Source organism: Roseobacter sp. EG26 (genome assembly GCF_049830555.1).
In the GTDB taxonomy this organism is placed as follows: domain Bacteria; phylum Pseudomonadota; class Alphaproteobacteria; order Rhodobacterales; family Rhodobacteraceae; genus Roseobacter.
The window spans coordinates 508,351-565,698 of sequence record NZ_JBNBLH010000001.1; the positions used below are offsets into that span (position 1 = coordinate 508,351).

The following is a 57,348-nucleotide window of genomic DNA, read 5'->3' on the forward strand; positions in this document are numbered from 1 at the left end:
AGTTTCTGCGCATCCGGTTCCAGCACGAATACAGGTGCCGCAACATCATCAAAGCACTCAATTGATGGATCTGTCACAAGCGCCTCAAAATAAATAAACCGCGCGCAACATAGGCGCGCGGCTCTTAAAACGGTCTTAAGGGTGCCGCTTTTTCAGGTTTTTGGGATCAGTTGCCACAATTTCCGACAAGGGTTTCATATTGACCCGTGATCCACCCCAAAGCCTGTTCGGGTTCGGAATTCTGGATGCGGTCGGCGACTTGCGAAAACACCACCGCAGAACGGCTCTCATCCACAACAGAATAGGTTTGGCCAGTGACGACGGTATCGTAGACAAAAAAGGCTATTGCCACCAACAACAGACCGCGCGCCACGCCAAAGACAAAGCCGAAGCCCTGATCAATGCCCCCAAGGGCGGAGCGTTGCACGATCGAGGCAAACAACGGGGTGAAAAGAGACACGATGATTAGTGCCACCGCGAATACCAAGGCGAAGGCTCCGATGATCGACAATTCGCAGCTGTCAGCAAGAAACTCTCCGACGACGGGGATTTCGCGCACCAAGGGTTCTACCTGCGGCGCAAACAGAAACCCCAGCACGGCTGCGGCAATCCATCCGATGATCGCCATGATTTCACGCACAAGACCGCGCCCATAGGCTAACAGTGCCGAGACAACAATTATCAGCGCAACAACACCGTCGATTATTGTGAAGCCTTCCATAGTTCTCAACGCCTTTCGTGCCCGTGCCTATCCGGCCCCAAATATTTCACCCACAAAGCCGGTCAAATCTCCCATCGTGTTCAGGGAGATGCCGTCTACGCCAACCGCTTTGCCGCCGCTTGGGGCAATTGCGCCGGTGAAACCAAGTTTTTGCGCTTCTTTCAACCTGTTTTCGGTCTGGGAGGCGGGGCGTAAGGCACCCGACAGGCTGATTTCGCCAAAAACAACCGTGTCTGCAGGCAAGGCAGCATCTTCTCGCGCACTCAACAGCGCCGCCGCGACAGCTAGATCAGCGGCGGGTTCAGACACTTTCATGCCACCCGCAACGTTGAGATAGACGTCGAGACCCGCAAAGGGAATGCCGCAGCGCGCCTCCAACACCGCGAGGATCATGGCAAGGCGTCCACCGTCCCAGCCGACAACTGTGCGTCGCGCTTGAGCATGGGGCGAGGGGGCCACAAGGGCCTGAAACTCGACCAATACCGGCCGCGTGCCCTCGACACCGGCAAATACGACCGATCCGGGTGAGGGCTCGCCCCGTTCAGAGAGAAACAGCGCCGAGGGGTTTGCCACCTCGGACAGCCCCTTGCCGGTCATCTCGAAAACGCCAATTTCATCCGCAGGACCGAAGCGGTTTTTCACGGCGCGCAGGATGCGGAACTGATGACCGCGTTCGCCCTCGAAATAGAGCACCGTGTCGACCATATGTTCGACGACACGCGGGCCTGCGATCTGCCCTTCTTTAGTTACATGGCCCACCAGAACTACCGAAATCCCTTTGCGTTTGGCAAAACTGGTCAGCTCATGCGCTGCGGCGCGTACCTGGCTGACCGAACCGGGCGCGCTTTCCACATTGTCGGCCCACATGGTTTGGATGGAATCGATAATGGCCAACTGCGGTCTTTCGGTTTCCAGCGTTGTCAGGATGTCGCGCAGGTTGGTCTCCGCAGCCAGTTTGACGGGCGCATCCTGCAACCCCAGACGCTGCGCGCGCATGCGGACCTGCGCGGAGGCTTCTTCGCCGGAGACATAGATTGTTTTCAGGCCTGAGCGGGCAAATTGCGCGGCGGCCTGCAACAAGAGGGTCGATTTACCGATACCCGGGTCCCCGCCCACCAGAATGGCCGATGCCGGAACCAATCCGCCCCCCAAAACCCTGTCGAGCTCGGCGATGCCGGATTGGGTGCGGGGTGGTGGGGCCTCCTGCGTTGCCAGATCGGTCAGAACAATGGCTGATCCCCGCTTTGCACCCAAAGATTTGGCGGGTCCTTTTGAGATTCCGGCATCTTCCGAAATCGTGTTCCATTCCCCGCAGGCTTCACAGCGCCCGGCCCATTTGCTTGTGACATTGCCGCAGGCAGAACAGGAAAAGGAGGGGGATTTGGCCATGGCACTTCATGCCCCAGAGGGCATGCAAGGTCAAAGGATAATCCGCGCTATTCTGCAGCCAGTGACGACAACCTGATCACGCCGTTTTGCCTGTGGTTTTTGGAGGCCTGCGGGCTTGGGCCGATGTCGATTTCCGGTAAAAGCTCTGCGAGGTCTTCAAGCAGGCGGTTCAACTGGGACTGAGCAACAGCCTCATCCATTTCCACGCGGTTTGCCCATTGTCGGATGTCTGCGTGCAAGGCTTTGGCATGCTCCAGCCGATCCTGAAAAGTCTCGATCTCGGCCTGACGCTGGCGCAGGAAATCACGGGCCCGGTCGATACGTTCATCGCAATAGGTTTCAGCAAGATCCTGGCTGATACGGCTCATTTGAGCGGCGATCTCAAGGATGTCAGGTTCGAGGCCGCCCAGATCAGGATGGTTACGCAGATGCAGCATGCGTTCCTTGACCGCATCAAATTCGGAAGATGCCTGGAAAACGCCCTTGCGATCCGCTGCATGTACGGCCGCATAGGCGCGCTGAATGTCCTCCATGCGCAGGGAAAACCCGTGATGAGCGCTTTCAAGCTGCATGATGCGCCGGTTGGTCGGCACGAAAAAACACAAGCTCAACAACAGGGTCATCACACCCAACTGGACGTAAAAACCAGCATCTTCGACCAAGGTGCCATCGATCAGTATCGGCAGTTCAAGCCACGGGACGACGCCAAAGGCCGCAAGCGCTGAAAAGGTTATAACAACAATAGAGGCAAGAGCGATCAACGTAACGGAAAAGCTCTGCAGAATTGTCCGCGTGTTCAATAGAATGGGACGTATTTGTTCCAAAACGGTACACTCCCTGAGATCATTAACATCGGCGGAAATCCGCCCACCATAAAGACAATGTACCACAAAAGTTCTGAAAATTCGACCAAATCGGAGATCTTGGTGAACGTTTCAACCCATCCGGGTGAATTGTCCACGGATCACTTAAAGTACCCCACAATCAGCCGAATTGTTGCCAATTACTTCAGCGGACAGCTTCGATTGGGCCGTCCGCCTTGCCCTGAATGAACTGGTCGAGATAGGGGTTACCGCTGTTATCCATCTGACTGACCGGGCCCGTCCACTGGATAATGCCGTCGTGCAGCATGGCAATGTTGTCGGCGATGGCGCGTACCGACGTCATGTCATGGGTGATGGTCATGGCCGTTGCCCCCATTTCCACCACGATTTCGCGAATAAGCTCGTTGATTACGCCGGACATGATCGGATCAAGCCCGGTCGTGGGCTCGTCAAAAAAGATGATCTCGGGCTCTGCCGCGATGGCCCGCGCCAGACCCACACGTTTTGCCATGCCGCCAGAGAGCTCTGCCGGGAAGCGGTCCGCCACATCCGGTTTCAGGCCCACACGGCGCAATTTTTCAACGGCAATCTCGCGCGCTTCATCGCGCGGGCGTTTAAGCGAGCCGCGCAGCAGACGAAACGCCACATTCTGCCAGACGGGCAGGCTGTCGAAAAGCGCACCGCCCTGAAACAACATCCCGAAACGGGCCAAAAATGCATCGCGATCACCTGCTGCTGCATCCTTGCCGTCAACCGTGATGGTTCCACTGTCCTGTTTGACCAGCCCCAGAATGCATTTGAGTGCAATGGATTTGCCCGTGCCGGAGCCACCGATGATCACCATCGAGGAGCCTTTTTCGATTTCCAGATCAAGTCCGCGCAGCACGTGGTTGGACCCAAAGGATTTTTGAATGTTGTCCATCTTGATCATAACGAGAAGAACACCCCGGTCAGCACGAAGTTTGCGGCCAGGATCAGAACTGCCGCCCCTTCAACTGCGCTTTTGGTGGCGCGTCCGACCCCCATGGCCCCCCGGCCTGAGTTCATTCCGTGAAAACAGCCCATGGTGGCGGCAGCGAAGCCAAAAACCGCTCCCTTTGTGAGCGACGAGATAACATCCAATGGCTCAAGGAAATTGACCGTGTTGCGAATATAGCCTGCCGGGTTGAACCCCAGGGTGCCTGTCGCCACCGCATAACCACCAAATACTCCGATTATATCGCCGACGCCCACCAGCAAAGGCACAACCAGCACTGCGGCCAATACGCGCGGCACGGTAAGATATTTCATCGGGTGGGTGGAGAGGGTGACCAGCGCGTCGATCTGTTCGGTGACTTTCATCGTGGCGATTTCAGCGGCAATGGAAGAGGTCACACGTGCCGCAATCATCAGCCCCACCAGAACCGGACCAAGTTCGCGCACCATGCCCACGGCAACAATCTGCGGCACCACCGCTTCGGCATTGAAACGCGAGCCGCCTGCATAAATCTGCAAGGCCAGCGCGCCACCGGTAAACACGGCAGTCAGCCCCACCACCGGCAGCGACAGCCATCCGATGTTCAGCAGCGCGGACAGGAACTCGCGGCCATAGAAGGGCGGGCGCAGCATGTGGCTGATCGCGTCGATGCCAAAAATCGCGATGCGGCCGATGGTGGCCAGCACGGAAAGCACCGTGCGTCCTATGAGAGCGAGCGGATTGGTCAAATGTAGACGCGGTTGTAACGCGCTCCCAGTGAGGTCAGAATTTCATAGCCTATTGTATCGGCAAATCCGGCGACAGTGTCCACCGATTGATGCGGGCCGATCAATTCCAGATGTTCGGGTTCCTGCGCCAGACCGGTGACATCAACGCCAATCATGTCCATGGAAATGCGCCCCACCACCGGAACAGCGGAGCTGCCGGTGTGCAACTGTGCATTTGGTCCCATCGCGCGGATGATGCCGTCAGCGTAGCCTGCCGAAATGGTCGCAATCCGCGATGGCCCGCGTGCCACCCAAGTGTTTGAGTACCCCACCGTTTCACCTACTGCGACATCGCGGATCTGGATCACGGGAATGTCCAGCGTCACCACGGGGCGCGCATCGACGAAAGGCATTCCCCCATAAAGGCCAATGCCCGGGCGTACCGTGTCAAAATGATAATCGGAGCCCAGAAGAATACCGCCGGTCGCCGCGAGCGAGCGCGGCACGTCAAGGCCCGCCGTCATCTGGGTGAAAACCTGCAACTGCCGTGCGTTCATCGCGTGATCGGGCGCGTCGGCACAGGCAAGGTGCGACATGATCAGGGTGGGTTTTTGCGCCAGGGCCAGATCGCGCAGCGCGGCCCATTCCGCCTCTTCCATGCCCAACCGGTTCATGCCGGTATCAAGCTGAATGCCAAAGGGACGGCCAGGCAGGGCTTCCACATGCCGCAGCATCTGGTCAATTGAATTCAACATGGGCGTCAGATTGGCATCACGGATCAGTTTTGTGTCCCCTGCCATATGGCCGGAAAATACATTGATCCGCGGCCCTTTGCCCAGAATCTGGCGCAACGCCACCCCTTCTTCGGCCACGGCAACAAAGAATTCCCGCGCACCGGCCCGCGCCAGCGTCTTGGAAACCTGCGCCAGACCCAGGCCGTAGGCATCGGCCTTTACTACCGCACCGGCCTTGCCGCTGGCCATGGCACTCAGATCGCGCCAGTTCGACGCAACCGCTGAAAGGTCGATTTTTAAGGTTCCCGTGGCCATGGCCGGGTTTTGACAGGGATGTGCGGGGGGTCAAGCGGAAAATGAACCTCAGATGGGTTCGGTCCCGGGGCGGGGGCGGGGTGCGGTTTAGGGGTTAGGGAATGTCGAAATAAGCGCGGTTCTGCTCCCACATCTTTTCGCCGATCAAACAGTCATAGGGTTCGGCAGGGGTGAACTGCGCCTGAATGAGCCGCGGCTCAAGACCAGCAATTTCCAGAACCAGTTTGCGTTTGACCGCTGCGGCGAACTGGTCCCAGGCCAGCACTGGGATGACAAAGGCGCCGGGTCCTCCAATGACGCAGTTACGGTAGTAGCTATCAAGATCGGGAATGCCCCAAAGCTCGCTGAGCGCATCCTGGGTCATCAGGGGTAAGCCATTGATCACAAAGCCTTGCCCAAGGGCGGCATCTCGCGCGCGCTCGACCGGGCGACCCTGGTTGTTGGGGCCATCCCCGGAGATATCAATGACGCGGCGCAACCCCGAGAACCCGTTGCCCTCAAAATCGCCTGCAGCATAGATCAGTGCGCCGGAAATCGAGGTGCGCCGCAACCCCTCATCAAATCGCGCCGTGATCTGATGCGCGATCGCCTGTGCCTCTTGAGGCGTTTGCAGCAAGGTCCAGGGCACGATCACACGCTGAGAATATTCACCGGCCCACTCCACATAGGTGATTGCAATGCGCCTCAACAGCCCACTTTCAATAGCCTGCATAACTTGACCACTTGTCAGCGCCTCCGCATAGCCGCGTCGCTGAATCTCCAGCTCAGCAGGTGACATGGAACGGGAGACATCGACGGCCAGAAACAATTCAACGTCGACCTCAAGGTCGTCCGCGAACGATGCCACGGGGACGAAAAAGCAAAGACAGGCGAGGATGAACCGCATGGCACCACAGCGCCAGAAACGGGAGCTGCTGTCCAATCACAATTCCGATCAGAACTCCCGGTCACCACCCTGCTGCCAGGGCTGCACGAGATTGCCGAACCGGGTGAAACGCCCCTCAAAGCTCAGCTCAACGGTGCCAATGGGGCCGTGACGCTGCTTGCCGATCACAACCTCGGCGCGCCCATGCAGGCGTTCCATCTCTTCTTGCCACTTCGCCATGGCCTCCAGATCATGATCGCCGGGTTTTTCGCGTTCCTTGTAGTACTCTTCGCGGAACACGAACATCACCACATCGGCGTCCTGCTCGATTGAGCCAGATTCGCGCAGGTCACTGAGTTGCGGGCGCTTATCTTCACGGTTCTCGACCTGACGGGAGAGCTGTGACAGGGCAATCACCGGGATGTCCAACTCCTTGGCAATGGCCTTAAGGCCCATGGTGATCTCGGAAATCTCGTTTACACGATTTTCTGATTTTCCGGTGCCACGCACCAGTTGCAGGTAGTCCACGATCAGCACATCAAGCCCGTAGGTGCGCTTGAGGCGCCGCGCACGGGCGGCAAGCTGCGAGATTGGCAGCGCCGGGGTGTCGTCAATATAAAGCGGGCAGGCTTCGAGTGCTTTGGCCGCATCCACAAAGCGGCGGAATTCGCCTTCGGTCATATCGCCGCGACGGATCTGTTCTGATGGCACTTCTGCTGCTTCTGACAGAATCCGCGCGGCGAGCTGCTCGGCACTCATTTCAAGCGAATAAAAGCCCACAACGCCGCCGTCGATGGCGCCTTCGGTACCATCGGGCAGTTGGCCGCGTTTGTAGGCTTTGGCGACGTTAAAGGCGATGTTGGTGGCCAGCGAGGTTTTGCCCATGGAAGGCCGACCGGCGAGGATCAAAAGGTCAGAGCGGTGCAATCCGCCCAGCTTCTTGTCCATGTCGATCAATCCGGTGGAGACACCGGCAAGCCCACCTTCGCGCTGATAGGCCGCATTCGCGACATTAACAGCGTCTGTTACCGCCTTGAGAAAGCTTTGAAAACCGCTCTCGACTTGCCCTTGTTCGGCCAATTTGTAGAGCGCCTGTTCCGCCTCCACGATCTGTTCGCGCGGCTCGGAGGCGACATCAACCGTGGCCGCTTTGTCGGAGATTTCGCGGCCCAGCTGGATCAGGTCGCGGCGGACCGCAAGGTCATAGATCATCTGGGCATAATCGCGCACCGCAAAGGCGGAAATGGCCGCCCCGGCAAGTCGGGCGAGATAGGCCGGACCCCCCAGTTCTTTCAGCCCTTCATCGTCTTCCATGAAGGCTTTGAGGGTGACCGGCGAGGCCAGGTTGTTTTTGGCAATCCGCGCCGCTGCAATCTCGAAAATGCGCGCATGTACAGGGTCGTAGAAATGTTTCGGACCGATGATCGAGGCCACCCGGTCATAGATGTCATTGTTGGTCAGAATCGCACCCAGAAGCTGCTGCTCAGCCTCGATGGAATGCGGCATCGACTCGGGCGACTGCACATCGACGCCGGTCGGATTGAATGCTGCGACTTCGTTCATGCCTGTCCCACCTTGTCCCGGTCCCGGTCTTACCCGTGCGCCTATGGGAAGCGCAATCGGGATAAGACGGTATAACCTGTGGATATGTTATTATCTCAAAAACATACCGGATTTGGTGTCTGATTGCACGTGAAATACACGATGCGGTGGTGCGTCAGCTGTTTTTTCGGGCGTCCTGCCAAGCGCGTGGATTGTTCAGGAAGGTTTCGACGTCGCTCAACGTGGCCGTGTCAAACACGCCTTGCGCCTTGGCTTCAGCGAGCACATCCCACCAGGTGCACAGCGAATGCAGCTGAACACCATGATCTCCAAGTGTTTTCTCCGTCTCCGGGAAAATTCCGTAGTAAAAAATCACCGCGGTGTGGCCACAACTGGCCCCGGTTTCGCGAATCGCATCCACGAAGGAGAGTTTGGAGCCGCCATCCGTGGTCAGGTCTTCCACCAGCAACACGCGCTGGCCCTCATGCATGTCACCTTCGATACGCGCATTGCGGCCGTAGCCTTTGGGTTTCTTGCGCACGTAGGTCATGGGCAGGCCCATGCGTTCAGCAACCAGCGCGGCGAAGGGAATGCCCGCGGTTTCACCGCCTGCGATATTGTCAAAAGCTTCAAACCCGGCGTTGCGCATGATGGTGGCTGTCAGGAAATCCATCAGCGTCGAGCGGATGCGCGGGTGGCTGATCAGTTTGCGGCAATCAATGTACGTGGGGCTGGGCAGGCCGGAAGCGAGAATGAAGGGATCCGCGGCGTTGAAATGCACCGCCTTGATTTCCAGCAGCATCCGCGCTGTCAGGCGTGCGATTTCGGAAGGATCAGGGTAGCTGCTTGGGATCATTGGGGTTTCCTGACTTGTGGATGGTGGAACATGAGCGTCGCGTGCGGTGTCCGGGCCTTCACAGCACTTTCCAATGCAGATCGAAGCCCGGATCAAAGACCGTCACGGGCCCGTCTTCTGTGGCGATATGATCGGGATAAGACGCGCCGGATTTTTCCAGCGTTATGGTCGCATCATTCGGGAGGAGCCCGTAAAAGGCCGGACCGTTCAGAGACGTGAAGCGTTCAAGCCGGTCGAGCGCACCGTCTTCTTCGAAAACCTGCGCGAGGATCGACAGGGTGTTGGGCGCGGTGAAACATCCCGCGCAGCCGCAGGGCAGGAGCTTATTGGCATCCGTGTGCGGCGCGGAATCGGTGCCTAGGAAAAAGCGGTTGTCCCCGGAAGTTGCCGCTGCGCGCAGGGCGAGCCGATGCTCTTCGCGCTTGGCCACGGGCAGGCAATAATAGTGCGGCTTGATGCCCCCGGCCAGAATGTGGTTGCGATTGATCACCAGGTGATGCGTCGTGATCGTCGCACCCAGTGTGTCATCCTGTGCGCTGGCATAATCGACCGCATTGCGGGTCGTGATATGCTCCATGACCACGCGCAGGCCGGGCGTCGCGCGGCGGATCGGGTCGAGCACACGGTCAATGAAGACGGCTTCCCGGTCAAAGATGTCGATCTCTGCATCCGTAACCTCGCCATGCACGCAGAGCGGCAGGCCGATCTCCGCCATCTTTTCCAGAACGGCGCGGACATTGTCAAAATTGGCGACACCGCTGGCGGAATTCGTCGTGGCCCCGGCGGGATAAAGCTTCACCGCGTAAATGAGGCCGGAAGCATGTGCCGCCGCCACATCCGCAGGATCGGTGTCTTCGGTCAGGTAGAGCGTCATCAAAGGCTCAAAATCCGCCCCCTGGGGCAGCGCATTCAGAATACGTTCGCGATAGGCCTGTGCCTGATCACTGGTGACCACTGGCGGCACCAGATTGGGCATGATGATCGCCCGGGCAAAATGCGCGGTGGTTTCAGGCAGAACGGCTTTGAGCATCGCGCCGTCGCGCAGATGCAGGTGCCAATCGTCGGGGCGGCGAAGCGTGATGGTCTGGCTCATGCGCCTGCGCTAGCACAGGATTTGCTGTTGTTCCAGCGTCAGTCTGTGACCCGACCCCTGATCTGTTTTAACCGGCTTTCAAATCGGGGCGCGCGCATGCGTTGGGTGACATTGTGGCAAAGAGCTGCGATCAGTGCCGAGCGCTCGTCCTGTTCCAAACGCGCGAGCAGTTTGCGCAAATAGGGCAGATGAACGCGACGTGCCCGCGCCAGTTTCGCAAAGAAGAGCGGGGTGAGGTTGCCGTCCGCCGCCGCTTTCATCAGCGGAAACAGAACCTCAAGCTGCAACAGGTCGGTCTGAAGTGCTGCACCCATATGCGGCAGGCGCAGTTTTGTGACGCCGGGTCGCGTGTATAGGGCTGCGTGCATGGCGTCTTCGGCCTCTGCGGGGTCGTACAGAATGAAGGTTTCCGACGCGGCGTCCAGCATGTCAGGTGCATAGCCATAGCGCTGCGTGAAATCGGTGCGCCGCATCTCCACGAAACGTTTGTCCCATTCGGCTACGCGCGGATCCAGCGTGGCCTGCGGTTGGATCGCAAGCACCTTGGCCCCGGGGGCCGCAACCGAAAAAGCGGCGGCGGCGTATCCGCAGGGTCCCGCACCATAAAACAGAACCGTATCGAAGGCGTCGAAAAAGCCGTCATCTACCAATTGGTCAAAATGGGCATAAACGGCCGGATCGCGAAACCAGGTATCGCCGTCACTGATAATGCTCAAATGCGACCAGCCGTGCGCCTTGACCATGTGCCACCCCAGAGGGTGCCCATGGGGCGAGAGGGTTTCGATGCCTTGATGGGTCTCAAAAGAGACTAGAAGTGTCGCGCTGTTTTCAACGAATGTTGCAGTATGGCGGCGTCCCAATGGTGTGAGGTAGCCGTGTTCGCCGACCAGCTCGGTGACCTCGGAGATCCACTCCTGTTTGCTCATATCTTTGAGCGACGATTCAAAATCAAACGCCGTGTCCGGCATGGTGGCGGCCCTCAAATCTGCCTATTTGTGATAGGCGGCGGTGCTTCCAGTGTAAACTAAGCGCGATTTGAGGCAAAATTGCGGAAACAGAGTGCCGAATTTTCGCTAATTGTCTCCGTTTTGGATATCTTTGAGGGCATAATTGAGCAGAAAGCGCGCCGAGTGCCCAGTCAAAGCCTTTGATGGCGCTGTCATCAGGAGACGCCCGAAAAGCGCCCGGGAGGGCTCGGACCGCATGAGGGCGTCGAACCGTTCCTTGCGCCATGAGACAGCAGCAGCGTGCAGTTCAGACAACGTCGAATCCTGTTTGAGGCCAGCGAGCAGGGGGGCGCTTTGATCGCTCAGTGCGTCGATGCTGCTGTCCTGATCAGAATTGAAGTTGCGCTCCACCCAATAATCCAGCCCCATCGGGTCATCGGAATGATTGACGCGCCCGCGGTCAGATTTCAGAACATAGCTTTCCATCGACCCAAGAGGGTAGTGGTTCAATTGGACCAGGCGATGATTGGGTTGGCCAAAATTCGAGAACACCCTTTTGGTCTTGAATGCATCGTCCAGCTCGCGCCCATTGCCATCGAACCAGCGGGCCCTGGCTAATTTGGCGCGGTCGGGTGCTCTGGGCCGGTGAACCCCGAGTTTGGCGTAGGTGTCATCATTGCGGAAAAGGGTTTTGAACATGGCCGCCCGCCAGGGCCAGTTAATGATCTCAGGCGCGCATCGGGTGAAGGTCTGCGTGACAGGTTGGTCGTCGTAACGGACCACACCACCATTACCAAACAGCCGCCAGGTCAGCGTGATGGCGCTGGCCTCGCTGAGCGTATCGATGAGGTCGGGCAATTTATGGTTTCCCACATGCACATTGACGAACTCATCAATGTCGATCGGCAAGATCCAGTCTGCTTCGCGCAGTTTCGAGTGATCGTCGACCATCCGCAGGGCTGTGAATTGAACGCCCTTTTTGCCATAAGGCCCCGCGTTGCGCAGATGCGTCAGCCAGCCAAGGGCCTCTAAACGGTCGAGCATAAAGTCTGTGCCATCTGTGCAATCATTGGAACAGACAATGAAATCGGTGATACCCGCCGCGCGATGATGCGCCAGCCACTCCAGCAAGAACGCTCCTTCGTTGCGTACAGTTAGGACTGCGAGGATTTTCAAGTCTTTACCATGGGCTCGTTGTGTTGCGGATGTCTGGCATCTGGCTGAAAGGCAAGCGATTCGGGGATTGTCCCGAGCAACGGACGGCCTCCTTTGAGTGCCCGCGTAAAGCAGCATTTTGAAGACAGGGTCCGATCGGGTGGACAGTCGGGTGTCTCCAATCGCCTATCGTGCAGCTGTTTGTTGGATGCGTAGACTGCCAGCTGACATGGCCAATCGTTTTGAGCGACGTGGGTCAGGACAACAAACACCTCAGAACGTCCCGGTAATGCCGTCGTCGGTCTCTGCCATGTGCCCTTGCCGCCTGTTTTTTGCGCTCGACGCCGGGTTCATCGCCCGGGTTTCCATTCTTGTGGGGCAAACATGACAGGTCCACCGAATCGCGTCAATCCAACGGATGGCCTGCGCCAGAAGGCGATCAGTGCTTGACGCCTGTGGTTAGGAGTGCAGGTTACTGCGCAACACAGGAGACCACATGACACACCCCAGTTCGATCGACGCCGTTCAGAAAATGCTGTCAGAACAGGGATATGTCTGTGACCGTTCTCTGGGAACAGTTGTGTTTCTGGCCTTGCAACTCGGGCGCCCGCTGTTTCTGGAGGGGGAAGCCGGCGTGGGCAAAACCGAGATTGCCAAGGCCTTGGCCACCGGGCTGAACCGCCGGTTGATCCGGTTGCAGTGCTATGAGGGTCTGGATGCGGCAAGCGCCGTCTACGAATGGAATTTCCCGGCTCAGATGGTGGCCATCCGCACGGCTGAAGCGGCTGGTGGCAGCGATAGAACCGCGCTTCAGGCGGAGCTTTTCAGCGATGAATTTCTGATCGAACGGCCCCTGCTGGAGGCCATGCGACCGGATGAAAATGGCGCACCTGTCTTGTTAATCGACGAGCTTGACCGCACGGATGAACCCTTTGAGGCGTTTTTGCTGGAGGCTCTGAGCGATTTTCAGGTCACCATTCCGGAACTGGGCACCATCAAGGCGCCCCAGCCGCCCATCGTGATCGTCACCTCCAACCGGACTCGCGAAGTGCATGACGCGCTCAAGCGGCGCTGTCTATATCATTGGGTCGATTACCCCGATTTCGAGCGGGAAATGAGCATCCTGCACGCCCGCGCGCCGGAGGCCGCAGAGGCGCTCAGCCGCGAGGTTGTGGCTTTTGTCCAGCATCTGCGCACGGAGGACTTGTTCAAAAAGCCCGGTGTGGCCGAAACCATCGATTGGGCGAAATGCCTGCTGGCGCTGGATGTCATCAACCTCAGCCCGGAGGTGATCGCCGATACTTTGGGCGCGATCCTCAAGTATCAGGATGACATCCAGAAGCTTCAGGGCTCGGAGGCCAAACGCATCCTCGATCAGGTCAAATCCTCGCTGGAGCCTGCATGAACGTTGGCGGACAACCCGTGCTGGGGCGTAGTACGATGACCTCCGGCAGGACATTGTTCGGAATCTCTATGGGTGTGATTCTGTCGATGCGTTTGGAAATCGACACCTCCGCATTTGAGTTTGCTGGTGTGAGGGGCACGCCGGAGCAGTTGGCGACGGGGATGCTTTGGGTGCTTGGTTCACTGTGGCTGTCGCTTGCCATCAATTGGATGGGAGATCTGATAAACTTGGGAAAATACAATAGCGCGATGACGCAAAAGCGCGGCGAAACCAACATCGGCGGCATGAACAGGACACGCGGACGTTTGCAGGCGCTTATTGAGGTTGTTGAGAATGAGCGCGAGGCAAGGGCACTAGCGGGGCCAAACGAAGATAAGCTTTCAGATCGCGATTTACTATTTATTAGCAGAGAACTAACGGAATTGAAAAATAGCCAATGGTGGCACAGTCGCATGGTTTGGTTTTATCTTGTGGTCTGGTCTTTCTTGATCCCAAGCTGCTTGGCTGCATATGCAGGGTGCCTGCTGACGTATGCCTGAATACGCGCCGCTCGATCTGCCGGATGATCCTAAGCTGACGGGCAATATCACCCATTTCGCGCGGGCGCTGCGGCGGGCCGGATTGCCCATCGGGCCCGGGCGGGTGCTTGACGCGGTGCGTGCCGTACAGGCGGCGGGGTTCACGGACAAGCGGGATTTTTACTGGACGTTGCATGCGTGCTTTGTGAACCGGCCGGAGCACCGTTTGGTCTTTGCGCAGGTCTTTAGGCTTTACTGGCGGGACCCGCGGTATCTGGAACATATGATGTCGATGATGATCCCTGCCGTGCGCGGTGTGCAGGAGGATCGCAAGGCGAAATCCGCTGAAAAACGCGCCGCCGAAGCGCTGTTGGATGGGGCAGAGGCCCCCGAGTTCGACGAAAACGACGTGGAAAATGACGACACTACGGAGGTCGAGATTGACGCCAGCCTGACCATGTCGTCGCAGGAACGGCTGCGCAGCCTTGATTTCGAACAGATGAGCACGTCGGAGATGGCCGAGGCCAAGCGCATGCTGGCGCGGCTGAACCTGCCGGTGCCGCCCATCCGCTCGCGGCGGGCCATGTCCAGCCTGACCGGCACGCGGGTGGATGCGGCCAGAACGTTGCGCGCGGCCATGCGGCAGGGCGGCGAGATGCACAAGATTGCGCTAAAAGCGCCGCGCCCGCGCTGGCCAAACCTTGTCGTGCTCTGCGATATTTCCGGGTCGATGAGCCAGTATAGCCGCGTGGTGTTGCATTTCCTGCACGCGGTCGCGAATGCCAAGGGCGCGGGATGGGCAAAGGTTCATGCTTTCACCTTTGGCACGCGGTTGACAAATATCACCCGCCATCTGCGTCACCGGGATGTGGATGCGGCATTGGCCGCAGCGGGTGCCGAAGCGCAGGACTGGGAAGGCGGGACGCGCATTGGCCAATGTCTCGAAAGCTTCAACCGCGACTGGTCGCGCCGGGTGATGGGGCAGGGGGCGGTGGTGCTTTTGATCACAGACGGGCTCGACCGGGACGACCCCGAAGCGTTGGCAAAACAGATGGAGCGGCTGAATTTGTCGTCGCGCCGTTTGATCTGGCTGAACCCATTGCTGCGGTGGGAAGGGTTTGCGCCCAAGGCGCAAGGGATTGCGGCGATGTTGCCGCATGTGGACAGCTTTCGCGCAGGCCATTCGATTGCCTCACTGGAAGATCTGGCCACGTCCCTCTCCCGCCCGGACGATCGGGGCGAGAAGGAACGTTTGATGCGGATGCTGGGCGCGTAACCGCTCAGGCAACCGCTGCCGCAAAAGACCCGCGATAAAGATCGCTGAGTGCCGCCAGCGGTGCAGAGGTGTTGCCAAAGGAAATTTCATCACCGCCAAATTGCCCGACAGGGTTCAGCATGACACCTGCCGCAGTAGCCGCTGCTGCCAGCGCCTCGGCCTGCTCGACAGAACAGGCGATCAGATAACGGCCCTGATCCTCCCCGAAGAGCGCGCCCGCATCATCGGTTTCTAGATGAATCCCCACGCCAGATTTTTCAGCCATCTCAAAGGCTGCAAGCGCTAGCCCACCGTCTGACAGGTCAGAGCAGGCTTCGATCAGGTTGTGGCTGTCTCGGATGAACGCACCATGGGCGGCTTCCTTGTCCAGATCGACCGGCGGGGCGTCACCTTCTGCGCGGCCAAAGGCTTCGGCCAGCAGGGCGGATTGACCAAGATGCCCGGTGGTGTCCCCCAACAGCAGCGCCACATGGCCTGCACGCACGTCACAGCCGATAATGTCATCCGTATGCGCGATCAGCCCCACGGCCCCAATGGTCGGCGTCGGCAGGATCGCCGCCCCGTCGGTTTCATTGTAGAGCGAGACATTGCCCGAGACGATCGGCATGTCGAGCGCTTCCACTGCCGCGCCAATGCCCTGAATAGCCCCCACGAACTGCCCCATGATCTGCGGCTTTTCGGGATTGCCAAAATTCATGTTATCCGTGGTTGCCAGCGGGATTGCCCCCACGGCGGTCAGATTGCGATAAGCCTCGGCCACCGCCTGTTTGCCGCCTTCGACCGGGTTGGCCTTGACATAGCGCGGGGTCACATCGGAGGTGAAGGCCAGCGCCTTGTCCGTGCCATGCACGCGTACGATGCCAGCCCCAAGACCGGGAATGCGCACGGTGTCGGCCATGACCATCGTGTCATATTGGGTATAGACCCAGGCTTTGGACGCATAGTTCGGGCTGGTGATCAGCGCCTTGAGCCCGTCGATGGCATCAATGTCGAGCGCCTCGTCAAAGGGGGCGGGGGCGGGTGTCGGCTCCCACGGGCGGTCATATTCCGGTGCGGTGCCAGCCAGTGTCTTGAGCGGCAGGTCGGCTTTGACTTCCCCATGATGGACGATAAGGAAACGGTCTTCGGCAATGGTTTCCCCGACAATGGCGAAATCCAGATCCCATTTGTCGAACACAGCCTTGGCTTGCGATTCCAACTCGGGCCGCAGGACCATCAGCATGCGTTCCTGGCTTTCCGAAAGCATCATTTCATAGGCGGTCATCGCCTCTTCACGGACGGGGACGTTTTCCAGATCAAGGCGTACGCCGAGGTTGCCCTTGTCGCCCATTTCCACAGCGGAGCAGGTCAGCCCGGCGGCTCCCATATCCTGAATGGAAATCACCGCGCCGGTTTTCATCAACTCCAGCGTGGCTTCCATCAGGCGCTTTTCCGTGAAGGGGTCCCCGACCTGCACGGTGGGGCGTTTTTCCTCGATGGTGTCGTCGAATTCGGCGGAAGCCATGGTGGCCCCGCCCACACCGTCGCGCCCGGTCTTGGCCCCCAGATAGACAACCGGCATGCCAACACCGGAGGCTGCGGAATAGAAAATCTTATCCGCATCCGCCAGACCGGCCGCAAAAGCATTCACAAGGCAATTGCCGTTATAGGCCGGATCAAACCGCACCTCGCCGCCCACGGTCGGCACGCCGAAGCAGTTGCCATAGCCGCCGATGCCCTCGACAACACCGTTGACCAATTGCCGGGTCTTGGGGTGTGATGGCGCGCCAAAGCTGAGCGAATTCATCGCTGCAATCGGGCGCGCGCCCATGGTAAAGACATCCCGCAAAATGCCGCCCACACCGGTGGCCGCGCCCTGATAGGGCTCAATATAGCTGGGGTGATTGTGGCTCTCCATTTTGAAGACAACTGCCTGACCATCCCCGATATCCACAACACCGGCGTTCTCGCCTGGGCCACAAATAACCTGCGGGCCGGTTGTTGGCAGGGTGCGCAGCCATTTCTTGGAGGATTTATAGGAGCAATGCTCGTTCCACATGGCCGAAAAAATGCCAAGCTCGGTAAAGCTGGGCTCGCGCCCGACAATCTCCAGAATGCGCGCGTATTCATCCGGGCTCAGCCCGTGGCTGGCAATCAGCTCCGGTGTGATGGCAGGTTCAGTCATCGCGCTTGGGCCCCCCGTCGCGTCATTGGCAATCGCAAATATTGCGACGTCTTTAGAGGAAGGGACATCGGGGGAAAAGGGCAAAGCCTGTTGTTGAGGGCGGTTTCAAATACTATTCAACCCTGATAACGGTCAGCCGCTTCTATGAGGTCGAAAAAAAAGGCCGAGCACGAAGCTCGGCCAAGTCCAACAGGGAGGTATGAAGGCTGGTGCAGAGCACCCGCGCCTTCAATTGATCAGATAAGTGGCGTGCTGCTCACGATCAAGGCTGAATCACAACGCGAGGTAGCATGTCCGATATGCATTGAGCGCATAGCTCAAGCCCCACCTCAGAACTTTTGCTTTTCTCTCAGTTGTTTGCGGTATGTGATGATCTCTTCCTGCACGAAGTCCTTGAAGGCAGATACCCGCTGGGAGTGACGCAATTCTTCCGGATATGCCAGAAAAACAGGCACATCAGCGGATTCCAGATCAGGCAAAACCTGAACAAGATCCGGGAAATCCTCCGTCACGTAATCCGGCAGCACACCGATTCCCAGATTGTTGAGAACACCTTGCAAAACGCCATAGTAATTATTCACCGTCAGTAACGAGCGTATGTCATATGTCATCAGGTGCTGCACGAGGTTACGCCCCGAACCAACCTGGTTGCTATCCGTGTTCTGGCAGATCAGGCGATGATCCTCGATATCTTCGATCACCGCAGGGGTGTCATTCGCCTTGAGGTAATCCGGCGTGGCATAAAGGCACATGCGGATCGTCATCAGCTTCTTGCGGATCAGGTCTGCCTGACTGGGTTCTTTCATGCGGATGGCCACATCGGCTTCACGCATGGGCAAATCAAGTACCCGCTCCTCAAGCATCAAATCGATCTTAAGGTCGGGATATTGCTCATAGAGTTTCGGCAGGCGCGGCGCGAGCCAAAGGGTGCCAAAGCCGGTTGTGGTCGTCACCCGCAGCTCTCCAAAGACCTCCTCTTCGCTGTCGCGGATGCGCGCAGACGCGGTATCCAGTCGCTTTGACATCGCGGAAGTGGCGTCAAACAGAAGCTCACCCTGTTCAGTCAGGATCAGGCCGCGGGCATGTCGGTGGAAGAGGGTGGCGTTCAGTGATTCCTCAAGGCCCCTGATCTGTCTGCTGACGGCGGATTGCGACAAATTCAGCTTGTCACCCGCATGAGTCAGAGACCCGGCGTCAGCGACCGCGTGAAAAATTCTCAGCTTATCCCAATCCATACCGTAACCCGTGCAAAGCGTTGATGCCGTGTTAGCGGTATCTTCCTCTGAAATACAGTGGACGTCGCGGCAAAACGCGGCGAAAGGCAAATTTACCCCTATACAGGTCAGCTTTTATGACCTATTATCGTCTCAAATCTGTGCAACACTGACCGAGCGCTGGGGAGGCGATCGATGAGCACTCAGAAAATTTCGCTGAATGACCGCTACGACCTGAGCAAAAGCACCGTGCTGCTAAATGGCACGCAGGCGCTTGTCCGTTTGATGATGACGCAAAAGGCGCGCGACACCGAAGCGGGGCTAAATACTGCTGGTCTGGTCACCGGCTATCGGGGGTCGCCACTTGGTGCCGTCGACATGCAGATGCAACGGGCCCTTAAGCCGCTGATCGAGCATGATATTACCTTTCAGACCGGACTTAACGAAGACCTTGCGGCCACGGCGTTGTGGGGCAGCCAGCAGGCGGAATTGCGCGGAGAAGGCAAGTTCGACGGGGTCTTTGGCCTTTGGTATGGCAAAGGGCCCGGTGTTGACCGGTCCGGTGATGTCATGCGCCATGCCAATATGGCGGGCAGCGCAAAAAATGGCGGCGTTCTGATGGCCATGGGCGATGACCATACAGGCGAAAGCTCGACGGTCCTGCATCAGTCCGAATGGGCGATGGTGGATGCCTATATGCCGGTTGTCAGCCCGGCGGGTGTTCAGGAAATACTGGATTATGGCCTTTACGGGTTCGCGCTGAGCCGGTTTTCCGGCCTTTGGGTCGGGCTGAAAACAATGAAAGACACGGTCGAGGCCACGTCGGTCGTGAATGCCGACCCATCGCGCCTGAACTTTGTTGTCCCGGATTTCCAGATGCCCGAAGGCGGGCTGAACATTCGTCTGATCGATACGCCGCACGATCAGGAAGCACGGATGATCGATCATAAACGTTTTGCTGCCGAAGCCTTCAGCCGCGCCAACAAAATGGACAAACGGGTCTGGGGCAAGGCCGGGGCAAAGATCGGGTTCGTGGCGGCGGGAAAAAACTGGCTTGATCTGGAGCATGCTCTTAGCCTGCTCAACATCGACGCGGCAGAGGCCGAGCGCCTGGGGCTGACGACATATAAGATCGGGCAGACGTTCCCGCTCGATATGGAAGGCTTTCACGACTGGGCCGAAGGGCTCGATCTTATTGTTGTGGTAGAGGAAAAGCGCAAACTTATCGAGGTTCAGATCAAGGAGGCAATCTTTGATGATCGTCGGGGTCGACGGGTCTATGGCTGGCACAAGGGCGGGGGCGCGGGGTCCATGCATGGGGAAGAGCTTTTCCCAACACGCGGCGCGCTCGACCCGATCATGATTGCGGAAAAACTCGGTAAGATCTTGATCGAAGAAGGGCGTGATAACGAAAGGTTACGCGCCGGTCTTAATGTGCTTGAAGAGGCCCGCCGAAATGACAACGCCGAGGATATCGCCGCGCGTCTGCCGTATTTCTGCTCCGGCTGCCCGCATAATTCTTCGACCAAACTGCCCGAGGGCGCGCGCGCCTATGCGGGCATCGGATGCCACTACATGGTGCAATGGATGGACCGCGAAACCACCGGTTTCACTCATATGGGCGGCGAAGGCGCAAACTGGATCGGCGAGGCGCCCTTTTCGACCCGCGGTCATGTCTTCCAGAACCTCGGCGATGGCACCTACAATCACTCCGGTGTCCAGGCCATTCGCGCAGCGCTGAACGCCAAGACCAACATCACCTACAAAATTCTCTATAACGATGCGGTTGCGATGACGGGTGGGCAGCACAATGAAGGTGATCTGGATGCGCTGCGGATTGTAAAGGAACTGCAAGCGATGGGCGTCAGCCATGTCGCTGTTGTCTATGACGAAAAAGAGGACGTCGATCTCAACGCCTTCAAAGGGGTCGAACTGCATGAGCGGGCGCACTTGCAAACCGTGCAGGAGAGGTTTGCAAAGATCGAAGGCGTTTCGGCAATCGTTTATATTCAAACCTGTGCGGCTGAAAAGCGACGGCGCCGCAAACGCGGGCTGTTTCCTGATCCTGACAAACGCGTGTTCATCAATTCGGACGTCTGCGAGGGGTGCGGTGATTGCGGCGTCCAGTCAAACTGCGTCTCGATTGTGCCCAAAGAGACCGAATTGGGGCGCAAGCGCGCAATTGACCAGTCATCCTGCAACAAGGATTTCAGTTGTCTGAAGGGGTTTTGCCCATCCTTTGTAACCCTTGAGGGCGCGACGGTGCGCAAGAATCCGACCACTCAGCTCGAAATCCCTGAGCTGCCGATGCCGGTTCTTCCGGAAATCAATGGGACCTGGAATGTGGTCATCACGGGCGTTGGGGGTACCGGCGTCGTGACAATCGGTGCTGTGATGGCGCAGGCTGCGCATATTGATGGCAAAGGTGCGGGCATGATGGAAATGGCTGGCCTTGCCCAGAAAGGGGGCGCTGTTCACATTCATTGCCGCTTGGCAGAGAAACCCGACGATATCAGTGCGATACGTGTGGCGACGGGAGAGGCGGATGCATTGATTGGGGGCGATCTCGTCGTCTCTGCGGGCGCCAAAACGCTGGGTCTGACACGCGGTGGGCGTACCGGGGCCGTGGTTAACAGCCACGAGATCATCACCGGAGATTTCACGCGTGACACGGAATTCCAGCTGCCGAGTGAACGGTTGTCTCTGGCGATCGAGGCGCGCCTGAAGGATCGCGTTGATATGTTCGACGCGTCGGAACTGGCCAAGGCGACGTTGGGCGATTCCATTTTTTCCAACATGATGATCTTTGGGGCGGCTTGGCAGCGTGGGCTCGTGCCGTTGTCGCTTGCTGCGATCACCGAAGCGATCCAGCTTAATGGTGCTGCGGTAGAGCGGAATCTTCGCGCTTTCGAGATTGGGCGCTGGGCGGTTCTGAACGCCGAAGAAGCGGCGGGTTTGTTGCAGGCCAAAGTTATCAGCCTGCCAAAAACGCTGGAAGAACAGATCACCTACCGTGCAGAAGCGCTTTCAGCCTATCAGAGTAGCCGCCTGGCCAAACGCTATCGGCGCTTCCTGGAGAAGATCTCGGACGGGGATGTCCGGCGCGCAGCGGCAAAAGGCTATCATAAGCTTTTGGCCTATAAGGATGAGTATGAGGTTGCCCGGTTGCTTCTGTCCAGCCGCGAAAAGGCGGCAGAAGAGTTCGATGGTGATTTCAGGATGACCTTCAATCTTGCCCCGCCGATGCTGTCCAAAACCGGCCCGGACGGGCGGCCCGCGAAACGTACATTCGGCCCGTGGCTGGAGCGCCCGCTGCGGCTTCTGACCAAGCTGAAATTCTTGCGCGGCACGCCGCTTGACCCTTTTGGGTATACTGCGGAACGTCGCATGGAACGTCAGTTGATCCGGCAGTTTGAGCGCGACATGGCCGACGTTCTGCCAAGATTGGAAGAGGCGACCAAGCCTGCGATCATTGCGCTTGCGGAACTGCCTTTGCAAATCAAGGGATTTGGTCCGGTCAAACAGAAAAGTGAGGCAAAAGCGGCCAAACGCCGTGAAGAACTGCTCGCGGCAATCCGTGCAGGCGGGGCCGGGTTCTCGAAAGCCGCGGAATAGGGCGTCACATTCCTGTCATATGTTCTGGGCATCCAGAGGTCGCGTGGCTAAGGTCGCGTGGGGACCAAGAGGGAACTCTATGGGAATGATGCGCCCGAACATTGCACGCGATATCAGCTATTCCTATTCGGCTGAAACAAGGGGCGGTCGCGCCCTTATCCGTTTGATGGAAAACAGCACCGGACGTCTGCGTCTGATACGCCGGGCCCGGGGTTATGAGCACGAAGTTGCGTCCGGTCGCGATTTCTTCGAGGTCATGCTGGACCGTTATGGACTAAGCTTGGAGATTGCATCCGGTCGCCTGGCGGATATTCCGCGACAGGGGCCGCTCATTTTGATTGCAAACCACCCTTACGGCATTCTCGATGGTTTGGTGATGGGGCATATCCTGTCCGGAATACGGGGCGATTTCCGCATTGTGGCCAATTCGGTGTTTCGCAAAGCAGAAGACCTTGACCGCATCATTCTGCCAATAAGTTTTGATGCCACAAAAGAAGCGATGGCCCTGAACATTGCGACGCGCAAAAAGGCGCTGACCTATCTGAACGATGCAGGTGCCATCGGTATCTTTCCCGGCGGGACTGTGAGCACAGGTGCCAGACCCTTTTCGCGCCCGATGGACCCGGGCTGGCGCAGTTTCACCGCGCGCATGGTAGCGAAATCTGATGCGACGGTGCTGCCGCTCTATTTTGACGGGCACACAAGCCGCTTGTTCCAGATTGCGAGCCACATGCATGCAACCCTGCGCATGGGGTTGTTGATCAAGGAGTTCGTCAAGCGCGTCGATACCCCGGTACGATTGTGCGTGGGCCAACCGATAAAGCGTGACCTTCTGGACCCGCTTGCAAAAGATAGCAAAGCGATGATGGATTTCCTGCGAAAAGCAACGTATGAGCTGTCCCCAGACCCGGAGAAATCCTTTGATCTGGGATATGAATTCGAAGACAGGCATCGCGGTTGACCGGGTGCCAATGAGGCACCGGGTAAAATGGCGGTAGGGATTTTTGATAGCGGATTGGGCGGATTGACCGTGCTGGATGCTGTCGAAAAGCGTCTGCCGGATGTGCCGTTTGTCTATCTGGCGGACAGCGCGCATGCGCCCTATGGCGTGCGCACCGCCGACGATATTTTTGATCTGACCTGTGCCGCTGCGACCCGGCTTTTTGATGCCGGGTGCGATCTGGTGATTCTGGCTTGCAACACCGCCTCGGCGGCCGCTCTAAGGCGGATGCAGGAGGCCTGGATTCCGCAAGAAAAGCGCGTGCTTGGGGTATTCGTGCCGCTCATCGAAGCGATGACGGAACGGCAATGGGGCGACAATTCTCCGCCGCGCGAGGTTGCGGTGAAACATGTAGCGCTCTTTGCCACGCCTGCGACAGTTGCCAGCCGTGCTTTCCAGCGTGAACTGGCGTTTCGGGCCATTGGCGTCGATGTCGAGGCGCAGGCCTGCGGCGGTGTCGTGGACGCCATCGAAGAAGGCGACATGATACTGGCCGAAGCCCTGGTACGCAGCCATGTCGACGCCTTGAAACGGAAAATGCCGGATCCCGATGCGGCGATCCTGGGGTGTACGCACTATCCGCTGATGCAGTCCCATTTCCAGGATGCACTGGGTCCGGATGTACGGGTTTTCAGTCAGGCATCGCTGGTGGCGGACAGTCTGGCGGATTATCTGACACGCCATCCCGACATGCTGGGCACTGGCAAAAGTGAATTCCTGACCACCGGCGATGCCCGCCGGGTCAGTGACCGGGCCACACAGTTTTTGCGACGACGGATCACATTTCAATCTGCCTGAGCTTTCAAAACTCCTTCGACACGGATGATATCCATGACATATTCCATCGCGATCCTCGGTGCCTCTGGCTATACCGGGGCAGAACTGATCCGGCTGATCGCCGATCACCCTGAAATGAAAATCACGGCCCTTGGCGCCAATTCCAAAGCGGGATTGACCATGGCGCAGGTCTTTCCCCATCTGCGTCATCTGGATTTGCCAGCGCTTGTGAAAATCGAAGAGATCGATTTTACCGATATCGACCTGTGCTTTTGCGCGCTGCCGCATAAGACCAGCCAGCAGGTCATCTCGGCACTGCCCGCAAGTTTGAAAATCGTCGACCTCAGCGCGGATTTCCGGCTGCGTGATCCGGCTGACTACGAAAAGTGGTATGGCAACGCGCACAGCGCAGTCGCCCAGCAGCACGAAGCCGTTTACGGATTGACCGAATTCTATCGCGAAGAGATCAGATCAGCCCGGCTCGTGGCGGGAACCGGGTGCAATGCAGCTACCGGGCATTTCATTCTCAGGCCGCTGATTTCCGCGCAGGTGATTGACCTCGATGAGATCATTCTGGATATGAAATGCGCCGTCTCCGGGGCCGGGCGCAGTTTGAAGGAGAATTTGCTGCACGCCGAATTGTCGGAAGGCTATCATGCCTATGCGGTGGGGGGTACGCACCGCCACTTGGGTGAATTTGATCAGGAATTCAGCGCGCTTGCCGGTCGTCCCGTTCAGGTGCAGTTCACACCGCATCTTGTTCCTGCGAACCGCGGCATTCTCGCGACCACCTATGTGAAGGGCGACGCGGAAGCGATCCACAAGACGCTTCGTGACGCTTATGACGACGAGCCGTTCGTGGTCGTTCTGCCTTTTGGGGAGACGCCCAGTACCCGGCATGTGAGGGGTTCAAACTACTGCCACATCGGCGTGTCAGCGGATCGCATTCCGGGCCGGGCAATCGTGGTTGGTGCCTTGGACAACCTCACGAAAGGGTCAAGCGGTCAGGCGTTGCAAAACGCCAACCTGATGTTAGGTATTGGGGAAACACAGGGCCTGAAAATGGCACCACTTTTTCCTTGAGGACCGATGAAAAGCCTGAAGAAACAACGCCGAATTCAAGTCATCGCCGTCGCGGCGGTGGCTTTGGCGCTCTCAACCGGTCTGATCGGCTACGCGATGCGCGACGGCATCAATTTCTTCCGCGCGCCCAGTCAGGTTTTGGCGGAGCCCCCCGCGCCATCGGAAGTTTTTCGCATCGGCGGGCTGGTCGAAGAAGGCTCATTGGTTCGTGGTCAGGGCAAGACCATACAGTTCAGTGTAACGGATGGCGGCGCAACTGTACCGGTCAGCTTCACCGGTGTACTGCCTGATCTTTTTGAGGAAAATCAGGGGATGGTTGGCACCGGTCGTTACATTAATGGCGTGTTCGAAGCCTCTGAAATACTTGCAAAACACGACGAAACCTACATGCCCAAGGAAGTTGTTGACGCATTGAAAGAACAAGGCGTCTACCAAGACCCCGAAGGCTAGTTGCGTACGCAGCTCTTAGACGTAATTAACCAATCTTTGCACATTTTACCCTCCGCAATGGCGAATAAAGGGGGCGTAGATGCAAACGGTCAGAGAGATCGCAACGCAAATCGTGGCGCGTGAAGGCGGCTATGTAAATGATCCGGATGATCCGGGAGGGGCCACAAACTTTGGTGTGACCATTCATACCATGCGGACATTGGGGCTTGATCTGGATCGCGACGGGGCGGTCACAATTGCCGATGTGCGCGCCCTGACGAAAGAGCAGGCCGTCGAAATCTTCGAAAAACACTATTTCGAAAAGCCACTGATTGCGCTTTTGCCGCCTGTTTTGCACGCCAGTGTTTTCGACATGTACGTCAACGCAGGCGCTAACGCCGTCAAAATCCTGCAACGCCTGCTGAGAGATATGGGCCATGACATCGAAGTGGACGGTGCGCTTGGCCCGCAAAGCATCGCTGCTGCTCAGGCGGCGTTCCTGAACGCGCCAAATCATCTTGCCGATGCCTACGGCATTGCGCGCCGCAACTACTATTTCCGCATCGCGGATCGACGCGCCGCTAGCCGGAAATACGCGCGCACTCGCGCGGGTCACAAGGGTGGCTGGATCAAACGCGCGGAAGTTTTCATTTCGGAAAAGTACCATCTCACCGAGCAACAGTTTAAGCAAAGGGTCGCGGCATGGGTTTGATCACAGGCATACTGAACGTCATTTTTGGCAATGGCCGCAACGCGATAAGCGACACGGTCGAAGTTTTCAGGGAAAACACCGAAGAGGGTGCTGCGCGGTCACAGGAGCTTCGGCTGGAAGCGATGAAACAATTCGCCCGCGAATTCGAAGCCTCCAATCAAAATATCTTTGACCGGATCATGGACGGTATCAATCGGGTTCCCCGGCCCGCCCTGGCCTTGGGAACGCTGGCGTTGTTCGTCTCTGCAATGGTGGACCCGATCTGGTTTTCCAAGCGCATGCAGGGCATTGCGTTGGTACCGGAGCCGTTGTGGTGGTTGCTGGGGGTGATCGTTTCTTTCTACTTCGGTGCGAGACATCAGATCAAAAGCCAGCAATTCCAACGATCTATTGCGCAGACAATGGCCCACGCGCCGAAGGTGATCGAGAATATCTCTGCGCTCAACGGCCTCAGATCAACATCGCCCGGTGTTGCGGACAGCGGGTCGGACGCCCGCTTGTCAGCCCTGTCGATCATGCCGGACGGAAATGCCGCCCTTGAGGAATGGCATAGTCACAAGCGACCTGCGACAAAGTGATCGACTGACCGGGGCGATTGTCGTTGGATGCGCTGATTGCGCGTCCTATACTGCGCCTCATGATCACAGAGTTTGGACATTTCGCCCTGATCCTGGCCTTTATCGTGGCCATCGTTCAGATGATCGTACCTTTGGTGGGCGCGCAGAAACGCTGGCCCGCGTGGATGGCAATCGCCGAACCGGCGGCATCCGCACAGTTCCTGCTGACGGCTTTTGCGTTTGGGGCATTGATGTATGCCTTCATCACGTCCGACTTCAGCCTCAGGTTGGTGACGCTGAACAGCCATTCGGCCAAGCCGATGCTGTACAAGATCAGCGGAACATGGGGCAATCACGAAGGGTCCATGCTGCTTTGGGTACTCATCGTGACGCTTTTCGGTGCGATGGCGGCCTGGTTCGGCGGGAACCTGCCGCCCACTTTGCGCGCCCGTGTTCTGGCAGTTCAGTCAGCCATCGCGGTCGCCTTTTTTGCTTTCATCCTCTTTACCTCAAATCCGTTTTTACGCCTTGCGGTGCCACCCTTTGATGGTCAAGACCTCAATCCCCTGCTTCAGGACCCGGGATTGGCGTTTCACCCACCGTTTCTCTATCTTGGCTACGTCGGGCTCAGCATGACGTTCAGCTTCGCCGTTGGTGCCTTGATCGAAGGCCGTGTGGATGCAGCATGGGGCCGGTGGGTGCGTCCATGGACGCTGGCGGCCTGGGTTTTTCTGACCATCGGCATCGCCCTTGGGTCCTGGTGGGCCTATTACGAGCTGGGCTGGGGTGGTTTCTGGTTCTGGGACCCGGTTGAGAATGCCTCTTTCATGCCGTGGTTGCTGGCAGCTGCACTCTTGCATTCCGCGATTGTTGTGGAGAAGCGCGAGGCCCTGAAAAGCTGGACGATCCTGCTGGCCATCCTTGCTTTTGGGTTCTCGCTCATCGGCACGTTTATCGTGCGCTCGGGGCTTCTGACCTCTGTGCATGCGTTTGCAAACGATCCCGAACGCGGTGTCTTCATCCTGATGATCATGGCGTTTTTCATGGGCGGTGCGCTTGTGCTTTTTGCCTTCCGCGCCGGTGCCATGGAAGCCAAGGGCGTCTTCAGCGTGGTCAGCCGGGAAAGTGCGCTGGTGGCCAACAACCTTCTGCTTGCGGTGTCCTGTTTTGTCGTTTTCGTCGGCACTATGTGGCCACTGGTGGCGGAAATGTTTTTCGATCGCAAGCTCAGCGTCGGCCCGCCCTTCTTCAACATGGCGTTTTCACCCTTCATGCTCGTACTGGGCTTGATCCTGCCCATAGGGTCCGCGATGCCCTGGAAACGGGCGGGGATCATGCGGTCCCTGCGTCCGCTCAGATATGTGTTTGTGCTGGCCTTTGCCATTGCCGGCCTGGCCTATGCGATGCAGAGCGGGCGCAGCCTTCTGGGGCCTATTGGTATGTTTCTGGCCGCGTGGATTGTCGCTGGCACCATTGTTGATCTGGCCCAACGCACAGGGCGCGGTTCGGGTCGTTGGGCGCGGCTGATGCGCCTGCCGCGGGCAGATTGGGGCAAGATGGTCGCGCACTCCGGGCTTGGTATTACCATGATGGGTGTGTCGGGCCTGATGGCGTGGCAACATGAAGACATTCGCGTTGCCCAATTCGGAGAACCCTTTGACGTGGGTAGCTATACGTTGACCCTGAACGATGTGGTCAACAGCGAAGGCCCGAATTACCTCTCGACGACCGGGTTCATCACGCTAGCGCAAAACGGTCGGGTTTTGGCCGAATTGGAACCAGAAAAACGCATTTATCCCGTGGCTCAGATGCCAACAACGGAGGCGGCCATCGACTACGATCTGGCACGCGATGTCTATGTCGTGATCGGTGATCAGCAGGCGGGCGGCGGTTGGGCCGTGCGCACCTACATCAAGCCGCTGACCAACTGGATCTGGATTGGCAGTGCCTTGATGGCGCTGGGTGGCTTTCTGAGCCTTTCCGACAGGCGGTTCCGTGTGGCCGCAGGTGCGCGCAAGACAATGGCGGTTCCGGCGGAATGAAACGGATTGCGTTCATTCTGATGCTCCTTGCCAGCCCGCTCTGGGCGCTTGATCCCAAGGAGATGCTCGAAGACCCGGCATTGGAAGCCCGTGCGCGGGCAATTGATCACGAGCTAAGGTGCGTCGTGTGCCAGTCGGAATCGGTGGCCTCTTCCAACGCCAATTGGGCTGAGGATGCGCGCCGGACCGTGCGCGAATTGATCACAGACGGATCGACAGACGCCGAGATAATGGATTTCTTCGTGGCCCGGTATGGTGAATTCGTTCTGATGTCGCCGCGGGTCAGCGGGTCAAACTGGCTGTTGTGGGCGGCAGGGCCGCTTATGCTCTTGCTGGCGGCAGGCGTTGGTGTCGGGTATTTGCGCGGTCGTGCAGGAACACCCGCGCCTCAGGAAGCCGCGCTTTCCGAAGCCGAGGAGGCGCGTTTGCGCGAAATCCTCAAGGAGTGACGTCTCGTTGCTCTTTTCTGAACCGGTCAGTTTGATATGACAGGGCAAGCCCCGCAAAAAGGATTGCCCGATGGACTATCAGACACTGACCTATTCGCTCTTGGATGGCGTTGCCACGATCACCCTGAACCGTGCGGAAAAGATGAATGCGCTCAGCACGCAGATGCGGGCTGAAATTGCCTATGCGGTCACCGAAGCAGGCAAGACGGCGCGTGTCGTGGTGCTGACCGGTGCCGGTCGGGCATTCTGTTCCGGTCAGGATCTGGGGGATCGGGTGAGTGCAGCCAATCTTGATCTGGAACGGACATTGCGGGACGAGTATGCGCCCATGCTCAGGGCCATCACCGATTGCCCGGTGCCAACCATCGCCGCCGTGAACGGGGCTGCGGCGGGCGCAGGCGCAAATCTGGCTTTGGCGGCTGATGTGGTGATCGCGGCCGAATCTGCATACTTCATGCAGGCGTTTGCGCGCATCGGCCTGATCCCCGACGCAGGGGGGACCTACGTGTTGCCCCGGACCATGGGAACCGCCAAAGCCATGGGGGCTGCCCTTTTCGCCGACAAGATCACGGCGCAACAGGCCGATGACTGGGGGATGATCTGGGAGGCCGTGCCGGATGCTGAATTCGATGCGCATTGGAAAGCCAGGGCCGCCCATCTGGCCCAAGGGCCAACCGCAGCATATGCCGCGATCAAGACGGTCATTCGGGGAAGCTGGGACAATTCGATGGAAGATCAACTGACCCTTGAGGCACGCCAGCAGGGCAATTGCGGAAAATCCCGGGATTTCCAGGAAGGCGTTCTGGCCTTTACGGAAAAACGTGCCGCCCGGTTCGAGGGACGCTAGGCACCGGCACCTGAGCGCCAGCGCTTTTTACCAATCATTCTTTCGACAAGCAGAATATCGTCAACAGTCAGCCGTGGCCCTTCTGCACGGGCAACCACAGCCACGGCCACGCCATTGGCGTGCACGGTTTGCACGCTACCAGATACTTCTGTGATCGTGATTGTTGGCGGCAACTCGCCCTTGTCATAGACGACGGCGATCTTATCCTCCTGCGCGCGGTCATCGGGGATCAACGCGCCTTCGGGGCCGTCGCTGCATATCAGGGGAACCGGCATCCGGCGTGCCAGCCCGGGTATCTTGTCTTCTGAATTGACCACGTGCCGAACCATCCCGTTCCTCATACTGACACTCAGGGCGAATGATGCCCCTGAACCCTGACTTCGCAGCGCTGCTATGGTGTGATCACGGTTCTGAAATCGAAACGAAGAACGGACCACCCATGGCTCCAAAGCGCCTTGGATGGCGACACTACGGTGCAATTCGACGAGCGGTCAAGAAATCACCCGCATTATGCCAATGCCAGAAACAATGACATAATTCGAACACATTTCGCCTAGGGTCTCGTGAACAGTCGGTGGGCCAATCTGCCATAATTTCAGGAAAAACAGGGATTTATGGGTGCGCTATCAGCGCGATTCGCTTGCAAGCGGACACGCGCCCGAGAGTGCCGACCCGGTGAATGCAACGGGTCGACATAAACAGAGGTTACCGGTTTTCGATATCCACGTAGTTCCGGGCGGTACTGCCGAGATAAAGCTGGCGCGGACGGCCAATCTTGTTTTGTGGATCTGCGATCATTTCCTTCCACTGGGAAATCCACCCGACCGTCCGGCTCAGCGCAAAGATCGGCGTGAACATGGAGGTGGGGAAGCCCATCGCCTCCAGGATGATACCGGAATAGAAATCCACATTGGGGAAGAGTTTTTTCTCCGCGAAATACGGATCGGCAAGTGCTGCGGCTTCCAATTCCTTGGCAACCTGAAGGATCGGGTTGTTTTCGACACCAAGCAGGTCCAGCACTTCATCTGCCGATTGCTTCATCACCTTGGCGCGCGGGTCGAAATTCTTGTAGACCCGGTGGCCAAAGCCCATCAGGCGGAAGGGATCGTTCTTGTCCTTCGCACGGGCGATGAATTCGGGGATGCGGTCCACCGTGCCGATTTCGTTCAGCATTTCTAGACAGGCCTGATTGGCACCGCCGTGAGCCGGGCCCCAGAGGCAGGCGATACCAGCGGCGATACATGCGAACGGATTGGCACCTGAGGAAGACGCCAGTCGCACTGTCGAGGTGGAGGCGTTCTGTTCATGGTCCGCATGCAGCGTAAAGATACGGTCCATCGCCCGGCTTAGGATCGGATTGACTTCATAATCTTCAGCCGGGACTGCGAAACACATGCGCAAGAAGTTTGATGCGTAATCCAGATCATTGCGCGGGTAAACGAATGGCTGACCAATCGTATATTTGTAAGCCATCGCCGCAATCGTTGGCATTTTTGCGATGAGGCGAATGGAGGCCACTTCGCGCTGCCAGGGATCCGCGATATCCGTGCTGTCGTGATAAAACGCCGACATGGCCCCAACCACACCGGTCATGACCGCCATGGGGTGGGCATCGCGGCGGAATCCGCGGAAGAAATTCATCATCTGCTCGTGCAGCATCGTGTGGTTGGTCACGCGGCACTCGAAATCCTCAAGCTCCGCCGGCGTCGGCAACTCGCCATAAAGCAGCAGGTAGCAGACTTCGAGGTAGTGGGAATTGCCCGCCAGTTGGTCAATCGGGTAGCCCCGGTGCAGCAGTTCGCCCTTGTCACCATCGATGTAAGTGATGGTGCTGTCGCAACTCGCCGTGGAGGTGAACCCCGGATCATAGGTGAAGACACCTGCCTGCGCGTAGAGCTTGCGGATGTCGACCACATCTGGCCCGGCAGTCGGGGCAAAGATAGGTAATTCATACTCCTTGCCATCAATGCTCAGCTTAGCGGATTTTGTGCTTTCAGCCATAAGGGGTCCTTCCTGTCTTACCTGCGGGCGCACCCGCCTTCCGGCGCTTGATGCGCGAAGCATCCGGCCAATTCATTGTGCGGAGTCATTGCTCCACACCCTGTGCTGCATCCGTCAAACGGGCGAGGGTTTCATCTTTGCCCAGAACCAGCATCATGTCGAATACTGATGGCGTTACCGCCCTTCCAGACAGCGCTGCGCGCAGGGGTCCGGCCAACTTCCCGAACTTCGTGTCTTTGCTTTGTGCAAAGCTGTTCAGCAGGTCTTCCAGATTTTCCTTGTTCCAGCTATCAGTTTGCAACTGCGGCGTCAATTCTCTCAGCAACGCGACAGACGCGGCATCCAGATTCTTTGCGGCTTTCTCATCCGCGTCTATCGGGCGCGTGGCTAAGGCAAAGTGAGCTTTTTCAAGGAGTTCCGGCAGGGTTTTTGCCCGTTCTTTCACGCAATACATTGCTTTCATCAACAATTCTGACTGCCGTTGCGTCAAGGCTGGCGCATCCGTGGCATTCAGGAATTCGGCAAGCTCTTGCTGCAGTGCAGCATCATCCGATTGTGCAATATGCTGGCCAGACAGGTTTTCGAGTTTCTTGAGGTCGAAACGCGCAGCACTCTTGCCGATGCCCTTGAGATCAAACCAGTCACGCGCCTGCGCGTCGGTGAAAAACTCATCGTCCCCATGGCTCCAGCCCAGCCTTGCAAGGTAATTGCGCATGCCGGCCGCAGGATACCCCATCACCTGGTATTCCTGGGCCCCCAAAGCACCGTGACGTTTCGACAGTTTTTTGCCGTCCGGCCCGTGGATCAGGGGGATATGCGCCCAGACCGGGATGTCCCAGCCCATGGCCTCATAGATCATCATCTGGCGCGCGGCATTGTTGAGGTGATCATCCCCGCGGATCACATGGGTGACACCCATATCATGATCATCGACAACCACAGCCAGCATGTAGACGGGTGTGCCATCTGATCGTAACAGAACCATGTCATCAAGCTGATCGTTGCGGATGGTCACATCGCCCTGAACCTGATCACGTATGATGGTTTCGCCCGATTGCGGGGCTTTGATCCGGATCACAAAGGGCGCATCGGAATGCTCAGCGGGATCAGCATCGCGCCAGGGGGAGCGGTAAAGGGTGCTTTTGCCGTCTGCCCGGGCGGCCTCACGGAACGCGGTGATCTCTTCCTGAGTGGCAAAGCACTTATATGCCTTGCCTGCGGCCAGCAATTCGCGGGCTACCGCGGCATGACGCTCGGCGTTTTCAAACTGGCTGACGATGTCGCCGTCATGATCAAGTCCAAGCCATTCCATTCCCTGCAAGATCGCGGCCGTGGCCTCTGGTGTTGAACGGGCCCGGTCGGTGTCTTCGATCCGCAGCAGAAACTTACCGCCACGACCCCGTGCATAAAGCCAGTTGAAAAGCGCCGTACGCGCGCCTCCGATATGCAGGAAACCCGTGGGCGACGGGGCGAAACGGGTGACGACAGGGGCTGACATGGGCGGTGTTTACCTTTCAGTAACCATGGGAGGCGTAAATTTAGAAGCACTGTCTATCCAGTGCAGTGATCGGGGGCAAGGAGGTGCTGCGTGACATGGCTCAGGACCGTTTTGCTACAGCAGCGCGGGTCTTTGTTTGAATGGGTGCCCATCTGCCTTGCCATTGGCATCGGCTGGTATTTTCTGCTGCGGTTCGAGCCGTCGTCCTTCTTTCTGATCTGTACGGGTCTTGCTGCCGTTTCGCTGCTGGCCAGCCATCGGTTGCTGGGCGAAGCCTTCGCCCCAATTGCCATTGCCACAGCCCTTGTTGCCACAGGTTTCGTACTGGCCGCCTACCGCGCCCATGATGTTGCCAGCCCCGTCCTTGGGTGGCGCTACTACGGTCCCGTCGAAGGACGCGTTGTCAATATTGACCGCAGCGGGTCGGACGCTTTGCGCATCACCCTGGACCGCGTGATCATGGAAAGAACATCGCCGCACAGAACGCCGGAACGTGTGCGGATCTCGCTGCATGGTGACCAGACCCATAGCATCACGCCCACACCGGGGTTGCGGGTGATGACAACCGCACATGTTTCGCCGCCCGGCGGACCGGTCGAGCCCGGCGGGTTCGATTTCCAAAGGCATGCGTGGTTCGGTCAACTCGGCGGGGTTGGCTATTCCCGCGTGCCGCTCCTTGCCATAGAGCCCGCTGACAAAGGAGATCCGGGCTTGTTGGTTTTCCGTGTGCGCATGGCCGTCGCTGCCCGCATGCTGGAGGTTCTGCCTGGAGATGTGGGTGGGTTCGCCGTTGCCGTCACAACCGGTGCCCGCAGCGCGATCAGCCAGGAGGCATTGGCGGACTTGCGGGCCAGTAACCTCGCTCATTTGCTGGCCATTTCAGGGCTACACATGGGATTGCTGACGGGGTTTGTCTTCGCACTCTTGCGGCTGATCATTGCGCTGATCCCGCCCTTCGCGCTCAGGGTCCCGGCGCGTAAGCTGGCCGCAGGGGGCGCCCTGATCGTTGCGTCAGGTTATCTGGCGCTTTCCGGTGGCAATGTCGCGACAGAACGCGCGTTCATCATGGTGGCAGTAGCACTGACGGCGCTGATGCTGGACAGGCGCGCCATCAGTCTGCGTGCTGTGGCCATTGCCGCGACGATTGTTCTGTTCCTGAGACCGGAAGCCTTGTTGGGACCGGGATTTCAAATGTCCTTTGCCGCCACAACCGCGCTGGTCGCCGTCTTCGGCTATATGCGGGATCACCGTATTTCCATGGGGCCAAACTGGGCAAAGCCAGTGGTAGCGGTGCTGATCTCTTCCGGTGTTGCCGGGCTCGCGACCGCGCCGATCGGGGCTGCGCATTTCAACGCCATTTCGCATTACGGTCTGCTGGCAAATCTCACATCGGTGCCGATGATGGGTATGGTGGTGATCCCGGCCGCAGTTCTGGCGCTCTGCCTGGCACCATTTGGCCTGGACTGGCTTGGCCTTTGGATCATGGGTTTGGGCCTGCGCTGGATTTTGGAAGTTGGCGGCTTTGTGGCCAACCTTGATGGCGCACGGTCCTTTGTCGCAGGCCCCGGCGTGGCCGTCCTGCCGATGATGTCTCTTGGGTTCCTTTGGTTGTGCTTATGGCAGGGCCGTACGCGTCTGGCGGGTATCGCGCCGGTTCTGGTGGCATTCTGGATGTGGCACGTGGCAGACCGACCGGTTGGGTTGATTGCCGAGAACGGCGCATTGGTGGGCGTGATGACCGATCAGGGGCGGGCGCTGAGCAAGAGCAAGGGCGCAGGGTTTGTCGCGCAAAACTGGCTGGAGAATGATGGGGAGGCGACCGACCAGATCACCGCAGCGTCGCGGTGGCCAACCGGGGGCGCGGCCCTGCCGGGGGGCGTGGAGGTGACACATCTTTCCGGAAAGAAAGCCGTGGCCGCCTTTGACGGCTGTGGTGAAGGGCAAATCATTGTGGCCAATCAGGATCTGCCGACCGTGAAGGCAGATTGCCTGATACTCGATCCGCAGCGCCTGCGGGATACCGGCGCTGTCGCGATTTTCATGCGGGATAGCGGCGTCGAGCTCACTTCCGTACGGGATGTGACAGGTGATCGCTTGTGGACCCCGTGGGCAAAACGTTGAACGGGTGGGTCAGTAAGTGCGGATAAGCCCGACCAGTTTCCCCTGCACCTTCACCTTGTCATCAGAGAAAAACCGCGTCTCGTAGGCGGGATTTGCGGCTTCCAGAGCGATCTGACTGCCTTTGCGCCTGTAGCGTTTCAGCGTCGCCTCATGATCCTCCACAAGGGCCACCACGATATCGCCGTTATCGGCGATTTTGGTTTCCTTGATCACCACGACATCGCCGTCATTGATGCCCGCATCAACCATCGAGTCACCCTTGACCTCAAGCGCATAGTGTTCGCCCGACCCTGAAAGCATCTGCCCCGGAACAGCGACGGAATGAGATCGCTGATTGATCGCCTCAATGGGCACGCCCGCTGCAATCCGGCCCATCAGCGGTACTTCGCTGGCGTCAATCGGGCTTACGGGCTGGGCATTTGCGGGCATCGGCACATCGGGCTTGTCGCCTTCTATCACACGCGGCGAGAACCCAGAGGAAGGTGCCCCACCAAGGCTTTCGGGCAATTTCACGATTTCGATGGCACGCGCGCGATGCGCTAGCCTGCGGATGAAACCACGTTCTTCCAACGCGGTGATCAACCTGTGAATCCCTGATTTCGAGCGTAAATCAAGGGCTTCCTTCATTTCGTCAAAACTTGGGGGCACGCCGTCACGGCCAACGCGCTTGTGGATGAATTCGAGCAAATCCAACTGCTTCTTGGTGAGCATCTTTTGGTCCTCCGACGCCTGTTTTCGCCTTTGTTCTATTGATGTTCCCGTTTTGTGTCAACGGTTTCAAAGAGGCAGGTAGGAAACCACCTCACCAATGTTGCGTTCAAGATCATGTGGCGGTCGCACCAGCAGGGCGTCGGCCTGTGCCAGAACACCGAGCAGGGAACTATCCTGCCGGTCGAATGCCCGCAGCCCGTTTGTGGTCATCTCGGCGCGCATATAGTGTTCGCGCGGCCCGTTCTTTGACAGTGGGGCGGCCAAGGGGGCCGTGCGCTGGCTGATAGGACGGGCCCCCAGACCAAGCATGGCCGAAACCACCGGCACGACAAAAATGGTGCCGCAAACAAGGGCCGAGACCGGATTGCCGGGCAAGCCGATCATTGGCACGCCGCGCAACCGCCCGGCCATCAGGGGCTTGCCCGGGCGCATTGCCACTTTGTAAAACGATTGCTCCATGCCCAGTTCCGCCGCCACGGGGGCCACCAGATCGTGATCTCCGACCGAGGCGCCGCCAATGGTGACGATCAGATCGGATGCCGCGGCCAGCTCAAAGACCGCCTTGAGCGCTTCGGGCGTGTCCTTCGCGATGGGCATCATCTGCGGGAGAGCCCCCGCCGCTTCCAATTGTGCGGCAAGCCCAAAACTGTTGGAGGCAATGATCTGATCCGGGGAGGGGGTTTCGCCGGGCATGACCAATTCGTCACCCGTGGCCATGATGGCGACCCGTGGACGTCTGGCAACAGGGACGTCCGCGCAGTTCATTGCGGCCAGCAAAGCCACATCCGAAGGACCCAGCCGTTTGGGCGATGAGACCACATCCCCAAGTTTGAAATCACCGCCTGCGGGACGCACGTTGTCCTTGCTGTCCACATCCCGGTTCAGGGTAATTAGATCACCGCGACGCGTGACATCTTCCTGAATCACCACGAAATCCGTGTCGGACGGCATGGGCGCTCCGGTGAAAATGCGCACGCACTGACCGGGGCTCACCGATCCGGAAAACCCGTGACCAGCGGCGGCCTCTCCGACAACCTTGAACATCGCGTCCGGTTCGACTTCGGTGCGGCGGAGCGCATATCCGTCCATGGAGGAGGCGTCAAAAGGCGGTTGCGTCCGGGTTGCCGCCACTTCCTGTGCCAGCACGCGACCGGCGGCGTTCCGCAGCGGGACAGTTTCGATCTCCATAGGCTGCACGAGGGCAAACAGATGCTCCAGCGCCTCGGCGACGGAAATCATGTGGCGACAAAACGGCCCGATTTGCCGCCATCTTTCAGCACCACCCGCAAATCCTGAATTTGCATGGCCTTGTCCACCGCTTTCGACATGTCATAAACCGTCAGCGCGGTGACGGAAGCGGCCGTCAGTGCTTCCATTTCAACGCCGGTCTGACCCGTGGTCTTGACCGTTGCTTCGATCTGAAATCCCGGCAAGGTGGCGTCCGCTTCGAATTCGACGGCAACCTTGGTGATCGGCAGGGGATGACAGAGCGGAATAAGATCAGACGTGCGCTTCGCCGCCATGATGCCAGCTAGTCGGGCTACCCCCAGAACATCGCCTTTCTTGGCGCGACCTTCTGAAATGATATCAAAAGTTTCCGGCTTCATCTTAATGCAGCAGCGTGCGGTGGCGACCCGGTCTGTGACCGGTTTGTCGCCAACATCGACCATATGGGCATCACCCTTGGCATCAAAATGCGTGAGCTTGTCGGTCACCTCACATGCCTCCGGCGGTCATCGGGTCTGACAACAAACGGCGCGTGGCGGATTGCACATCCTCCTGACGCATCAGGCTCTCGCCGATCAGGAAGATGCGGGCACCGTAGCGCGCCATATCCGCCAGATCTTCCGGCGTGCTGAGACCGGATTCAGACACGATAAGCTTATCTTCCGGAACATCACGCGACAGGGTCCGGGTCGTGTCCAATGTGGTTTCAAAGGTCTTCAGGTTGCGGTTGTTGATGCCCATCAGGCGGCTTTCAAGGCGGCTGGCGCGCTCCAGTTCTGCCGCGTCATGGATCTCCAGCAGCGCATCCATCCCCCATTGGCTTGCAGCGTCCTCCAACTCGCGGGCCTGGGCGTCACTGACCGAAGCCATAATGATCAGGATGCAGTCGGCACCAAGCGCGCGTGCTTCGGCCACCTGGTAGGGGTCATACATGAAATCCTTGCGCAAAACCGGCAAATCACAGGCTGCGCGAGCCTCAACCAGAAATTGCTTTGCTCCCTGAAAGCTTGGCGTGTCCGTCAGAACGGATAGGCAGGTGGCACCGCCTGCTTCATAGGCCTGCGCCAGCGTTGCGGGATCAAAATCATCACGGATCAAACCTTTGGAGGGGCTGGCTTTCTTGATTTCGGCGATCAACCCATACCCATCGAGCGTCGCATGATGCAGCGCGTCGGCAAAGGGGCGCACGGGCGGGGCTTCATGTGCATCCGCTTCGATATCTGCGAGGGGTCTGGCCGCTTTATCTGCGGCGACTTCCTCCAGCTTATAGGATTTGATCTTGTCCAATATGGTTTCGGTCATGGGGCCTCCGGCGCGTTGGTCCAGTTTATGGCGCGCTCTCCGCGGGCCTGCAACCATGCATTGACCCGACTGAAGGGGCGTGAGCCAAAAAAACCGCGCCGCGCAGAGAGTGGGGAAGGGTGGGCAGTTTCGATCTTGAGATTGCGACCTGGATCGATTTCCTTTGCAACTTTATGGGCGTTTGCGCCCCACAAGAGATAAGCGCGTGGTGCCTGCCCAAGATGCGCCAGCACCTGACCTGTGAGCTCCTGCCAGCCGATCTTGTCATGCCCTTTGGACTCGCCTGCCGGAACCGTCAGGACCGTGTTGAGCAACAAGACCCCCTGATCCGCCCAAAAACCAAGGTCGGCATTTTGGGGGCGTGCGCCGATGTCCTGATCCATCTCTTTGAAGATATTGGACAATGATCGGGGCAGGGGCATCACGCTGGCATCCGCTGAAAAAGCCAGTCCATGCGCATGTCCCGGGGTCGGATAGGGATCCTGGCCCAATATGACAACGCGCACCGATTGCGGCTGCACCATTTCCAGTGCGCGGAAGATGAGCGGCGCGGGCGGCAGGATATCCCGTTTTTCAACCCGCAGTCGCGACCTGATCAGTGGCCAGCTATTTGAAAAGAACGGTAGTTCTTTCCAACGCCCGAGGCGATTGAGTTGATCGTCCGTCACGCGGTCTGGGTGATACGGGCGACGGCATTGATCTTGTCGCGCGCCGCACCGCTGTCGATGGCGGCGGCGGCTTTTTCCACACCGTCCTTGAGGGAGCTTGCGGCATCTGCAACCACAAGAGCTGCGGCAGAATTCAGCAGCACGGCATCTCGATAAGCGGAAGGTTCCCCATCCAGCAATGCTTTGAAATCGCGCGCATTTTCTTCGGGCGCCCCGCCGATGATCGCCTCGAAAGGATGGGTTGGCAGACCCGCCTCTTCGGGATGAATTTCGCTATCGGTGACACTGCCATCCAGGTTCAAGGCGCTGACCCATGACACACCCGTTATGGTCAATTCGTCGGTGCCGTCCGATCCGTGTACCAGCCAGGCCTTGTCCGAACCCAACTCTCTCAATGTCTTAGCCATAGGGCGGATCAGCTCACGTGAAAAAGCGCCGGTCAACTGACGTTTCACAGCAGCCGGGTTTGTCAGGGGGCCGAGGATGTTGAAAATCGTGCGGGTCCCAAGCTCGGCACGCGTCGGCATCACATGGGCGATGGCAGGATGGTGCATCGGGGCCATCATGAACCCGATTCCGGCCTCGTTAAGCGCTTTTTCAACGACCTCCGGCCCGACCATGACATTCAGCCCCATCTGGGTCAGCGCATCCGCCGCCCCGGATTTGGAGCTGAGATTGCGGTTGCCATGTTTGGCCACAACCACGCCTGCACCGGCGACAACAAAGGCTGTGGCCGTGGAAATGTTCAACGTGCCCTTGCCGTCGCCGCCGGTGCCGACGATATCCATCGCCCCCTCTGGCGCGCGCACGGCATGGCATTTACGGCGCATGACCGCGGCGGCAGCGGCATATTCATCCACCGTTTCCCCGCGTGTGCGCAAAGCCATCAGGAAGCCCCCAATCTGGCTTGGCGTGGCTTCGCCGTCAAAAAGAATGCCGAAAGCGGCTTGAGCCTGTTCTTTCGTAAGCGGGCCGCTGGCTGCGGCGCCGATCAAAGGCTTCAGCGCGTCACTCATGCGGGGACCTTCATCTCGTTCAGGAAATTTTTCAAAAGCGCATGACCATGTTCGGAACGGATCGATTCAGGGTGGAACTGCACGCCGTGGATCGGCAAGTCGCGATGCTGCACGCCCATGATGGTGCCGTCTTCCAGCTCTGCGGTAATCTCCAGACTTTCCGGCAGGCTCGCGCGTTCGACAATCAGGGAGTGATAGCGTGTGGCGGCAAAAGGCGACGGCAAACCTGCAAAGAGACCTTTTCCGCCATGGCGGATGTGTCCCATTTTTCCGTGTACGATGTCCTTGGCCTGAACCACCTTACCACCGAATGCCTGCCCGATCGTCTGGTGGCCAAGGCAAACACCCATCAGCGGTGTGCGGGTTTCCGCTGCCGCCTGCGTGATGGCAAGGCAAATTCCCGCCTGATCTGGATCGCACGGGCCGGGGGACAGCAGAATGCCCGAAGGGTTCAGCGCCATTGCCTGTTGAACGTCCAGCGCATCATTGCGGTGGACCACAACATCCGCCCCAAGACTGCCCAGGTAGTGCAAAAGGTTGTAGGTGAAACTGTCGTAATTGTCGATCAGCAGCAGCATGTCCAAATCTTCGAATTCAGGGCTGGAGACCATGGGCTCAAGCGCGGTATAAGTCATGCATACATGTTCAGGCTTGCAAGGCTGCGTCAAGGGGCGCAGAGTCGCGCAGCAGGCTTGGGTGGGAAGGCGAAACCGGTTCGCGACAGATGTTGTCTGCCGGGAAAACGAAAAGAGGTGAGCAGCGCGTGGCAGGTGGTTTTCTAAAGGGGGCTCTTTGGGGCAGCGCAGTGAGTCTGGGTGCTGCTGCAGTGGTTTCTATCGTAGCCGAAGGCCCTGTCGCGCCGTCCGTGACAGATGCCGCGCCTCAAAGCGAGGTCGCTCCGCAACCTTCGGCGGCGGATGCGAAAAAATCGCAAGGTGACAGGGTGCCCGTGACCGGCCAGCAAGCGCCCAAGGCCCCCGCACCGCAACCTGATACACTGAAGGCTGTACGTCAGAGTGATACGGCCCCGGCTGCATTGCCTGAAACCGGCGACGCCACGGCTCTGACAGGGCCCTCATCCGCTGATGACGAGGGTGGTATTGCGACTTCCGCAGGCAGCACTCCAATTGTATCAAATGCCGGGTCGCAGGGCCTGGAAACACCGCGCGCCGACCCTTCGGTGTCCATTTCAACTGATCCGGCGCAGCCACCGGCACCAGAGGTGGCAGAAGAGATTGCCTTGTCCGAGGGCCCGGCTCAGCCGGGGCAGCCGACGGTTGATGTCGAAGCCACGGGATTGGCACCAAACGTTGACGAAACACCTGCGCCAGCAGAACTTGAAACTTCCATTTCGGTCGAGCCTGATCAACCGCCATTGCCAGAAGTTCCGACGCAATCGCAGGCCTTTGAGACCCCCGCGCCACTGATCGGTGATGATGATGCACCTCTGATACCCAGTGGCCCGGCGGATGAAGCGCCACGCGCCGACGAGGAGGTGGCCGTAAACAGCTTGCCGGCACCGGAAACGGCTGATGCCCCTCAAGCTAACCCGGAACCGAAGCCACCGGTTGCAGAAGAAGAAGCGAAGGTTGAGCCCGCCGCGCCGTCAGAACAAGAGGTCGAGGCACCGGCTGACCCCGTTCAGGATGAGCAGACAGCAGAAACCATCGGGACGCCCATTGGCACATTTGATGATCTGGCACCGGAGGTAAAAACGAACAGATTGCCGACATTGGGTGAAGAGCCCGAGATTGAATTTGAAGAGCAACCGGAACCGATTGAAGAGGACCCGAGCCCGGAAACTCTCGAATCGCTGCCCCCGGTTGAACGATTTGCGGTCCCCCATGACAACCCGGCTGACAAACCGGTTATGGCAATTGTCCTGATGGATGATGGTGTGGATTTATCGGCGAATACCATTGGCTTACCCGCTCTGCGCAGCTTTCCATACCCGGTTAGTTTCGCGGTGGATTCCAGCCTTCCCGACGCCAAGGACCGAATGGCCGCCTACCGCGCTGAAGGGTTTGAGGTCTTGGCAACGATCAACTTGCCCGAGGGTGCGCAGGCGCAAGACGCGGAAATATCGCTGGCGGTTGCGCTGGAGGCGGTGCCAGAGGCCGTTGGTGTTTTGGAAGGTGTGGGAGAGGGGGTTCAGGGAACCCGGGATGCCGCCCGTCAGGTCACCGAAATTCTGGCCGCGTCAGGGCACGGCTTTGTGACCCAGAACAAGGGTTTGAACACGGTCCAGAAACTGGCCGCCAAAGCCGGTGTTCCCTCGGCAGTCGTTTTTCGCGATTTCGACAGCAATCAACAGACCCCGACCGTCATTCGCCGTTTTCTGGATCAGGCGGCGTTCCGGGCGGGCAATGAGGGTGCGGTTGTCATGCTGGGACGGTTGCGGGAAGATACGATTTCCGCGCTTCTCCTCTGGGCCCTTCAGGACAGGTCCGAGCGTGTGGCCCTGGTACCTGTCTCGGCGGCGCTCCAAAGTGCGGAATAGCCATCACGCAGGGCGCTTTTTGTCCTTTTTGGCGAATTCCTCATACCAGTCGATGAATTGAGCCGCCGGCATCGGGTAACCTATACCAAACCCCTGGACAACATCACACCCAAGCTCCTTGACGCGATCATAGTGAGCGTTGTTTTCGACACCTTCTGCAACAACGCGCATGCCAAGATTTCGTGACAGGGCGACAAGTGCGGCGATGATGCTTTCTGCGCGTTCGTTGGGGACAGGCTCAACCAGCGAGCGATCCAGCTTGAGGCCGTCAAATTTCAGGCGTGACAGGTTCGACATAGAGGCATATCCGGTGCCGAAATCGTCCAGTACCACCGAGAAACCCCCGCTGGTCAGGTTCCTTATGGTCAGGAACGCCTCGTCATCCTGGCTCTCGATCAGCGTGGTTTCCAACACCTCGATGGTGAGGTCCGCGGGCGACAATCCGCGCGCCAAAACCTCCTGGGCAAGCCGATCCGGCAGATTCGGATCCCTCAGTGAATCGGGCGACGCATTGACGGAAACGGAAGGCAGATCCTTACCTTCTGACCGCAGGCGCTCCAGAAAATCGAGGCTTTTTTCAACCATGATCAGGTCGATCTGCTGGATCAGCCCTGCCTCCTTCGCCGCCGCCAGGAAGGTTGCGGGGGGAATGATACCCCGTCGCGGATGCCGCCATCTGGCCAAAACCTCGCAGCCGAAGAGTTTTCCCGACCCCGTGTAGAGCTGTGGCTGGAAATGGGGTTCGAATTGATCGTCAGCCAATGCTTCGGTGATTTCCTCAAAGAGAGCCTCACGTGTTTCGATCTCTTCGCGCAGATCGCCCGAATAGGCGAAAACCTGTCCGCGTCCACCACGCTTGGCCTTGTAAAGCGCGAGGTCTGCTTCGATCAAAAGCTGGTCCGGGGTGGCAACGGCGGAGCTGGCCATGGTGAACCCGACGCTGGCACCGATCTTGCAGACATTATCGGCGATCTGCATGGGTTTGCTGATCTCTTCGATGATCCGGGAACCAAGAGCTTCCAGCGTATCCATGGATTTCGGCGCTTTGACCACGATGACAAATTCATCGCCGCCGATCCTTGCAACCAGATCGTTTTCCCGGACCTGTGCCAGAAGGATGCTGGCAACCACAACCAGCACATCATCTCCGGCTTTGTGCCCAAGCGTGTCATTGACCGACTTGAACCGATCCAGATCAATTTTCAGAACGCTGAGCGCAATGTCGCTGCCATTGGGTGCGGCTTTCAGATGTGTCAGAAAATCATAAAGCGCGCGACGGTTCAGCAGCCCTGTCAACGCGTCGTGGTTGGCGGCGTGGGTCAGGTTTTTTCGCGCCGCGACGAGTTCAAGGTTGCGCGCTTTGAGAGTTTCATAAGATGTCGAGAGTTGTTTGCTACGTCTTTCCATGCGCCGGATGGCTCGGGACACCGAAATCTGTGCTGGCACAAAGATGAAGAGGGCCTCCAAAAGCAGGACAAACAGGGCTGATCCGAGTGCGATGGTTTCGAGATTCTGTAGCCAGGCTGTCTGCCTGCGGGATTTATCTTGGTGCAAACGGGAGGCTTTGCTCAGTGCTGAAAGCAGGTCCTGTTGCCCCAAGGCTACGAGGCGATTTTGCATATTGCTGCGAACCTGCCCCTCTGCCTTCACGGCATAACGGGCTGTCTCGACAAACCGGCGGGAGAAATAGTCCAGTGGAAAGGTATCATCTTCGAAATACAGCTGCTGCAGGGCAGGGGTCAGTTCCTGCCGGGTCACCAGCCAGTCATGAGCGGATTCGAACAACTGAATAGCCGACAACAGACGCGCTTCGACCTCCAGGGAAGGGTTCTGCTCACTTTCGCGCATCAAAAACAGAATGCGCTGGCTGAGCATGATTTGCTGGTTGCTGATCCTGCTGGCTTCAGCGTCCAGGCCCGATGCGGCGATTGCCCTCAAGGAACTGTAGTGAGCGGCTCCGATTGTTACGAAAATAAAGGCAAAACCAATGGCGTAACGTTTCCACAGGGATTTGGGCTCGGTGATGCAGACATGGCGCTGGAACCTCCGAATGAGCCTCTTCACTACACCCATGGCGTTAGTTCCCTCGACGTTCACATCTGCGTGCAGGAGGCCCGCGCGTCCATTCCACCCAGCGGAAACGCGGCCTGCGTATCACTGATCAGTGTTCCTCATTGGCCTTTCGAATATCTCAATGGAATGCCTATTCCGGGGAGGATCACCCTGATTTTTACGTGGCAATTATTTGAAGTTTTGGAGAAATTTTTCGAAATCTGAATGTTCAGATGATCTCGTCTTCGTCGAAAAGCGGGTCTGTTTCCAACTGGCTCGCAAGGTCTTCCACGGTGGCTTCGGCCACTTTCGGGCTGAGGGTCGCGATATGAAAAACCGCGTCACCTTCATTAACCACGGGCAGGATAGCGCGCCCGATCAGGATACCCGGTGAGGGTGCCAGAAGATCCGTTTCAAATCCCCCGAAGGGGTCGGAGACCGTGGCCAGCAAATCGCCGGGTTCAACGGTTTCGCCCTCGGCGCGAAAGGTGCGTAGCAGACCGCCCGCCGGCGCGCGCAGCCAGGTGGATCTTTCGCAGATGTAGGGCGCGGCCTTGGCTTTTGCGATGCCCTTTGCAGGCAGCATGTCGAGGCTGCGCATCACCCGCAGGATACCGGCAACGCCCGCGCGAACCGCCATTTCGTCAAACCGCAACCCTTCACCTGCCTCGTAAAGCAGGACCGGTGTGCCGCGCTCAGCCGCCTCCCCTCGCAACGACCCATCGCGCAGCGGGGAAGTCAGGATAACGGGAGCGCCAAAGGCTGTGGCCATGTCGCGCGTGGTCTTGTCGCGTGGCGAGACGCGGATCTGCGGCAGATTGGTGCGGTGAACGGCCGCTGAATGCAGGTCAATGCCGACATCGCAGCGCAGGACAATCTCATTGAGGAAAATATGCGCCAGCCGTGACCCCAGTGATCCTGACGGATGGCCCGGGAAACACCGGTTCAGATCGCGCCGGTCCGGCAAGTACCGGGAGCGGTTGAGAAATCCAAAGGAGTTCACGACAGGCACAACCAGCAAGGTGCCCCGCAGAGATTTGAGTTGGGGCGTGCGCAGCAGACGCCGCACGATTTCCACACCAATGACCTCATCCCCGTGGACGGCCGCCGAGACGAAGAGCGCCGGACCCGCCCTTTTGCCATGATGCACCTGAACGGAAAGGTTTACGGGTGTATGATCGGGGAGTGTCGAGACAGGCAGATGAACCGTTTCGACCGCGCCTGCCGCAATGCTTTGTCCTGCAATCTCAAAGGGCTGGCGGGGCATCTAGCTGTTGCCTTGCCCCGAGAATCGGGCTGCATCGGCTGCCGCGCGCCGGATGGCGTTGGATTTGTGGACGGTCTCCTGATATTCCGCTTCGGGGTCGCTGTCGTAAACAACACCGCCGCCTGCCTGAATATAGAGCTTTTGACTCCGCACCACCGCCGTGCGCAAGGCGATGCACATATCCATATCACCGCCCGCGCTGAAATAGCCCACGCCACCACCGTAGACACCGCGTTTTTCGGGTTCCAACTCGTCAATGATCTGCATGGCCCGCACTTTCGGCGCACCTGATACTGTCCCTGCGGGCATACCGGCAAAGAAGGCGTCAAGCGCGTCCTTGTCGTCGTGCAACTCCCCCACAACATTCGAGACAATATGCATCACATGGCTGTAACGTTCGACGATGAATTCTTCGGTCGGGCGGACGGTGCCGATTTTGGCGACGCGCCCCACGTCGTTGCGCCCCAGATCGAGCAACATCAGATGTTCCGCCAGCTCTTTCTGGTCGGCCAGCAGATCGGCCTCAAGGGCCTTGTCTTCTTCCGGCGTCGCCCCCCGGGGGCGGGTGCCTGCGATGGGTCGGATGGTAACCTCATCTCCAAAGACCCGCACCAGAATCTCCGGGCTGGCCCCGATGACCTGAAAATCCCCGAAATTGAAATAGAACATGAAAGGCGATGGGTTTGTCCGCCGCAGACTGCGGTAAAGCGCAAAAGGGTCTTGCTTGAAATCCTGTGACCAGCGCTGCGCCGGGACAACCTGAAAGATATCGCCCGCGCGAATGTAGTCTTTTGCGGTTTCCACCGCCTGTTTGTAGCCCTCGTGGGAGAAGTTGCTGACCGGGGCGCCGGGCGCTTCGGCCTCGCCAAGGTCACGGGTGGCGACCGGCATGGCCCGTTCCAGATCGCGCACGGCGTCCATAACCCGTTCGGCGGCCTGCGCATAGGCCGCGCGGGCCGATTGGCCGTCACTGACCCATGCGGGGGAGACCACGGTCACCTCGCCCTTGACCCCGTCCAGCACCGCGATGACCGAGGGCCGCAGCATGATGGCGTCTGGCAGACCCAGCGGATCGGGGTTGATGTGGGGCAGATGTTCAACCAGCCGCACCATGTCGTAGCCCAGATAACCAAACAGCCCGGCGGCCGCCTGAGGCAGGTCATCGGGCAAGGCGATGCGGCTTTCGGCAAGCAGCGCGCGCAGGGTGTCGAGCGGGTCGCCTTCCTGTGGCGTGAACGCATCGGCATCATAGCGCGCCGCCCGGTTGATCTCGCTGGTCGTGCCGCGGCAGCGCCAGATCAGATCGGGTTTCATGCCGATGATCGAATAGCGGCCACGCACTTCACCCCCGGTCACCGATTCCAGCACAAAAGCATCTTTTTGCGCGCCCGTCAGCTTGAGCATCAGGGAAACCGGCGTGTCGAGGTCCGCCGCCAGACGGGTAAAGACGACCTGATTGCGCCCGGCTGCATAGGCTGCCTCGAAGGCATCGAATTCAGGGGTCAGCGCCATGGGTCAGGGGAAGTTCACATGCACGGCCTGAAGGGCCTGCGGATTGATCTGGGCATTGGCGCGCAGCGTCACGTCTGTGCGGTAAATCTCGAAAAGATCCTGCGCCAGTGCCTGCCCTGCCTGCTGGCTGAGCTGTTCGCGCAGGGCGATGGCCTCTTCGTTCTCTTCCGGCCCATCAATGCTATCGAGGCGCACGATAACAATGGCCCCGTTGTCTTCCATGACTTCCACATCGCCTGCGTCAAGATCAAACACCGTCGACAGGAAACCGGGAGGCGTGCCCCCCACGAAATCGCTGCGCAGCAAGTGTTCCTCGCGTACCGCATCCAGCCCGAGGTCGGCAAACTCCGTGCCGGACTGCAGTTGCGGCAGCAGCGGATCGGTCTGCGTCATCAGCCTGCTTTGAACCTCGGAGGCCTGCCATGCGGCCAGAACATCTTCGCCCGCGTCCTCGAAAGGGGCTGGGCGTGGTGGCAAAACCGCGTCGAGACGCAGGGCGAAAAGCCCCCCATCATCCAACTGCCCGATCACGGGAAAATCCTCGACCGTCACCCTTGATGCGGCACGTCTGAAAGCCTCATAGGCGGCAATATCCTCGGTGCTCTCGGTGCTCCAGTCAATCTGGCCAAGCGTCATGTCGGTGTCATTTGCCAGCTCTTCGAGGGTTGCGCCACCGGCGAGCATGTCGTCGAAGGTTTCGGCCTGCGCCTCAACCAGACGCAACGCACGGTCGGCGGCAAGCTCGGGGCGCAGGATTTCCACTGCCTCCTCAAAAGAGGTGAACTGCGCCGGCAGAACAGCGTTGACCCGAAACAACGCCGGGCCCAGATCGCTGGGCAATGGCCCGACGACCGCCCCGACCTCTGCCGCAAAAACAGCCTCCCCAGCTTCTCCGAGATCGGCCAGCGACACATCGCCAAGATCAATATCAGCCAGCGCAAGCCCGCGCTCTTCGACCAGACCTTCGAAACTGTTGCCGACTTCCAGTGCGGCTGCGGCCTGACTTGCGGCGGCGTCATCCAGATAGGCCAGGCGCTCGACAAGACGGCGCTCGGGTTGATTGAATTCGGCTTCGCGCAAATCATAGGCCTCACGCAGGTCGGCCTCGTCAATCTCGACTTCGTCGATCATCGCGTCGGGGCTGAGCACCGCATAGGTGATCTGGCGCGTCTCAGGCAGCGTGAAGGCGTCGATATTGGCGTCATAGTAGGCCCGCAGGGTCGCATCATCCGGTGTCTCCAACGGCTCGGCCAGATCTGCATCGCCCAGACGGGTCCAGGTGAAGCTGCGGCGTTCACCCACGTAGTTGACCAGCGTGTCCACATAGGCATCGGGCATGACAACCCCCCCGACAATCGCCCCCTGCATCAGGGTGCGCGAGACCTCTTCGCGCAATTGCGTCTCGAACTGGGATTCAGAAACCCCGTTCTGTTCCAGCGCAAACCTGTAGCCTTCGCGGTCAAATTCGCCATCTATGCCGCGAAATGCCGGAATTTCGAGAATCCGGTCCCGCAGGTTTTCATCGCCGATCGACAATCCGATCTGTGCGGCTTCATGATCGAGTGCCCGGGTGGCAATCAGCCGCTGCAAAACCGCCTGATCCAATCCGATTTGCTGCGCCTGTGCAAAGGGCAGGGCCTGACCGGTCTGCTGCTCGACGGCGCGGATTTCCTGCTGAAGCTGGCGGCCGTAGCTGTCAACGGAAACCGGCATGTCCCCGACCGATCCGATTGTCCTGATGGTGCCGGAAAGGTTGGTCGCGCCAAAGCCTCCCAGACCCAGGATCAAAAGACCCATCAAAATCCAGACGGCAGTTCTCGAAACACTCTTGCCCTTGGCCATACGCACCCTTCGCAACATGCAGATTTGTCAGTTATTGACGCACTGTCTATGCGCAGCGCGACCGGGGGGCAAGGGGTCTCACCGTGCCGCATCAACCTGCGAAAGCCGTTCGAAAAGTGTAGCGATGCCCGTCGCATCAAGGTTGGCGAAAGCGATCCGCATCTGGGACCGACCATCCGGATCGTCGGCGGGGCAAAACATGGTGCCGGGCAGGCTCAGAATACTTTGCTGCCGAACCAGTTTCGGGGCCAGTTCCGCGGAACTGATGGCAAAAGGATGCGCCATATAGGCAAAATAGGCCCCCAGTCCCAAAAGGGCCCAGCCCTGATCAGCAAGTTTTGGAAAACCGGCTGTGATCGCGGCGCGGCGGCTCAGGACTTCGGCCCGCTCTCCTGCCAGCCAGTCCCGCAGGTTCTGCATGCCCCAAAGGGCCGCATGCTGCCCGATCTGGCCCGGGCAGATGGCGACCGTGTCGAGAAACTTCTCGACCTCCGCCAATCGCGCAGGTGCCGCGACCATGGCGCCGACGCGGTGTCCGGTCAGACGGTAGGCTTTGGAGAAAGAATAAAGATGGATCAGCGTGTCCTGCCACGCGGGGTCTTCGAAAAGATCATGCGGCGCGCCACTTTGGGCGTGAAAATCCCGGTAGGTTTCATCGAGGATCAGAGCGATCCCCTGGCTGCGGGCCAAGTCAAAGAAGGCGCGCAAAAGCTCTGCGGGGTATTCCACGCCAGCGGGATTATTGGGCGAGACAAGGGCGATGGCGCGGGTGCGCGGGGTTATAAGTTCTGCGGCAACTTCCGGGTCGGGCAGCAGATCGGCACCGGTTTTCAGCGGCACGGATTTGACCCCGGACATATCCAGCCACATTTTATGGTTGAAGTACCAGGGCGTCGGGAGGATGACTTCATCCCCTTCGGCGCAGAGCGTCGCGATGGCCGCTGCAAAAGCCTGATTGCAGCCTGAGGTGATGGCAACATGTCCGGCAGACAGGCTGCCGTTGTAATGCGTAGCGGTTTGCGCGGCAAGTTCTTCGCGCAATTGCGGCAAGCCCAGCACCGGACCGTAAAGATGCGCATCATCGCGCCCCAAGGCGACATCGGCCATGACCTGCCGCAGCGCATCGGGGGGCGGGTCGACGGGGGCGGCTTGGCTGACATTCATCAACGGGCGGTCTTCGGGGAAGCTCACGTCTTCCAGCCAGCGCCGCGCCTCCATCACCGGGGGGGCAAAGGTGGTGGCGGTTCGGGAGAGTGTCATCGCTTCATCTTTCCTGCATCATTTGACGTGCCCGCGTTCGGCGGCCTTTCGCGGCACCTGAACGGTCCGGTCGATCAATCGGTGCCGCGGTAGGGTTCGACATATTGCAGCGCCATGTCCCAGGGGAAAAATATCCATGTGTCCTGGCTCACCCCGGTGATGAAGGTATCGACCTGGGGTTCACCCTGAGGCTTGGCGTAGACGGTGGCGAAATGGGCCTTGGGGTACTGCGCGCGCACCAGTTCCAGCGTCTTGCCGCTGTCCACCAGATCATCGATGATCAGGATGCCGGTGCCGTCACCCATCATCTGCTGGTCAGGGGCTTTCAGCACCTCGGCGTCGCGGCGCTGGTCCGCCTTGCCCCCGCCGGCATGGTAGGACATGACCGAAATCGTATCGACCGTGCGAATGTCGAGTTCGCGCGCCACGATCATCGCAGGGGCCATGCCACCACGGGTGATTGCCACCACCGCGCGCCAGCCGCCGTTGTCGGGGCCTTGTCCATCCAGCCGCCAGGCCAGCGCCCGGCTGTCACGGTGGATCTGGTCCCAACTGATGTGGAAGCCCTTTTCATGGGGCAGGCGGCTTTGATCTTTGCTCATATCAGGTCCTTTCAAAAAGTAGGCGCAGCCCGAAAGCTGCAATGAGCGCTCCAAAGAAGCGCTCCAGACCTGCTTTCACGCGGGCGTAAATCTGGCGTGGTGCCGGGCGTGAAAACACCAAGGCAACGCTGGTGTACCATGCGGCCTCGACAATAAAAACGACCGCCAGGATGGCGGCGGCATCCGCAAATGTCACGTTCACCGGCAAAATCCCGGTAAAAACAGCGGCAAAATAGGCCAGCGCCTTGGGGTTCGCCAGATTGGTCCAGACACCCAGTCCAACGCCGGAATAACCTTGTGGCGCTAGTTCGGTACCGGTCTCCGCCAGCGGGTGAGAAGCATCGCGCCACAGCCGCATGCCAATCCACACCAGAAAGGCGGCACCGATCAGGCGCAGGCCCGTCTGGATCCAGGGCATCACCTCAAAGAGGACCGCCAGCCCTGCAAGAGCCGCGATCGCCCAGAGCAGAATGCCCAAGGCCAGCCCAAGGCTGATCTTCAAAGCGGCGCGCGCACCTTGGCTTGCAGCCGTGCGAATGGTCAGGACCACCGCAGGGCCGGGGCTCATCGCAATCAACACCTGCAAAAGCACCAGATGAGTCAGCGCCGCAACGGTCATTACTTGCTCACGTCAGGCGCATCGACCGCCTTCATCCCGACCACATGGTAGCCCGCGTCCACATGCAGGTTTTCGCCCGTGGTGCCGGACCCCAGATCGGAGAGCAAAAAGAGGGCGGCCTTGCCCACGTCTTCGGTGGTCACATTGCGCCGCAACGGAGAGTTATATTCGTTCCACTTCATGATGTAGCGGAAATCGCCGATGCCTGAGGCCGCAAGCGTCTTGATCGGACCAGCAGAAATCGCATTCACGCGAATGCCGTCCTTGCCCAGATCCTCGGCCAGATATTGCACTGAGGCTTCGAGGGCCGCTTTGGCCACACCCATCACATTATAATGGGGCATCACTTTTTCCGCGCCGTAATAGGTGAGCGTGAGGCAGGAGCCGCCCTCGCTCATCATTTTTTCGGCGCGCTGAACCACGGCTGTGAAGGAATAGACAGAAATATCCATCGACAGGGCGAAATTGCCACGGCTGGTGTCGACATAGCGCCCGCGCAGTTCGTTCTTGTCGGAAAACCCGATGGCGTGAACCACGAAATCCAGCTGATCCCAACGCTCCTTCAGCCCGTCAAACAGCGCATCCAACGAGGCCTCGTCACCCACGTCGCAGGGCAGGACGATATCACTGCCCAACTCGGCGGCCAATGGATCGACACGTTTTTTCAGCGCCTCACCCTGATAGGAGAACGCCAGTTGCGCACCCGCATCGGCACAGGCTTTCGCAATGCCCCAGGCGATCGATTTGTCATTGGCCAGACCCATAATAAGGCCGCGCTTGCCCGCCAGAAGATCATTTCCCATGAAGGTACCTCGGTTTACGTATGATTTTTCTTTGTTGTCCTTTAGGCGATTGCGCGAGGCCCATCAAGGCTGGTCGGAGTCAGCGCATCGCCCTTGACCTTTGGGCCGCTTCCCCCAATTGCTGTCTTACCAAGTGTTGTGAGGGTGAGATGGAAAGCAGAAGCGGCAAGTTTGCAGGCGACAATCCTTTTGAGATCGCGGATCGCTGGCTCTCCGAAGCCGAAGATACCGAACCGAATGATCCCAATGCCATAGCGCTGAGCACCGTCGACGCGGATGGGTTGCCCAACGCCCGCATGGTGCTTCTGAAAGCAATCGACCGCGATGCTTTCGTCTTCTACACCAATTACGAGAGCGCCAAGGCGGGGGAGTTGGACAGTGCGGGCAAGGCGGCCTTCGTGATGCACTGGAAAAGCCTGCGGCGGCAGATCAGGGTGCGCGGTCTGGTCGAAAAAGAAGATGGGCAAAAGGCAGACGCTTATTTCGCGTCAAGATCTCTCAAAAGCCGCCTGGGTGCCTGGGCCTCTCGGCAGTCGCGCCCGCTCTCAAGCCGCGCCGCGCTTATGGCTGAAGTTGCCAAGGTCACCGCAATTCACGGCGCAAACCCCAAACGCCCGCCCTTTTGGGGGGGCTTTCGCATCATTCCGCTGGAGATTGAGTTCTGGGCGGATGGCGACTTCAGGCTGCATGACCGCTTTGTATGGCGCAGAAAAGACCCGCAAGGGCCGTGGACGGTCACCCGCCTCAACCCGTGATTGCACAAGCAATGTCATTGCGATGAAAAATAGTGTTTGCCAGCGCACAATATTATGTGCGTAGATGAAATGTATTTAGCTTCTACAGTGATTTAAAAGACAAATTTCTATTTTTGCGGGAAATGTATCCAAATTCACAACTACGTGATGCGCATACGAAGAGATTTCGCCTTCATCTGATCACTTTCAGACCGAAGAATTAGTATTTCAACTTGAAACAAGAAAGCCAAATCGCGCAAGACTGTGTTAAAAGAATGTACTGCGACCGAAAGATGTGTGTGTGAACGAGACCGAAGAGATATCTTCCCCCGTTTCCGGGTTGGTTAAATGGTTTGATCCGGTAAAGGGTTTTGGCTTCGTTGTTTCCGACGCGGGCGGGCCGGATATTCTCTTGCATGTTAACGTTTTGCGCAACTTTGGTCAGAGTTCCGTTGCGGATGGAGCACGGGTTGAACTGGAAGTGCAGCGCACCGAACGGGGCGTTCAGGCCACGCAGGTTATCGCACTTTTTCCCCCTCAGGCGGGTGAGTCGGTCGGATTGTCCGACATCGCGGCTTTGGACCCTGCGGTTGTCGCCGCAGCACCTTTAGAACCTGCGCGTGTAAAATGGTTCGACAAGGGCAAAGGGTTCGGCTTTGCGAATGTTTTTGGCCGCCGCGAAGACATCTTTCTGCATATGGAAGTGTTGAGGCGTTCGGGCCTGTCGGATCTTGCGCCGGGGGAGGCGTTGGCATTGCGGGTAATTGAGGGCAAACGTGGCCATATGGCCGCTGAGGTTTTTGCCTGGGAAGCCGCGTTGGAGGCCGCTTCCACATGATCCTGCGCCTTGCGCTGGTGGTCAGCTTTCTGGCGACGGCCCTTCAGGCGCAGGACTGCCGGGACGATACGGTCTTTCTCAAAGGCGATTGGGGGCAGGCGCGGTTTGCCGTGGAAATTGCAGATGATGCACAAGAACGCGCTCAGGGTCTGATGCACCGCGAAACCATGCCAAGTGCTGCGGGGATGCTTTTTGTCTATGACCGGCCGCAACGGCTGTCTTTCTGGATGCGCAATACCCTGATTGAACTGGATATGCTCTTTATCGACGCCAGTGGCACCGTGCGTCATATCCATCACCGCGCGCAACCGCTCGATGAGACCCCGATCCCGGGCGGTGACAACCTGACACATGTGCTGGAGATCAACGGCGGCCTTGCCGAGGCACTGGGCATTACGACCGGCACGCTGTTGCGCCATCCAACATTTTCGAAATCGGAGGCGGAATGGGCGTGTTAGGGGTTTTCAAACCGAATTACCCCGTCTAAAGAGACCGCAGTCGGAGCGTGGCGCAGCCTGGTAGCGCACCTGTTTTGGGTACAGGGGGTCGGAGGTTCGAATCCTCTCGCTCCGACCACTTTCAAAATCGCGGCTTGATGCAACGAGCCTTGGTGTCAGGGCAAAAGGGCGCGCGCTTTGCGCAAACGCACCGCGATTGCACCGGATGGATTTTGAAGGGTGGCCTCGTCAAGAGCCGCCAAAACCTCTGGCTTATCTTCGGGGAATCGGCGGGCCAGAAGTGCCAGCCCGTAATAGGACCAGGCGCGAACAAGTTTGTTTTGCTGGGTGATCCCGGTGAAGAGGAACGTCTTCAACGCCGGTCCGCTGGCTTTGGGGATGGGAACATGCTGCATGGTTTGTAGCGCATGTAACTGCGCGTCCCACGAAGCCAGTCGCTCAAAGGTCTCGTAAAACCGACATTGTTCAGCGGGGCTGAATACCAGGTCGGTCTGTTCGCAATGGTGCTTGATCAACCAGGTGGCCCCGCCTTGCAAATCCGCGACCCCACAGAAATCGAGCAGATCGGCCAGGAATTCGTCTGTATCTTTGAACGCCTGATAGATTTCGACGATCTGTGGTTTCGACTTCTGGTCCCATTGTCGAAGCATGGCGGCGAAATCAGATGAGGCGTGCGCCATAAGGGATGTGTCCAAATCTCAATCTGCGGATAGTTCATATCAAAGGGCGTGAGTGCGGTTCCGTAAAGGAATCAATGCGCGAAATCGCCAGATTAACGCGCAATTTCGGGGTGGAGCGCGGTCGAAATTCAAGATCGGACGGCCACTACATATAGTGGGAGCTTTCACTCAATGACGGCTTCCTCACCATATCTGGGGAGGCGGGAACCGTTCCTGGACGGGAAACCGACATAAAAATGTAACACAGCGTGATTACCCGTAAAAATATTTGATTCTGAAAAAGTTAACGCTTTGGTTGAAAGCTTAACGGGCGTGTTCTGTGGATAAATTCATGTGGCGCTTCAGAAATATCGTCTAAAGCTGCCATTCCATTCAATTATTGACGGATGGGTGTGGAACAGCTCGAAAACAGCGATCTGGGGATATTAACCGGCTGTTAATATGTTGAATCACGACGGCGTGAGCGCGGATTAAAATTCGCGATGCGTCAAGCCGGTAAACTTCAAAAAAACTATAAAAATTCCGTTGACCCAGTAGGGGTATATACGTCAGTTTGTGGAGGCCGACGATGACGCCACAACATGTAGTGGTTGAACGCTCAGAGGTGCATCGGCGGGACAGGGGCAGACAGACGATCAATATCATCGATCTGGCACAACCGGCAGCGTCAGCTTTTGCAGGCGCGGCACAGGATGATTTTTGCCCTGCAGTCCACGGCAAAGAGGTTGGAGAAGCTTTGCAAAGACAAAGCGGTCTCTTGAACGAAGATGCTGGAAATGAGGCAGCAAAAATGAAAATTGAACGTAAATTCACAAAAGTAGATCAGAACGCCTACGCAGATCTGGATTTCGTCACAACGGCATCTGAAATTCGCAACCCGGATGGCACAATCGTGTTCCGCCTCGATGAAGTCGAGGTGCCCAAATCCTGGAGCCAAGTTGCCAGCGACGTCATCGCGCAGAAATACTTCCGTAAGGCGGGCGTTCCTTCGGCCACCAAGAAGGTAAAAGAAAAGGGCGTTCCCGAGTTCCTGTGGCGGTCGGTCCCGGCAGAGGGTGCGGAAATGGGGGGCGAAACTTCCTCCAAGCAGGTTTTCGACCGGCTGGCAGGGGCTTGGGCTTATTGGGGCTGGAAGGGCGGCTATTTTTCCACCGAAAGCGATGCGCGCGCCTATTTTGACGAAATGCGCCATATGCTCGCCAGCCAGCGTGCGGCCCCCAACAGCCCGCAGTGGTTCAACACCGGTCTGCATTGGGCCTACGGGATCGACGGCCCGGCGCAGGGTCACCATTACGTCGACTACAAATCCGGCAAATTGACCAAATCGAAATCTTCCTACGAGCACCCACAACCTCATGCGTGTTTCATCCAGTCTGTCTCGGACGACCTCGTAAACGACGGCGGCATCATGGATCTGTGGGTGCG

54 protein-coding genes and 1 tRNA gene (2 of these 55 cut by a window edge) are annotated in these 57,348 nt (G+C 58.4%); 21 read left to right on the plus strand and 34 right to left on the minus strand.

Features of this window, described 5'->3' with window-relative positions:
• From ACOTTU_RS02530 to ACOTTU_RS02590, 13 genes are all read right to left on the minus strand, one after another.
• Nucleotides 1–77, minus strand: the start of a protein-coding gene (locus ACOTTU_RS02530; protein WP_425655948.1) for an ATP-binding protein. Its footprint begins 1,030 nt before the window's first position; only the first 77 of its 1,107 coding nucleotides appear in the window; its start codon is at nucleotides 75–77; its stop codon lies beyond the left edge, outside the window.
• Between the two features lie 89 nt (nucleotides 78–166).
• Nucleotides 167–721: a CvpA family protein gene (locus tag ACOTTU_RS02535; RefSeq protein WP_298912697.1), complete on the minus strand. Its 555-nt coding sequence runs from the start codon at nucleotides 719–721 to the stop codon at nucleotides 167–169.
• Between the two features lie 27 nt (nucleotides 722–748).
• Entirely contained in the window at nucleotides 749–2,110 is a 1,362-nt protein-coding gene (radA, locus tag ACOTTU_RS02540) for a DNA repair protein RadA (RefSeq protein WP_425655949.1), read from the minus strand.
• A gap of 47 nt (nucleotides 2,111–2,157) precedes the next feature.
• Nucleotides 2,158–2,910, minus strand: a complete 753-nt coding sequence (locus ACOTTU_RS02545; RefSeq protein WP_425655950.1) for a DNA repair protein — start codon at nucleotides 2,908–2,910, stop codon at nucleotides 2,158–2,160.
• 208 nt (nucleotides 2,911–3,118) lie between these two features.
• Nucleotides 3,119–3,865, minus strand: coding sequence for an ABC transporter ATP-binding protein (locus tag ACOTTU_RS02550; protein ID WP_298912688.1), 747 nt, complete (start codon nucleotides 3,863–3,865; stop codon nucleotides 3,119–3,121).
• Nucleotides 3,862–4,638: an MlaE family ABC transporter permease gene (locus tag ACOTTU_RS02555; RefSeq protein ID WP_298912685.1), complete on the minus strand. Its 777-nt coding sequence runs from the start codon at nucleotides 4,636–4,638 to the stop codon at nucleotides 3,862–3,864. Before ACOTTU_RS02555 ends, ACOTTU_RS02550 begins: the two co-directional genes overlap by 4 nt.
• Entirely contained in the window at nucleotides 4,635–5,666 is a 1,032-nt protein-coding gene (alr, locus tag ACOTTU_RS02560) for an alanine racemase (RefSeq protein ID WP_425655951.1), read from the minus strand. Before alr ends, ACOTTU_RS02555 begins: the two co-directional genes overlap by 4 nt.
• A gap of 94 nt (nucleotides 5,667–5,760) precedes the next feature.
• Nucleotides 5,761–6,552, minus strand: a complete 792-nt coding sequence (locus ACOTTU_RS02565; RefSeq protein ID WP_425655952.1) for a DUF1194 domain-containing protein — start codon at nucleotides 6,550–6,552, stop codon at nucleotides 5,761–5,763.
• Nucleotides 6,553–6,600: 48 nt separating this feature from the next.
• Nucleotides 6,601–8,094 (minus strand): replicative DNA helicase, encoded by a 1,494-nt coding sequence (locus ACOTTU_RS02570; RefSeq protein WP_425655953.1) that lies wholly within the window; start codon nucleotides 8,092–8,094, stop codon nucleotides 6,601–6,603.
• Between the two features lie 154 nt (nucleotides 8,095–8,248).
• Nucleotides 8,249–8,929 carry an orotate phosphoribosyltransferase gene (locus tag ACOTTU_RS02575; RefSeq protein WP_425655954.1) on the minus strand — a complete coding sequence of 227 codons (681 nt, stop codon included), beginning with the start codon at nucleotides 8,927–8,929 and terminating at the stop codon, nucleotides 8,249–8,251.
• A gap of 58 nt (nucleotides 8,930–8,987) precedes the next feature.
• Nucleotides 8,988–10,022 (minus strand): dihydroorotase, encoded by a 1,035-nt coding sequence (pyrC, locus tag ACOTTU_RS02580; protein WP_425655955.1) that lies wholly within the window; start codon nucleotides 10,020–10,022, stop codon nucleotides 8,988–8,990.
• 38 nt (nucleotides 10,023–10,060) lie between these two features.
• Nucleotides 10,061–10,990: a phosphoadenosine phosphosulfate reductase gene (locus ACOTTU_RS02585; protein WP_425655956.1), complete on the minus strand. Its 930-nt coding sequence runs from the start codon at nucleotides 10,988–10,990 to the stop codon at nucleotides 10,061–10,063.
• Between the two features lie 105 nt (nucleotides 10,991–11,095).
• Nucleotides 11,096–12,145, minus strand: coding sequence for a glycosyltransferase family 2 protein (locus tag ACOTTU_RS02590; RefSeq protein ID WP_425655957.1), 1,050 nt, complete (start codon nucleotides 12,143–12,145; stop codon nucleotides 11,096–11,098).
• 208 nt (nucleotides 12,146–12,353) lie between these two features.
• On the opposite strand from ACOTTU_RS02590, the gene ACOTTU_RS02595 reads away from it, so the two are divergent.
• The 4 genes from ACOTTU_RS02595 (at nucleotide 12,354) to ACOTTU_RS02610 (ending at nucleotide 15,323) form a co-directional block, all read left to right on the plus strand.
• Nucleotides 12,354–12,512: a hypothetical protein gene (locus tag ACOTTU_RS02595; RefSeq protein WP_425655958.1), complete on the plus strand. Its 159-nt coding sequence runs from the start codon at nucleotides 12,354–12,356 to the stop codon at nucleotides 12,510–12,512.
• A gap of 108 nt (nucleotides 12,513–12,620) precedes the next feature.
• A complete protein-coding gene (locus ACOTTU_RS02600; protein WP_425655959.1) occupies nucleotides 12,621–13,529 on the plus strand; it encodes an AAA family ATPase in 909 nt (302 codons plus the stop codon).
• Nucleotides 13,526–14,068, plus strand: coding sequence for a hypothetical protein (locus ACOTTU_RS02605; RefSeq protein WP_425655960.1), 543 nt, complete (start codon nucleotides 13,526–13,528; stop codon nucleotides 14,066–14,068). Before ACOTTU_RS02600 ends, ACOTTU_RS02605 begins: the two co-directional genes overlap by 4 nt.
• Complete coding sequence (locus tag ACOTTU_RS02610) at nucleotides 14,061–15,323, plus strand: vWA domain-containing protein (protein WP_425655961.1); 1,263 nt, start codon at nucleotides 14,061–14,063, stop codon at nucleotides 15,321–15,323. The genes ACOTTU_RS02605 and ACOTTU_RS02610 overlap by 8 nt, the downstream gene beginning before the upstream one ends.
• Before the next feature lie 4 nt (nucleotides 15,324–15,327).
• On the opposite strand, the gene purL is transcribed toward ACOTTU_RS02610, so the two are convergent.
• Nucleotides 15,328–17,487, minus strand: coding sequence for a phosphoribosylformylglycinamidine synthase subunit PurL (gene purL, locus ACOTTU_RS02615; RefSeq protein ID WP_425655962.1), 2,160 nt, complete (start codon nucleotides 17,485–17,487; stop codon nucleotides 15,328–15,330).
• 329 nt (nucleotides 17,488–17,816) lie between these two features.
• On the minus strand, nucleotides 17,817–18,722 hold the full coding sequence (locus ACOTTU_RS02620) for a LysR family transcriptional regulator (RefSeq protein WP_298912654.1): 906 nt from the start codon (nucleotides 18,720–18,722) through the stop codon (nucleotides 17,817–17,819).
• Between the two features lie 174 nt (nucleotides 18,723–18,896).
• On the opposite strand from ACOTTU_RS02620, the gene ACOTTU_RS02625 reads away from it, so the two are divergent.
• From ACOTTU_RS02625 to ACOTTU_RS02670, 10 genes are all read left to right on the plus strand, one after another.
• Nucleotides 18,897–22,316, plus strand: coding sequence for an indolepyruvate ferredoxin oxidoreductase family protein (locus ACOTTU_RS02625; RefSeq protein ID WP_425655963.1), 3,420 nt, complete (start codon nucleotides 18,897–18,899; stop codon nucleotides 22,314–22,316).
• A 79-nt stretch (nucleotides 22,317–22,395) separates the two neighbouring features.
• Entirely contained in the window at nucleotides 22,396–23,277 is an 882-nt protein-coding gene (locus ACOTTU_RS02630; protein WP_425655964.1) for a lysophospholipid acyltransferase family protein, read from the plus strand.
• Between the two features lie 27 nt (nucleotides 23,278–23,304).
• Nucleotides 23,305–24,114 (plus strand): glutamate racemase, encoded by an 810-nt coding sequence (locus ACOTTU_RS02635; protein WP_425655965.1) that lies wholly within the window; start codon nucleotides 23,305–23,307, stop codon nucleotides 24,112–24,114.
• A 33-nt stretch (nucleotides 24,115–24,147) separates the two neighbouring features.
• Nucleotides 24,148–25,176, plus strand: coding sequence for an N-acetyl-gamma-glutamyl-phosphate reductase (gene argC / locus ACOTTU_RS02640; protein WP_425655966.1), 1,029 nt, complete (start codon nucleotides 24,148–24,150; stop codon nucleotides 25,174–25,176).
• A gap of 6 nt (nucleotides 25,177–25,182) precedes the next feature.
• Entirely contained in the window at nucleotides 25,183–25,626 is a 444-nt protein-coding gene (ccmE, locus tag ACOTTU_RS02645) for a cytochrome c maturation protein CcmE (protein WP_298912640.1), read from the plus strand.
• Between the two features lie 79 nt (nucleotides 25,627–25,705).
• The gene (locus ACOTTU_RS02650; protein ID WP_425655967.1) at nucleotides 25,706–26,317 is read left to right on the plus strand and encodes a holin-associated N-acetylmuramidase; all 612 of its coding nucleotides are present in this window, start codon (nucleotides 25,706–25,708) and stop codon (nucleotides 26,315–26,317) included.
• Complete coding sequence (locus tag ACOTTU_RS02655) at nucleotides 26,308–26,895, plus strand: holin family protein (RefSeq protein WP_425655968.1); 588 nt, start codon at nucleotides 26,308–26,310, stop codon at nucleotides 26,893–26,895. The genes ACOTTU_RS02650 and ACOTTU_RS02655 overlap by 10 nt, the downstream gene beginning before the upstream one ends.
• Nucleotides 26,896–26,954: 59 nt before the next feature.
• A complete protein-coding gene (locus ACOTTU_RS02660) occupies nucleotides 26,955–28,916 on the plus strand; it encodes a heme lyase CcmF/NrfE family subunit (protein ID WP_425655969.1) in 1,962 nt (653 codons plus the stop codon).
• Nucleotides 28,913–29,365 carry a cytochrome c-type biogenesis protein gene (locus tag ACOTTU_RS02665; RefSeq protein ID WP_425655970.1) on the plus strand — a complete coding sequence of 151 codons (453 nt, stop codon included), beginning with the start codon at nucleotides 28,913–28,915 and terminating at the stop codon, nucleotides 29,363–29,365. Before ACOTTU_RS02660 ends, ACOTTU_RS02665 begins: the two co-directional genes overlap by 4 nt.
• A gap of 70 nt (nucleotides 29,366–29,435) precedes the next feature.
• Nucleotides 29,436–30,212 (plus strand): enoyl-CoA hydratase-related protein, encoded by a 777-nt coding sequence (locus ACOTTU_RS02670; RefSeq protein ID WP_298912630.1) that lies wholly within the window; start codon nucleotides 29,436–29,438, stop codon nucleotides 30,210–30,212.
• On the opposite strand, the gene ACOTTU_RS02675 is transcribed toward ACOTTU_RS02670, so the two are convergent.
• The 3 genes from ACOTTU_RS02675 to gltX form a co-directional block, all read right to left on the minus strand.
• Complete coding sequence (locus tag ACOTTU_RS02675; protein ID WP_425655971.1) at nucleotides 30,209–30,541, minus strand: hypothetical protein; 333 nt, start codon at nucleotides 30,539–30,541, stop codon at nucleotides 30,209–30,211. The two genes, ACOTTU_RS02670 and ACOTTU_RS02675, sit on opposite strands and share 4 nt — an antisense overlap.
• 376 nt (nucleotides 30,542–30,917) lie before the next feature.
• Nucleotides 30,918–32,213, minus strand: coding sequence for a citrate synthase (gltA, locus tag ACOTTU_RS02680; protein WP_298912626.1), 1,296 nt, complete (start codon nucleotides 32,211–32,213; stop codon nucleotides 30,918–30,920).
• Nucleotides 32,214–32,298: 85 nt separating this feature from the next.
• The gene (gltX, locus tag ACOTTU_RS02685; protein ID WP_425655972.1) at nucleotides 32,299–33,711 is read right to left on the minus strand and encodes a glutamate--tRNA ligase; all 1,413 of its coding nucleotides are present in this window, start codon (nucleotides 33,709–33,711) and stop codon (nucleotides 32,299–32,301) included.
• A gap of 90 nt (nucleotides 33,712–33,801) precedes the next feature.
• Here gltX and ACOTTU_RS02690 point away from each other — a divergent pair, with 90 nt between their 5' ends.
• On the plus strand, nucleotides 33,802–35,832 hold the full coding sequence (locus ACOTTU_RS02690; RefSeq protein WP_425655973.1) for a ComEC/Rec2 family competence protein: 2,031 nt from the start codon (nucleotides 33,802–33,804) through the stop codon (nucleotides 35,830–35,832).
• Nucleotides 35,833–35,841: 9 nt separating this feature from the next.
• On the opposite strand, the gene lexA is transcribed toward ACOTTU_RS02690, so the two are convergent.
• The 7 genes from lexA to ACOTTU_RS02725 all read right to left on the minus strand — a co-directional run bounded on the left by lexA (nucleotide 35,842) and on the right by ACOTTU_RS02725 (nucleotide 41,334).
• A complete protein-coding gene (gene lexA / locus ACOTTU_RS02695) occupies nucleotides 35,842–36,543 on the minus strand; it encodes a transcriptional repressor LexA (protein ID WP_298912621.1) in 702 nt (233 codons plus the stop codon).
• 66 nt (nucleotides 36,544–36,609) lie between these two features.
• Entirely contained in the window at nucleotides 36,610–37,782 is a 1,173-nt protein-coding gene (gene glp, locus ACOTTU_RS02700; protein WP_425655974.1) for a gephyrin-like molybdotransferase Glp, read from the minus strand.
• Nucleotides 37,779–38,258 (minus strand): cyclic pyranopterin monophosphate synthase MoaC, encoded by a 480-nt coding sequence (moaC, locus tag ACOTTU_RS02705; RefSeq protein ID WP_425655975.1) that lies wholly within the window; start codon nucleotides 38,256–38,258, stop codon nucleotides 37,779–37,781. Before moaC ends, glp begins: the two co-directional genes overlap by 4 nt.
• Nucleotide 38,259: 1 nt before the next feature.
• The gene (gene trpC / locus ACOTTU_RS02710; RefSeq protein WP_425655976.1) at nucleotides 38,260–39,072 is read right to left on the minus strand and encodes an indole-3-glycerol phosphate synthase TrpC; all 813 of its coding nucleotides are present in this window, start codon (nucleotides 39,070–39,072) and stop codon (nucleotides 38,260–38,262) included.
• Entirely contained in the window at nucleotides 39,069–39,740 is a 672-nt protein-coding gene (locus tag ACOTTU_RS02715; protein WP_425655977.1) for a uracil-DNA glycosylase, read from the minus strand. Before ACOTTU_RS02715 ends, trpC begins: the two co-directional genes overlap by 4 nt.
• Complete coding sequence (trpD, locus tag ACOTTU_RS02720) at nucleotides 39,737–40,756, minus strand: anthranilate phosphoribosyltransferase (RefSeq protein ID WP_425655978.1); 1,020 nt, start codon at nucleotides 40,754–40,756, stop codon at nucleotides 39,737–39,739. Before trpD ends, ACOTTU_RS02715 begins: the two co-directional genes overlap by 4 nt.
• Nucleotides 40,753–41,334, minus strand: a complete 582-nt coding sequence (locus ACOTTU_RS02725; protein WP_298912610.1) for an anthranilate synthase component II — start codon at nucleotides 41,332–41,334, stop codon at nucleotides 40,753–40,755. The genes trpD and ACOTTU_RS02725 overlap by 4 nt, the downstream gene beginning before the upstream one ends.
• A gap of 185 nt (nucleotides 41,335–41,519) precedes the next feature.
• Here ACOTTU_RS02725 and ACOTTU_RS02730 point away from each other — a divergent pair, with 185 nt between their 5' ends.
• Nucleotides 41,520–43,256 (plus strand): divergent polysaccharide deacetylase family protein, encoded by a 1,737-nt coding sequence (locus ACOTTU_RS02730; protein ID WP_425655979.1) that lies wholly within the window; start codon nucleotides 41,520–41,522, stop codon nucleotides 43,254–43,256.
• A gap of 3 nt (nucleotides 43,257–43,259) precedes the next feature.
• Here ACOTTU_RS02730 and ACOTTU_RS02735 read toward each other — a convergent pair whose 3' ends face one another.
• The 8 genes from ACOTTU_RS02735 to fabI all read right to left on the minus strand — a co-directional run bounded on the left by ACOTTU_RS02735 (nucleotide 43,260) and on the right by fabI (nucleotide 53,213).
• Nucleotides 43,260–45,329: a putative bifunctional diguanylate cyclase/phosphodiesterase gene (locus ACOTTU_RS02735; RefSeq protein ID WP_425655980.1), complete on the minus strand. Its 2,070-nt coding sequence runs from the start codon at nucleotides 45,327–45,329 to the stop codon at nucleotides 43,260–43,262.
• Between the two features lie 208 nt (nucleotides 45,330–45,537).
• Nucleotides 45,538–46,575: a succinylglutamate desuccinylase/aspartoacylase family protein gene (locus ACOTTU_RS02740; protein ID WP_425655981.1), complete on the minus strand. Its 1,038-nt coding sequence runs from the start codon at nucleotides 46,573–46,575 to the stop codon at nucleotides 45,538–45,540.
• Complete coding sequence (gene trpE / locus ACOTTU_RS02745) at nucleotides 46,576–48,087, minus strand: anthranilate synthase component I (RefSeq protein ID WP_425655982.1); 1,512 nt, start codon at nucleotides 48,085–48,087, stop codon at nucleotides 46,576–46,578.
• Nucleotides 48,088–48,090: 3 nt separating this feature from the next.
• Entirely contained in the window at nucleotides 48,091–49,947 is a 1,857-nt protein-coding gene (locus ACOTTU_RS02750; protein ID WP_425655983.1) for a peptidyl-prolyl cis-trans isomerase, read from the minus strand.
• A gap of 60 nt (nucleotides 49,948–50,007) precedes the next feature.
• Nucleotides 50,008–51,189 (minus strand): aminotransferase, encoded by a 1,182-nt coding sequence (locus ACOTTU_RS02755; RefSeq protein WP_425655984.1) that lies wholly within the window; start codon nucleotides 51,187–51,189, stop codon nucleotides 50,008–50,010.
• 74 nt (nucleotides 51,190–51,263) lie between these two features.
• Complete coding sequence (gene gpt, locus ACOTTU_RS02760; RefSeq protein ID WP_298912603.1) at nucleotides 51,264–51,791, minus strand: xanthine phosphoribosyltransferase; 528 nt, start codon at nucleotides 51,789–51,791, stop codon at nucleotides 51,264–51,266.
• Nucleotide 51,792: 1 nt separating this feature from the next.
• Entirely contained in the window at nucleotides 51,793–52,410 is a 618-nt protein-coding gene (locus ACOTTU_RS02765) for a LysE family translocator (RefSeq protein ID WP_425655985.1), read from the minus strand.
• Entirely contained in the window at nucleotides 52,410–53,213 is an 804-nt protein-coding gene (gene fabI, locus ACOTTU_RS02770) for an enoyl-ACP reductase FabI (RefSeq protein WP_425655986.1), read from the minus strand. Before fabI ends, ACOTTU_RS02765 begins: the two co-directional genes overlap by 1 nt.
• A 149-nt stretch (nucleotides 53,214–53,362) precedes the next feature.
• Here fabI and pdxH point away from each other — a divergent pair, with 149 nt between their 5' ends.
• From pdxH to ACOTTU_RS02790, 4 genes are all read left to right on the plus strand, one after another.
• Nucleotides 53,363–53,968, plus strand: coding sequence for a pyridoxamine 5'-phosphate oxidase (gene pdxH / locus ACOTTU_RS02775; protein ID WP_298912600.1), 606 nt, complete (start codon nucleotides 53,363–53,365; stop codon nucleotides 53,966–53,968).
• A gap of 280 nt (nucleotides 53,969–54,248) precedes the next feature.
• Nucleotides 54,249–54,785, plus strand: a complete 537-nt coding sequence (locus ACOTTU_RS02780; protein WP_298912599.1) for a cold-shock protein — start codon at nucleotides 54,249–54,251, stop codon at nucleotides 54,783–54,785.
• Nucleotides 54,782–55,243, plus strand: a complete 462-nt coding sequence (locus ACOTTU_RS02785; protein ID WP_425655987.1) for a DUF192 domain-containing protein — start codon at nucleotides 54,782–54,784, stop codon at nucleotides 55,241–55,243. Before ACOTTU_RS02780 ends, ACOTTU_RS02785 begins: the two co-directional genes overlap by 4 nt.
• 41 nt (nucleotides 55,244–55,284) lie before the next feature.
• Nucleotides 55,285–55,361: transfer RNA gene (locus tag ACOTTU_RS02790), tRNA-Pro, on the plus strand.
• A gap of 37 nt (nucleotides 55,362–55,398) precedes the next feature.
• Here the strand turns inward: ACOTTU_RS02790 and ACOTTU_RS02795 are convergent.
• Nucleotides 55,399–55,923, minus strand: a complete 525-nt coding sequence (locus ACOTTU_RS02795) for a hypothetical protein (RefSeq protein WP_425655988.1) — start codon at nucleotides 55,921–55,923, stop codon at nucleotides 55,399–55,401.
• 790 nt (nucleotides 55,924–56,713) lie between these two features.
• Here ACOTTU_RS02795 and ACOTTU_RS02800 point away from each other — a divergent pair.
• A protein-coding gene (locus tag ACOTTU_RS02800; protein ID WP_425656453.1) for a vitamin B12-dependent ribonucleotide reductase crosses the window boundary here: on the plus strand, nucleotides 56,714–57,348 show its beginning. Its footprint extends 3,019 nt past the window's final position; the window shows 635 of its 3,654 coding nt (coding positions 1–635); the start codon lies at nucleotides 56,714–56,716; its stop codon lies beyond the right edge, outside the window.

Coding starts and splice junctions, on each gene's coding strand:
- ACOTTU_RS02535 (WP_298912697.1), bottom strand. CDS start 721: ATGGAAGGCTTCACAATAATCGACGGTGTTGTTGCGCTGATAATTGTT.
- radA (WP_425655949.1), bottom strand. CDS start 2,110: ATGGCCAAATCCCCCTCCTTTTCCTGTTCTGCCTGCGGCAATGTCACA.
- ACOTTU_RS02550 (WP_298912688.1), bottom strand. CDS start 3,865: ATGATCAAGATGGACAACATTCAAAAATCCTTTGGGTCCAACCACGTG.
- alr (WP_425655951.1), bottom strand. CDS start 5,666: ATGGCCACGGGAACCTTAAAAATCGACCTTTCAGCGGTTGCGTCGAAC.
- ACOTTU_RS02565 (WP_425655952.1), bottom strand. CDS start 6,552: ATGCGGTTCATCCTCGCCTGTCTTTGCTTTTTCGTCCCCGTGGCATCG.
- ACOTTU_RS02570 (WP_425655953.1), bottom strand. CDS start 8,094: ATGAACGAAGTCGCAGCATTCAATCCGACCGGCGTCGATGTGCAGTCG.
- ACOTTU_RS02575 (WP_425655954.1), bottom strand. CDS start 8,929: ATGATCCCAAGCAGCTACCCTGATCCTTCCGAAATCGCACGCCTGACA.
- pyrC (WP_425655955.1), bottom strand. CDS start 10,022: ATGAGCCAGACCATCACGCTTCGCCGCCCCGACGATTGGCACCTGCAT.
- ACOTTU_RS02585 (WP_425655956.1), bottom strand. CDS start 10,990: ATGCCGGACACGGCGTTTGATTTTGAATCGTCGCTCAAAGATATGAGC.
- ACOTTU_RS02595 (WP_425655958.1), top strand. CDS start 12,354: ATGGCCAATCGTTTTGAGCGACGTGGGTCAGGACAACAAACACCTCAG.
- ACOTTU_RS02600 (WP_425655959.1), top strand. CDS start 12,621: ATGACACACCCCAGTTCGATCGACGCCGTTCAGAAAATGCTGTCAGAA.
- ACOTTU_RS02605 (WP_425655960.1), top strand. CDS start 13,526: ATGAACGTTGGCGGACAACCCGTGCTGGGGCGTAGTACGATGACCTCC.
- ACOTTU_RS02610 (WP_425655961.1), top strand. CDS start 14,061: ATGCCTGAATACGCGCCGCTCGATCTGCCGGATGATCCTAAGCTGACG.
- purL (WP_425655962.1), bottom strand. CDS start 17,487: ATGACTGAACCTGCCATCACACCGGAGCTGATTGCCAGCCACGGGCTG.
- ACOTTU_RS02620 (WP_298912654.1), bottom strand. CDS start 18,722: ATGGATTGGGATAAGCTGAGAATTTTTCACGCGGTCGCTGACGCCGGG.
- ACOTTU_RS02625 (WP_425655963.1), top strand. CDS start 18,897: ATGAGCACTCAGAAAATTTCGCTGAATGACCGCTACGACCTGAGCAAA.
- ACOTTU_RS02630 (WP_425655964.1), top strand. CDS start 22,396: ATGGGAATGATGCGCCCGAACATTGCACGCGATATCAGCTATTCCTAT.
- ACOTTU_RS02635 (WP_425655965.1), top strand. CDS start 23,305: ATGGCGGTAGGGATTTTTGATAGCGGATTGGGCGGATTGACCGTGCTG.
- argC (WP_425655966.1), top strand. CDS start 24,148: ATGACATATTCCATCGCGATCCTCGGTGCCTCTGGCTATACCGGGGCA.
- ccmE (WP_298912640.1), top strand. CDS start 25,183: ATGAAAAGCCTGAAGAAACAACGCCGAATTCAAGTCATCGCCGTCGCG.
- ACOTTU_RS02650 (WP_425655967.1), top strand. CDS start 25,706: ATGCAAACGGTCAGAGAGATCGCAACGCAAATCGTGGCGCGTGAAGGC.
- ACOTTU_RS02655 (WP_425655968.1), top strand. CDS start 26,308: ATGGGTTTGATCACAGGCATACTGAACGTCATTTTTGGCAATGGCCGC.
- ACOTTU_RS02660 (WP_425655969.1), top strand. CDS start 26,955: ATGATCACAGAGTTTGGACATTTCGCCCTGATCCTGGCCTTTATCGTG.
- ACOTTU_RS02665 (WP_425655970.1), top strand. CDS start 28,913: ATGAAACGGATTGCGTTCATTCTGATGCTCCTTGCCAGCCCGCTCTGG.
- ACOTTU_RS02670 (WP_298912630.1), top strand. CDS start 29,436: ATGGACTATCAGACACTGACCTATTCGCTCTTGGATGGCGTTGCCACG.
- ACOTTU_RS02675 (WP_425655971.1), bottom strand. CDS start 30,541: ATGGTTCGGCACGTGGTCAATTCAGAAGACAAGATACCCGGGCTGGCA.
- gltA (WP_298912626.1), bottom strand. CDS start 32,213: ATGGCTGAAAGCACAAAATCCGCTAAGCTGAGCATTGATGGCAAGGAG.
- gltX (WP_425655972.1), bottom strand. CDS start 33,711: ATGTCAGCCCCTGTCGTCACCCGTTTCGCCCCGTCGCCCACGGGTTTC.
- lexA (WP_298912621.1), bottom strand. CDS start 36,543: ATGCTCACCAAGAAGCAGTTGGATTTGCTCGAATTCATCCACAAGCGC.
- glp (WP_425655974.1), bottom strand. CDS start 37,782: ATGATTTCCGTCGCCGAGGCGCTGGAGCATCTGTTTGCCCTCGTGCAG.
- trpC (WP_425655976.1), bottom strand. CDS start 39,072: ATGACCGAAACCATATTGGACAAGATCAAATCCTATAAGCTGGAGGAA.
- trpD (WP_425655978.1), bottom strand. CDS start 40,756: ATGAGTGACGCGCTGAAGCCTTTGATCGGCGCCGCAGCCAGCGGCCCG.
- ACOTTU_RS02725 (WP_298912610.1), bottom strand. CDS start 41,334: ATGCTGCTGCTGATCGACAATTACGACAGTTTCACCTACAACCTTTTG.
- ACOTTU_RS02735 (WP_425655980.1), bottom strand. CDS start 45,329: ATGGGTGTAGTGAAGAGGCTCATTCGGAGGTTCCAGCGCCATGTCTGC.
- ACOTTU_RS02740 (WP_425655981.1), bottom strand. CDS start 46,575: ATGCCCCGCCAGCCCTTTGAGATTGCAGGACAAAGCATTGCGGCAGGC.
- trpE (WP_425655982.1), bottom strand. CDS start 48,087: ATGGCGCTGACCCCTGAATTCGATGCCTTCGAGGCAGCCTATGCAGCC.
- ACOTTU_RS02750 (WP_425655983.1), bottom strand. CDS start 49,947: ATGTTGCGAAGGGTGCGTATGGCCAAGGGCAAGAGTGTTTCGAGAACT.
- ACOTTU_RS02755 (WP_425655984.1), bottom strand. CDS start 51,189: ATGACACTCTCCCGAACCGCCACCACCTTTGCCCCCCCGGTGATGGAG.
- gpt (WP_298912603.1), bottom strand. CDS start 51,791: ATGAGCAAAGATCAAAGCCGCCTGCCCCATGAAAAGGGCTTCCACATC.
- ACOTTU_RS02765 (WP_425655985.1), bottom strand. CDS start 52,410: ATGACCGTTGCGGCGCTGACTCATCTGGTGCTTTTGCAGGTGTTGATT.
- fabI (WP_425655986.1), bottom strand. CDS start 53,213: ATGGGAAATGATCTTCTGGCGGGCAAGCGCGGCCTTATTATGGGTCTG.
- pdxH (WP_298912600.1), top strand. CDS start 53,363: ATGGAAAGCAGAAGCGGCAAGTTTGCAGGCGACAATCCTTTTGAGATC.
- ACOTTU_RS02785 (WP_425655987.1), top strand. CDS start 54,782: ATGATCCTGCGCCTTGCGCTGGTGGTCAGCTTTCTGGCGACGGCCCTT.
- ACOTTU_RS02795 (WP_425655988.1), bottom strand. CDS start 55,923: ATGGCGCACGCCTCATCTGATTTCGCCGCCATGCTTCGACAATGGGAC.